We start from the raw sequence: 56,004 nt of genomic DNA, 5'->3' as shown, positions 1-56,004 counted from the left end.
ACTCCGGGTGCTTGTCCACCCAGGGGTGGTCGGGGGAGCACTGCAGGGCGAAGTCGAGGGCGACCTCCATGCCCAGGTCGCGGGCGCGGGCCACGAACCGGGTGAAGTCCTCCAGCGTGCCCAGCTTCGGGTGNACNGCGTCGTGACCGCCCTCGGGGGAGCCGATCGCCCACGGCACACCCACGTCGTCGGGGCCGGCGTCGAGGCTGTTGTTGGGGCCCTTGCGGAAGGTCGTGCCGATCGGGTGGATCGGCGGGAGGTAGACGACGTCGAAGCCCATCCCGGCGATCGCGGGCAGCCGGCGGGCGGCCGTCTCGAAGGTGCCGTGCGGCTGCTCGGGAGTGCCCTCGGAGCGGGGGAAGAACTCGTACCAGGAGCCGTACAGGGCGCGTTCGCGTTCGACGAGCAGGGGGAGCGGGTCGCTGCTGGTGACCAGCTCACGCAACGGGTGCTTCGCCAGCACCGCCGCCACCTCCGGCGTCAACGCCGCCGCCAGGCGGGCCGCCGCCGGACGGTCCGTGTCGCGCAGGGCGTCCACGGCCGCGCGCAGCACCTCCCGGTCCTCGGTACCGGGCACCTGCTCCGCCGCCCGTTCGTGCAGCCGGGCGCCCTCCTCGAGGACGATCTCGGTGTCCAGGCCCGCCGGGATCTTGATCTGCGCGTGGTGCCGCCAGGTGCCGACCGGGTCGCTCCACGCCTCCACCGCGTACGTCCACAGGCCCGTCGCCGTCGGGGTGACCGTCGCCCCCCACCGGTCCGTGCCGGGCGCCAGCTCCCGCATCGGCGTGAACGGACCCGGGCGCCCCTCCGGATCCTTCAGCACCACATCGGCCGCCACCGCGTCGTGCCCTTCGCGGAACACGGTCGCCGTCACCTCGAACGATTCGCCCACCACGGCCTTCGCGGGCCTGAGCCCCTGCCGCACCAGCGGTCGCACGTCCAGCACCGGGATGCGCCCCACGGACGTCCGGGGAGGTGCCGCAGACGCCGGCGGTACGGGCGAGGCCGTGGCCGGCGCGGTGGGGACGGGCGGGGTCGGGGCGGACGAGGTCCCGGCGGGCGGAGGCGGCCCCGTTCCGGTGGTGCGGCCGGGCGGGGGCGCGGCGCCGGGGCGCGCGGGTGCCGGGGCGGCGGGCGTCGGGGGGGATGACGAGTGGTGCTTGGCGGGCATGACCGCTCCTGTCCGCGTCAACGAGGGTGGGCGGAGGACTGTGGGGAGGTGGGTCCTGCGGGGTCACAGTGGGGTGTACCCGCAGGAGCCTTCCCACACTGTTCGGGTGGGCAATCCGGCCCTTTGTTAACTACTCACGCGTATGTCGACACACAAGACCGGCCGGGGCCGCCCGGCGCTCGGCCGGTCCGGAGCACGCCCACGATGGGTTCGTTCCCACCGGCCGGCGGGGGCGGCGGGCGCCTTGGAGCGCCGCGGGCGCACCCGCGTACGCGGGTCCTGCGGCGGACGGGCTCCGCGCGCCCTCACCTCTCCGCCCGTCACACCTGTGACCTGCGTCTTCCGCGTCCACACCCGGAGTTTCGGTGGCCCGGCCGGGCGGAGGCACGGCGACACGCCCGCGCCGTCCCCGTACGGCCGTGCGTGACCGGTGAGCAGGATGGGACGGGAGGGATCCGAGAGGGCCCGCTGTCCCCGGGTGGCCGGGGTGCGGGCCGGCCGGCGGGCGGAAACGGCCGGTTCTTTGCCCTGCCCGGCGGGCGGCCCGGGGCGCACGGCAGGACAGGCGTCCCGGAGCGGCGGCGCGTCGCGCCGGGTGAAGTACGACAAGGCCGCACATGGGGGCGGAATCGGCCATGTCCACTGTGCGGTGAATCGTTTGGACACGGCCGGTGAGGTACCCGTGTCTCCCGGCTTCCCCCGCGGACGGTCTCCGCGCCGGTACTGTCGGCAGCGATACCCGGACGCACACCGCGTCTCTCACGAACGCGCCGAGGTGGCTTGTGAAGGCTATCCGTCGATTCACCGTCCGACCCGTGCTCCCCGAACCCCTCCGGCCGCTGAGCGATCTGGCCCGCAATCTGCGCTGGTCCTGGCACACCGGAACCCGTGACCTCTTCCGTTCCGTCGACCCCGAACGCTGGGCGGCGGCCGGCAGCGACCCGGTACGCCTGCTCGGCAGCGTGTCGACCGAGCGGCTCACCGAGCTGGCCGGCGACCGCGACTTCCTCGACCGCCTCGCCGCGGTCGCGGACGACCTGCACACCTACATGACCGGCGACCGCTGGTACCAGCAGCGGAGCGAACGCCTGCCGGCGGCCGTCGCCTACTTCTCCCCCGAGTTCGGCATCACGGCGGCCCTGCCCCAGTACTCGGGCGGTCTCGGCATCCTGGCCGGCGACCACCTCAAGGCCGCCAGCGACCTCGGTGCCCCGCTCATCGGGGTCGGCCTGCTCTACCGGCACGGCTACTTCCACCAGTCCCTGTCCCGGGACGGCTGGCAGCAGGAGCACTACCCCGTCCTCGACCCCCACGAGCTGCCCCTGGACCAGCTCAAGGAGGCCGACGGCACACCCGCCCAGATCGCCCTCGCCCTGCCCGGCGACCGCTCCCTGCGCGCCCGGATCTGGGTCGCCCAGGTGGGCAGGATCCCGCTGCTCCTGCTGGACTCCGACATCGAGGAGAACGACCTCATCGAGCGCGGGGTGACCGACCGGCTCTACGGCGGCGGCAGCGAGCACCGGCTGCTCCAGGAGATGCTCCTCGGCATAGGAGGGGTCCGTGCGGTGCGCACGTACTGCCGGCTCACCGGGCACGCCGCACCGGAGGTGTTCCACACCAACGAGGGGCACGCCGGGTTCCTCGGCCTGGAACGCATGGCGGAGCTGCGCGCCGAGGGGCTGGACTTCGACGCGTCCCTCGAGGCGGTCCGCGCCGGCACCGTGTTCACCACGCACACCCCCGTCCCGGCCGGCATCGACCGCTTCGACCGCGAACTGGTCGCCCGGCACTTCGGCCCGCACGCGGAACTGCCCGACCTGGAGGTCGACCGCATCCTGCGGCTGGGCATGGAGACCTACCCCGGCGGTGAGCCCAACCTGTTCAACATGGCCGTGATGGGCCTGCGCCTCGCCCAGCGGGCCAACGGTGTCTCCCTGCTGCACGGCCAGGTCAGCCGCGAGATGTTCGCCGGCCTGTGGCCTGGGTTCGACCCCGAGGAGGTGCCCATCACCTCCGTGACCAACGGGGTGCACGCGCCGACCTGGGTCGCCCCCGAGGTGTACCGCCTCGGCGCCCGGCAGATCGGCACCCAGCGCGCGGAGGAGGCGCTGAGCGTCGGCGACTCCGACCGCTGGGACTCCGTCGCCGACATCGCCGACCAGGACATCTGGGAGCTGCGCCGGTCGCTGCGCGAACTGCTGGTGCTCGAAGTGCGGGAGCGGCTGCGCGCCTCCTGGCGGCAGCGCGGCGCCGGGACGGCCGAGCTGGGCTGGATCGACGGCGTGCTCGACCCGGACGTGCTCACCATCGGCTTCGCCCGGCGCGTCCCGTCGTACAAGCGGCTGACGCTGATGCTGCGCGACCGGGACCGGCTGATGGACCTGCTGCTGCACCCCGACCGGCCGGTGCAGATCGTGGTCGCGGGCAAGGCGCACCCGGCGGACGACGGCGGCAAGCGGCTCATCCAGGAACTCGTCCGCTTCGCCGACGACCCGCGGGTCCGCCACCGGATCGTCTTCCTGCCCGACTACGGCATGGCCATGGCGCAGAAGCTGTACCCCGGCTGCGACATCTGGCTGAACAACCCGCTGCGGCCGCTGGAGGCGTGCGGCACCAGCGGGATGAAGTCCGCGCTCAACGGCGGGCTCAACCTGTCCGTGCTGGACGGCTGGTGGGACGAGTGGTTCCAGCCCGACTTCGGCTGGTCGATCCCCACCGCGGACGGCGCCGGAACCGACCCGGACCGGCGCGACGACATAGAGGCCGCGGCGCTGTACGACCTGCTGGAGCAGCGGGTGACCCGCATCTTCTACGAGCGCGGGCGCAGTGGGCTGCCCGACCGCTGGATCGAGATGGTGCGGCGGACGCTCAGCTTGCTCGGGCCGAAGGTGCTGGCGGGGCGCATGGTGCGGGAGTACGTCGAGCGGCTGTACACGCCCGCCGCGCACGCGCACCGGGCGATGGGACCGGACGCGGCACGGGAGCTCGCCGAGTGGAAGGCGACGGTGCGGGGTGCCTGGCAGGGCGTGACCGTCGACCACGTCGAGACGTCGGTCGCGACGGCCACCGCCACGGCGGAGCTGGGCACCACGCTCGCGCTGCGGGTGCGGGTGGGGCTCGGCAGCCTGCGGCCGGAGGACGTCGAGGTGCAGGCGGTGTCCGGGCGGGTGGACGAGGAGGACCGCATCACGGATGCGACCGCCGTGGCGCTGAAGCCGGTGGGGGCGCCCGCGCCGGGGGGCGGGTGGCTGTACGAAGGGCCGTTGTCCCTGGACCGGACGGGGCCGTTCGGCTACACCGTGCGGATTCTGCCGAGCCATCGGCTGCTGGCGTCCGGGGCGGAGCTGGGGTTGGTGGCGGTGCCACCGGAGGACGTCGCCGAGGCGGCGGGCTTACTGATGCGGTGACGCTGCGCTGGCTGGGGGTTGGGCAGCACACCTTCAGGGGCGCGGGGAACTGCGCGACCGGCCCCCGCCGGCCCGCACCCGGCGTGCGACAGTCCCCGGCGCCCCGGTGGCCGCGAGGGGGCGCTGTGCGACTCGGCGCTGCGAGGTGCCGCCTGCGCCCACCCGTGCCGCCCTGGGGCGCGACTGCCCGCAGGCGGTATCTGTCCGCAGAGGGTGGGGCAGCGCGCCCTCAGGGCGCGGGGAACTGCGCGGCCGGCCCCCGCCGGGCCGCACCCGGCGTGCGACAGTCCCCGGCACCCCGGGGGAGGTCAGGCGTCGGAGACGCCGTGGGTCGCCAGGCGGCGGAGGGTCTTGCCGCAGTGGCGGGCGTACGCGTGCTGGAGGCGGCGGGTGGCCGGGCCACCGGCGCGGCTGTACCAGCGCGCAGCCTTGCTGAACGCAGACACCGTCAGCCACACCGTCCCGTCCCCCGTGCGGTGCACGACGAACGCCTCCTCGCCGCACTCGGGGTGCCCGGCCAGTGTGCCGTAGGCCCAGCCCGCCCTGCGGTGCTCCTCCACCGTCCACACCACCCGGCAGGGCGCCTTCACCACTCCGGCGAGGGTGACGGTGACGTCGACGTCCGGCGCCGCCCGCTCCGCGGAGGCGTCGATGCCGACCCCCATCTCCCGGTGCAGCTCCCAGGTGAGCAGCGCCTCCGCCGCCTGCCGGAAGACCGTCTCCCCCTCGCCGAGCCGGGTGCGCTCCCTGAGGTGGTGGAACCCGGGAGGGCAGAAGTCGGGATCGCGGCTCGCGCCGACGTGGTCGTAGGTGAAGTCCGCCGAAGACATGGGACACAAGCCTAGGCGGTGGGCCCGCGTGCCCGGGCGGCACCCGGAGCGCGGTGCGCCGAGGATGCCGCCCGGCGTGCCCGCCGCGAGGCGTCAGCTGACGTTGATCGCCTTCCAGGCCGCCGCGACGGCCTTGTACTCGGTGCTGCTGGAGCCGTACAGCGCCGACGCCGCGTTCAGCGTGCCCGTACGGGCCGCCTTGTAGTTGGTCGTCGAGGTGAAGTACGTGGTCAGCGCCTTGTACCAGATCTGCAGCGCCTTGGCGCGGCCGATGCCGGTGACCGTGGAGCCGTCGTAGGTGGGCGAGTTGTAGCTCACGCCATTGATCGTCCTGCTGCCGCTGCCCTCGGCGAGCAGGTAGAAGAAGTGGTTCGCCGGGCCCGAGGAGTAGTGCACGTCGACCGAGCCGAGGCTGGAGGACCAGTAGTCCTTGGACGCCCCGTCCTTGCTCGGCTTGTCCATGTACCGCAGCGGCGTGCCGTTGCCGTTGATGTTGATCTTCTCGCCGATGAGGTAGTCACCGGCGTCGGAGGAGTTGGCCGCGTAGAACTCCGCGCCCGTGCCGAAGATGTCGCTGGTCGCCTCGTTCAGGCCGCCGGACTCGCCGCTGTAGCGCAGACCCGCGGTGTTGGAGGTGACGCCGTGGCTCATCTCGTGGCCGGCGACGTCCAGCGAGGTCAGCGGGTGGGTGTTGCCCGATCCGTCGCCGTAGGTCATGCAGAAGCAGCTGTCCTGCCAGAAGGCGTTGACGTAGTTGCTGCCGTAGTGGACGCGGGAGTAGGCGGCCTTGCCGTCGTTCCTGATGCCGTTGCGGCCGAAGGTGTTCTTGTAGAAGTCCCAGGTGATCTGGGCCCCGTAGGCGGCGTCCACGGCCGCGGTCTGGTCGCTGGAGGAGCTGGAGGCGGTGCCGGTGCCCCAGGTGTCGTCCGCGTCGGTGAACAGCGTGCCGGTGCCGGAGGTGCCGCGCGCCAGGTTGTAGGTCTTGTGACCGCCGCGCGAGGTGTCGTACAGCTGGTACGTCGAGCCGGACTTGTACGTGCCCAGGGTGACGGTGCCGGAGTAGAGGCCCTTGCCGGTGCCGGTGTGCACGGCCTGCCACTCGTAGAGCTTCTCGCCGGTGGTGGCGTCGGTGATCACGTGCAGCTCGTTCGGGGTGCCGTCCTCCTGGAGGCCGCCGACGACGGTCTCGTAGGCGAGGACGGGCGTGCCCTCGGCGGCCCAGACCACCTTGCGGGGCGTCGAGCCGGCCTCGGCCCGTTCCGACCCGGCGGCCTCGGCGGCGGCGAGCGCCTGCGTCCTCGCCTTGCCCGCGGTGACCTTCGGCGTCACGGAGGAGACCTCGACGGCGGCCTTCACGGCCTTGGTGACGGTTCTGGTGCCGCCGGCCGGCTCGTGCACGACGAGGTCGCCGCCGAGCACGGGCAGTCCGTCGTAGGTGCGCTCGTAACGGGTGTGGACGGTGCCGTCCACGTCCCGCACGACGTCCCTGACGACCAGCTTCTCCTTGGCACCGAGGCCTATCGCCCCGGCGGTCTCGGCGGCCGTCGCCTGCTGCTCCTGGACGAGGGAGGTGCGGGCGGCGGCGGACAGCAGCACGGGGGCTCCGCCGAGGACCGGCTTGCCGGCCGGGGCGGAGTCGGCGGTCGCGGTACCGGTGGCCAGGCCGGTGGTGAGCAGGGCGCCGGCCACGACGGCGGTGGCGGCGGCCAGGGCGGTACGGCGGCGACGCGCGTAGAGGGGAGTCACTCGAAGCTCCTAGGGGGTGAGTGGGGGTGCGGACGGCTGGGGGGCCGCCCGGGTGGTGCACCGAGCGAGGGAAGACTGGCATCTACGACGCGTACATGTCAGGAGGGTGGGGTGATGTTGGCCGAAAGGTGATGTCCGAACGAATGGTGCGTGCGTGTGAACCCGCCTGACCTCGGTAAAGGCGCAACCCGGCGGATGTATGGGAACGGCAAAAAGCGGCGCCGCCCCGGGCGGTGTGAACCACCCGGAGCGGTGCCCTGACCACCGCTGTCTACGGGAAGGTCAGGCTCCAGCCGTTGATGTAGCCGGTGTCGTAGCGGGCCGTGTCCTGCACCCGCAGCCGCCAGGTGCCGTTGGCCGTCTCGGACGAGGCGTTGACCGTGTACGTCTCGTTGATGTTGTCCGCCGAGCCGCCGGTGCGGTTGCGCAGCCGGTACGCCGTGCCGTCCGGGGCCACCAGGTCGACGACCAGGTCACCGCTCCAGGTGTGCACGATGTCCACCGCGACCTGGAGGTTGCCGGGCGCGTTGCCGGTCCGGCCGGAGACGGTGATCGAGGACGTCACCGCGGCGCCGGCGTCCGGGATCGCCACGTCGGCGGTGTTCTCGAAGGTCGTGCCGCCGCCTCCGCCGCCGGAACGCGCGCCCACGTTGACGCCCGCCCACGCGTCCTGCACCGCCTTGTACTCGGCGCTGTCCGTGCCGTACAGCTCACCGGTGGCCGCCAGGGTGCCGGTGCGGGCGCCCGCGTAGTTGGTGGTCGAGGTGAACTTGGTGGTCAGCGCGCGGAACCAGATCTTCTCCGCCTTGGCGCGGCCGATGCCGGTGACCGGAAGGCCGTCCGACGTGGGCGAGTTGTAGGTCACGCCGTTGATGGTCTTGGTGCCGCTGCCCTCGCTGAGCAGGTAGAAGAAGTGGTTCGCCGGGCCCGAGGAGTAGTGCACGTCGACCGACCCGATGCCGGAGTACCAGCTGTCCTTGGACGCGCCGTCCTTGCTCGGCTTGTCCATGTAGCGCAGCGGCGTGCCGTCGCCGTTGATGTCGATCTCCTCGCCGATGAGGTAGTCACCGACGTCCTCGGGGTTGTTCGCGTTGAACTCCACCGCCGAGCCGAAGATGTCGCTGGTCGCCTCGTTCAGGCCGCCGGACTCGCCGCTGTAGACCAGGCGGGCGGTGACCGACGTCAGGCCGTGCGTCATCTCGTGGCCGGCCACGTCGATGGCGGTGAGCGGGTTGACGTTGCCCGAGCCGTCGCCGTAGGTCATGCAGAAGCAGCTGTCCTGCCAGAAGGCGTTGACGTAGTTGTTGCCGTAGTGGACCCGGGAGTAGGCGCCCACGCCGTCGCCGCGGATGCCGGAACGGCCGTGCACGTTCTTGTAGTAGTCCCAGGTCAGCGCCGCCCCGTAGTGGGCGTCGGCGGCGGCCGACTCCGCGTTCGACGGGGAGCCGTTGCCCCAGACGTCGTCCGGGCCGGAGAACAGCGTGCCGGTGCCGGAGCTGCCCCGGTTCAGGTTGTACGTCTTGTGGCCGCCGCGCGCCCCGTCGGTGAGGTTGTACGTCGACCCGGACTGGGTGGTCGTCAGGTCGACGGTGCCGCTGTAGACGGTGTGGCCGGTGCCGTTCTGCACGGCCTGCCACTCGAACAGCTTCTCGCCGGTGGTGGCGTCCGTGACCACGTGCAGTTCCTGCGGGGTGCCGTCGTGCTGGAGACCGCCGACGACCGTCTCGTAGGCCACGACCGGCTTGCCGTCGGCGGCCCAGACCACCTTGCGCGGGGCCCGGTCGACGTCCGCGCCCTCGGCCTTCGCGGCGGACAGGGCCTGCTGCTCGGCCTTCGCGGCCGGCACCTTCGCGGTGGTGGTGGCGGGCTTCACCGCGGCCCGGACGGCCTTGACGACGGAGTCGGCCTCGCCGGCGCGGTCGCCCTGGACGACCAGGTCGCCGCCGAGGACGGGCAGTCCGTCGTAGGTGCGCTCGTAGCGCACGTGCACGGTGCCGTCGCGGTCCTTGAGGACGTCGCGGACGACGAGCTTCTCCTTCGCGCCGAGACCGAGGTCACGGGCGGTCCGCGCGGTGCCGGCGCTCGCCTCGCGGATCAGCTCGGCGCGCTGGGCGGGGGTGAGCCTGACCGACTCCGCGCCCGGGGCGGCCGCGCCGGCGGCCCGGGGCGTCTGCTCCGGGGCGGCGGTGGCGGTGCCGGACTGCACGGCCGTGGCGATCAGCGCGGCCACCCCGGCGAGGGCGACGGCGGCGGCACGGCGGTGTGTGGCGTGGGGGGTGCGTCTGTGGGACGTCCTGCTTCTCAACGCTGACTCCTTCTGCGGGGCCGCGGGGTGCGCGGCCTGGGGAGACCGGTCGGCGGGTCAGCCGGCCGGGCAGAACGGAAGTGCTCTGAGCAGTGGCCGCCGGACAACAGGCAGACGAAGCTGTGGGGTTGCTGTGAAGCGACCGTGGGAAGAGTGGCAGGGGATCGCGGTTTCTGTCAGGAGCGCGTCAGAAAGTTGGCCGGAATCCGTTCGGTGTCCGGGAGACGGGGTTCGGTATACGAACGGGAGGGCGGGCGGCGGCCCGGGGCCCCGGCGGGCGGTGACTCGGGCGACGTGGGTCCGCCACCGTCACCCCGGACGGACCCGTGCCGCCGGCGCTACGGCGTGGTGGCCGGCCGGTCCCCGTGCCAGGACCGCCACAGCGCGGCGTACACCCCGTCCGCCGCCACCAGGGCGTCGTGCGTGCCGAGTTCGGAGAGCCGGCCGTCCTCCATCACCGCCACCCGATCCGCGTCGTGCGCGGTCTGCAGCCGGTGCGCGACGGCGATGACCGTACGGCCCCGGAGCACGGCGCCCAGCGCGCGCTCGGCGTGCCGGGCGGTCGTCGGGTCGAGCAGCGCGGTGGCCTCGTCGAGGATCAGAGTGTGCGGATCGGCCAGCACCACACGCGCCAGCGCCAGTTGCTGGGCCTGCGGGCCGTCCGTGGCGTGACCCCCCTCGCCCAGCTCGGTGTCCAGGCCGTGCGGCAGCTCCCGTACCCAGCCGTTCGCGCCCACCACGGTCAGCGCCGCCCACAACGCCTCGTCCCCGGCGGCCGGTTCGGCGATCCGCAGATTGTCCCGTACCGACCCCAGGAAGACGTGGTGCTCCTGGGTGACCAGCACCACCTGCCGGCGCAGCCGCTCCGGGTCCAGCGACGCCACCGGGACCCCGCCCACGGTCACGCTCCCGGCGGTCGGCGCGTCCACGCCCGCCAGCAGCCGGCTCAGCGTGGTCTTGCCCGCGCCCGACGGCCCCACCACCGCCAGCCGTTCGCCCGGCCGCACCGTCAGATCGACCCCGCACAGCACCTCGCCGCCCCCGTCGTACGCGTAGCGCACCCCGGTCACGTCGATGCGGTCCCCGTCCGGATCCGGACTGTCGCCCCGCTCCGCCGCGCGCGGCGCCAGCGCCAGCCCCTCCACACGCGCGAAGGAGGCGCCGCTGCTCTGCAGTTGCTCCAGCACCATCAGCACCTCGTCCAGCGGACCGGCGAGCTGCAGCAGGTACAGCGAGGTGGCCACCACGGCCCCGAGACTCACCGCGCCCTGCCCGTGCAGCCAGCCCCCGCACAGCAGCACCCCGGCCACCGGCACCACGTACGACACCTCGACCACGGGGAAGAACACCGAGCGCAGGTACAGCGTGCGGAACCGGGTGCGGCGGGAGGTCTCCAGCGCCTCGCGGCTCGCGCGCACCCGGCGCTCCTGGAGCCGGAACGCCTCCACCGTGCGGGCGCCCGACGCCGTCGACGCGACCACCTCCGCCACGTCCGAGTTCGCCGCCCCCTCGGCGAGATAGGCGCTGCGGGCCCGCCGCAGGTACCAGCGCAGCACCGGCCCGATCGGGGCGAGGCAGAGCAGGCCCAGCGCGCCCAGCAGCGGGTCCACCGCGAGGACCGCGCCCATGACGAACAGCGACTGCACCAGGTTGACCAGCAGGGACGGCCCGGCGTCCCGCAGCGTGGTGCCGACGGTGGTCACGTCGGCCGTGCCCCGCGTGGTCAGGTCGCCGGTGCCCGCCCGCTCCACCACGGCGGAAGGCAGCGCCAGCGCCCGGTCCACGAACCGCTCCCGCACCCGCGCCAGCGTCCGCTCCCCGAACCGGTGCCCCACGTAGCGGGCCCAGCGCGCCAGCAGCAACTGCGCCACCGCGCACGCCAGGATGACCGGCGCCAGCCGGTCCACCACCGCGGTCCCGCCGCCCGCCCGCACCTCGTCGACGATCCGCCCGAGCAGCCACGGCCCGGCCAGCCCCGCCAGGGCCGCCGCGCCGTTCAGCGCCAGCACACCCGCGAAGGCCCGCCGGTCCGCCCGCACCAGCTCCCCGGCCGCCCGGCGCACCTCGGCCCGCCCGGCCAGGGGAAGCCGCTCCCCGCTCATCCCGCCACCTCCTGCGCCGTGTCCCGTTCGGCATCCCTGGCCACCAGTTCGCGGTATCCCGCCTCGCCGTCCAGCAGTTCACGGTGGGTGCCGCCCGCCACCACCTTGCCGTCGACCAGGAAGAGCACCCGGTCGGCCCGGTCCAGCACCAGCGGAGAGCTGGTGGCCAGCACCGTCGTACGGCCCTCGCGCGCGGCACGCAGCCGGTCGGCGAGCAGGGCCTCGGTGTGCGCGTCGAGCGCCGAGGTCGGCTCCACCGCCAGCAGCACCTCCGGTTCGGCGAGCAGGGCCCGGGCCAGCCGGACCCGCTGCCGCTGCCCGCCGGACAGGCTGCGGCCCTGCGCGGACACCACCGAGTCCAGCCCGTCCGGCAGTCCGCGCACCACGTCGTCGGCGGCCGCCGCGTGCAGCGCGCCCAGCACCTCCTCGTCCGACGCCCCGCCCCGGCCGGCGACGACCTCGCGCAGCGGGCCGGCGAACAGCGCGGCCTCCGGGTCGGCGACCAGGATCCGCTCCCGCACCCGCGCGAGCGCGATCTCGTCCAGGCGGACCCCGCCCCAGGTGACGTCCGACGGCGTGTACCGGCCCAGCCGGTCCACCACGGCGAGCGCGTCGGCGGGCCGGGCGCACACCAGGGCGGTCAGCCGCCCCGGCAGCACCCGCACCCCGGACTCCGGGTCCTCCAGCGCGGACGGCTCGGACGGCGGGTCCGCGGTGGCCCGGTCGGCCGGCGGCTCCAGGCGCAGCAGCGCCGTCACCCGCCGGGCCGCCACCACGCCCCGGCTGAGCTGGTAACCGCACTCGATCAGGAACATCACGGGCCACACCAGGACGGTCACGTAGCCGTACACCGACACCAGTTCGCCCATGCTGATCTCGCCCTGCGCCGCCATCCGCGCCGCCATCCAGGTGACCACCGCGAGGAACAGCGTCGGCAGCCCCGCCGCGAGCGCCTGCATCCAGCTCGTCACGGCACCGACCCGGTACCCCTGCTCCCGCAGCCGCCCCGAGTCGCGGCGGAACGCGTCCGCGACCAGCCCCTTGCCGCCCAGCCCGCTCAGCACCCGCAGCCCGCCCGCCAGGTCCCCGATACGCGCGGTCAGCACACCCTGCCGCTCCCGGTACTCCGTCTCGGTGCCCTGGAGCCGCCCGCTCAGCGGTCCCACGACCAGCCCGATCACCGGAACCCCCAGCAGCACCACCAGGGCCAGCGCCGGCGACACCGTCAGCAGCAGCCCCGCGACCACCGCGTACGCCACGACCGCGCCGATGCCCGGTCCGACGGCGGTGAGCGACTGGGCGATCACCTGCACGTCACCCACCCCGATGGTCACCACCTCCCCGGCCGCCGTCCGCCGCTCGAGCGCCGCGCCGAGCCTCACCGTGTGCCCGACGACCACCTTCACCGTGCGGAAGTTGGCGTCCATCCGGACCAAGGTCATCGTGCGGTGCCGCATGAGGCCCAGCCAGGCGTTGAAGGCGCTCACCAGGACCAGGGCGCCCGTCCAGCCCGCCAGCACGCCCATGTCGCCCGTCTGCAGCCCGTCGTCCACGGCCCGCGCCATCAGGTACGGCGTCGCCGCCAGCAGCACCATCCAGGCACTGCCGTACACCGCCCCCGCCGCGCACCGCCCCGGCTGCTGCCGCACCAGCCACCACAGGTACCGCGCCCCGCCCCGCCGGTCGGGCGTGCCCGGATCCTCGTACGCGTCGATCACGTGTGGTTCCTCCCCCGTGCGGCCTGCCGGCCGAAGTCCGTTGCGTCGTCCAGCCGCTCCGTCGTCCTCACGGACGCTTCCGGAACGGGGCGAGCGTGGCGCGCACGAGATCGGCGGCGCCCCAGTCCGGCTCGAACTGCGCGACGACGGCGAGATGCTGACGCAGTTGCAGGACCGGCATCCGCTCGCGCCAGCCGGCGTCGAGCCCGGTCAGCTCCGCGTACCGTTCGAAGAACACCCGTGCCTCGGGCGGCGGCGAGGTCGTCCACAGGTGGGCCAGGTCGACCTCGGCCCAGGTGTACGACACGGCCGGGTCGATCAGCGCGGGCCGGCCGTCCGGGGCGGCCATCACGTTCTGCGTCCACAGGTCGCCGTGCGTCAGGCAGGCGGGCGCGGCCGGCAGCAGCTCGGGCAGACGGTCGCACAGCCGCTCCAGCGCCGCCCGGTCCTCGGCGTCGAGCGCCTGGCGGACCCGCGGTTCGCCGAGCCAGCGCAGCAGCCGGTGCCGGGCGAAGAACTCGAACCCGTCGTCGGTCCAGGTGTTGACCTGCCGGCGCCGGCCCAGCCAGTTGTCCCGGTGCCAGCCGAACCGGTCGTGCCGTGTGGTGGTGTGCAGCCGGGCGAACGCGTGTGCGCACTCCTCCCAGAACGCCTCCGTGTCCGGCCGGGGACGCAGCGCCGACAGCACGAGCAGGTTCCGGTCCGCCAGGACGACGTCGGGCGTGGCGACGCCGCCCGCCTCGCGCAGCACCGCCAGCCCCTCCGCCTCGGCGGCGAAGGCGTCGTCGGACGGCGGCTCGCCGAACGCCTTGACGAACAGCGGCGTGCCGTCCGCGCGGCGGGCGAGGCCCGCGGTCGCGGCGAGGCCCCCGACGGCCGGCTCGACCGCCACGACGTCCGTCAGACCGGCCGCGTGGAGACGTGCGCGCAGCATCGACGTCGCCTCGGTCATGGGTGTGCTCCTCTCGGTCGGTCTCCCGCCGCGGCCCCGGAAGCGGGCGCGGCGGCTCTCGGGGCGGGGCGTCAGGCCAGGCTGTCCCGCCATGCCCGGTGCAGGTCCGCGAACCGGCCCGTGCCGGCGATCAGTCCGGCCGGGCTGCCGTCCTCCACGACGCGGCCCCGCTCCATCACCAGCACCCGGTCCGCGATCTCCACGGTGGACAGCCGGTGCGCGATCACCACCGCGGTACGGCCCCGCAGCACCGTGGCCATGGCCCGCTGCACCGCCCTCTCCCCGGGGACGTCCAGCGAACTGGTCGCCTCGTCCAGGATCAGCACCGCCGGGTCCGCGAGCAGCGCCCGCGCGAACGCCACCAGCTGGCGCTGACCGGCCGAGATACGGCCGCCCCGCTTCCGGACGTCGGTGTCGTAGCCGTCGGGCAGCGCCGTGACGAAGTCGTGCGCGCCGATCTCCTTGGCCGCCTGCTCGATCTCCTCCCGGGTGGCCTCCGGACGCCCGATCGAGATGTTCTCGGCGACCGTGCCGGAGAACAGGAACGCCTCCTGGGTCACCATCACCACCTCGCGCCGCAGATCCCGTCCTGTCAGGTCGCGCAGGTCCACCCCGTCGAGCAGCACCCGCCCGTCGGTGGGGTCGTAGAACCGGGCGAGCAGCTTGGCCAGGGTCGACTTGCCGGCGCCGGTGGACCCGACGACCGCGACGGTCTGCCCGGCCGGCAGGGTGAGGGCGAAGCGGGGCAGCACCTCACCGCCGGTGCGGTACGCGAACCGCACGTCGTCGAAGACCACGTCCCGGCCGGGCAGACCGGTGCGCCGCGCCGGCAGCTCACGGGGCGCCGCCGGCTCGGGCACGGACGGGGTCTGCGCCAGCAGTCCGGCGATCTTCTCCAGCGAGGCCGCCGCCGACTGGTAGGAGTTCAGGAACATGCCCAGCCGGTCGATCGGGTCGTACAGCCGCCGCAGGTACAGCACCGCCGCCGCCAGCACACCGAGCGCCAGCGTGTCCTCGGCGACCCGGTAGGCGCCCCACAGCACGATCAGCGCGACGGTGGTGTTGGCGGTCGTCCGGGAGCCGACCACGTAGCGGGCCATCTCCACCAGCGCGTCGCCGTTGGTCCGCTCGTGCCGCCGGTTCAGCACCGCGAAGTCGGCGTCGTTGGCGTCCTCGCGGCGGAAGGCGCGCACCGGCCGGATGCCGTTCATCGTCTCGACGAACTTCACGATCACCGCGGCGATCGCCGTCGACCGCTTGCGGTACACCTGCCCGGCCCGCCGCCGGTACGACCGCACCAGCAGGTACAGCGGCACGAACGACGCCACCGCCACCGCGCCGAGCCCCAGGTCCAGCCACAGCAGCAGCACCGAGATGTACACGGCGGACAGGATGACCATGACCAGTTCCTGCAGGCCCTCCTCCAGCAGCTCCCGCAGCGACTCGACGTCGGTGGTGGAGCGGGAGATGATCCGGCCCGAGGTGTAGCGCTCGTGGAAGTCCACGCTCAGCGCCTGCGCGTGGCGGAAGATCCGGCCGCGCAGGTCCAGCAGCACGTCCTGGCTGACCCGGGCGGAGGCGGTGACGAACAGGTACTGCAGCCCGCCGGCCGCCGACGCGCACAGCAGATAGCCCGCCCCGACCGCGATCAGCGGCCCGTGGTCGGAGGCGCGGAACGCGGGCACGGCCCGGTCGATCGCGTACGCCACCAGCAGCGGGCCGGCCTGTACGGCGGCTTGCTGGAGCAGCAGCAGCAGCGCGGTCACCGCGACCCGGCCGCGCATCGGCGCGAGCAGGGAGCGCAGCAGCGTGCCGGTGGCGCCCGGGGGAGTGGGTAGCACGTCCCGGTCGAAGGGGTCGCCGGACTCCTGAGGTGTCCGGTCGTCGTCCTCGTCCCGGACGGGTGCGGTGGTGGCCGCGGTCATCGCAGGTCCTCCTGTTCCCCCGCCGGGTCGCCGGACATGAGGTGGGCGTACTCGGGGTTGCCGCGCAGCAGTTCGTGATGGGTGCCGACCGCGGTGATCCGCCCGCCGGAGAGCAGCGCGACGCGGTCGGCGAGCAGGACCGTGGACGGGCGGTGCGCCACGATCAGCCCCGTGGTGTCGGCGAGCACCCGGCGCAGCGCGGCCTCGACCGCGGCCTCGGTGTGCACGTCCAGCGCGGACAGCGGGTCGTCCAGCACCAGGAAGTCGGGCTGCCCGACGACGGCCCGGGCGAGCGCGAGGCGCTGCCGCTGCCCGCCGGAGAGGCTGAGGCCCTGTTCGCCGACCTGGGTGCCGGTGCCCTGGGGCAGGGCGTGGGCGAAGTCGGCCTGGGCGACGGACAGGGCGCGCGTCAGGTCCTCCTCGCCGCTGCCGCCGCCCATCAGGACGTTCTCGCCGACGCTCGCGGAGAACAGGGTGGGCTCCTCGAAGGCCACGGCGACCTTGGAGCGCAGTTCCTCCCGGGACATCGCGGTGATGTCCTGCCCGTCGAGGGTGATGCGCCCCTCGGTGACCTCGTGCAGCCGTGGCACGAGCGCCGTGAGCGTCGTCTTGCCGCTGCCGGTCGCCCCGACCAGCGCGAGCGACTCCCCGGGGCGGATGTGCAGGTCGACGCGGTCCAGCACGGGGGGCGACCCCTCGGGGGCGTCGGGGTAGCGGAAGGTGACGTTCTCGAACCGCAGCCCGCCCTCCCGGGGCCGGCCGCGTCCCCCGGCGGACGCCGTGGCCTTCGACTCCGGCTCGGCGTCCATCACCTCGAAGTACCGCTCGGTGGCCGTCGCCGCCTCCTGGCTCATCGCCAGCAGGAAGCCGATCGAGTCCACCGGCCAGCGCAGCGCCAGCGCCGTGGACAGGAACGCCACCAGCGTGCCCGCCGACAGGGCGCCGTCCGCCACTCGCACGGCGCCCAGCACCAGCGCCGCCCCGACGGCCAGTTCGGGCAGCGTCACGATCACGCCGAGGATCGTCGCCAGCAGCCGGGCCTTGTGCAGCTCCGTGCCGCGCAGCTGTCCGGAAAGCTCGCGGAACGCGCGCGCCTGGGTGCGGTGCCGGCCGAAGCCCTTGATGATGCGGATGCCGAGGACGCTCTCCTCGACGACGGTCGTCAGGTCTCCCACCTGGTCCTGGGCGAGCCGCGCCGCACGCGAGTACCGCTTCTCGAACACCACGCAGGTGATCAGCAGGGGCACGGCGGGCACCAGGACGACCAGCCCCAGCGTCCAGTCCTGGACCAGCATGATCATCACGCCGACCAGGATCGTCACCCCGTTGACCAGCAGGAAGGTCAGCGGGAAGGCGAGGAACATGCGCAGCAGCATCAGGTCCGTGGTGGCCCGGGACAGCAACTGCCCCGAGGGCCAGCGATCGTGGAAGGCGATCGGCAGCCGCTGCAGATGCCGGTACAGGTCCGCCCGCATCTCCGCCTCGACGTGCGACAGCGGCCGGGCGACCAGCCAGCGCCGGAACCCGAACAGCAGCGCCTCCGCGAGCCCGAGCAGCAGCAGGTACAGGGCGCCGAGCCACACCCCCGCCGGGTCGCGGTCGGCGATCGGACCGTCGACCATCCACTTGAGCACGAGCGGGATGACCAGCCCGATGCAGGACGCCAGGACGGCGATGAACGCGGCGGTGAACAGGCGCGTCCGCACCGGCCGCACGTACGGCCACAGCCGCAGCAGCGTCCGCACGGTGGAGCGGGGTTCCCGGGGAGAAGGTGTAGTGGACATCAGCAGTGAGAGTACGGTTCGCCACTGACGCTGCCCACCGAGTTTCGGCCCGGTCGGCCTCGGTCATGGGTCCTACGACCGGCGGGGCCGGAAGCCCGTACACGGGGGAAACGGCGGCCGGACGCCCGCGCGGACCGGGGGGTCGTACCACTCCATCAGCCGATCGGACGATGCGCGGTCGAGCGGGACGGCCGATGCCGGCGCGTCCCGCCCGCCGGAACACTGACCGTCATGTCCGTCATCGACGTCACCGACCTGCGCAAGGCCTACGGCGGCCGGCCCGCCGTCGACGGTGTCTCCTTCACCGTCGAGGAGGGCGAGATCTTCGGGATCCTCGGCCCCAACGGCGCCGGCAAGACCACCACCGTGGAATGCGTCGAGGGGCTGCGTGTCCCCGACGCCGGCCGGGTCCGGGTCACCGGCCTGGACCCCGTCGCCGACCACGACCGGGTCACCCGCATCCTCGGCGCCCAGCTCCAGCAGAGCGAGCTGCAGCCCAAACTGACCGTCCGCGAGGCCCTGGAGCTGTACGCCTCCTTCCACCCCCGGCCCGCCGACTGGCGCCCGCTCGCCGAACGGCTCGGCCTCACCGTGAAGCTGGACGCCCGGTTCGGGAAGCTGTCCGGCGGCCAGAAGCAGCGGCTGTTCATCGCGCTCGCCCTGATCGGCAACCCGCGCATCGTGGTGCTGGACGAGCTGACCACCGGTCTCGACCCGCGCGCCAGGCGCGACACCTGGGAGCTCATCGAGGACGTCCGCGCGGGCGGCGTCACCGTGCTCCTCGTCACCCACTTCATGGAGGAGGCCCAGCGCCTGTGCGACCGCATCGCGGTCATCGACAAGGGGAGGGTCGCCGCCCTGGACACCCCGGCGGGGCTCATCCGGCGCTCGGCGGGCGCCACCGTCATCAGCTTCACCCCGTCCGCCCCGCTGGACGACACCGACCTCGGCGCGCTGCCCGGGCTCGCCTCCGTCGCCCGCAGGGACGGCCGGATCACCCTGTCCGGCACCGACGACACGGTCAACGCCGTCCTCACCCTCCTCGCCCGCTCCCGCGTCACCGCCCACCAGCTGCGCGTCACCGACGCCACCCTGGACGACGCCTTCCTGGACCTCACGGAGACCACGGCATGAGTACCGCCCTCGTCAACACCGCAGTCCTCAAGACCGAGTTGAAGCTCTTCCGGCGGGAACCCGGCGGCATCTTCTGGATCATGCTCTTCCCGACCCTGCTGCTGGCGATCCTGGGCTCCATCCCGTCCTTCCGGGAGGCCGACCCCGCCCTCGGCGGGCTGCGCCCGGTCGACGCCTACGTCCCGGTCGCCGTCCTCCTCGGGCTGATCATCGGCGGGCTCCAGGGCATGCCGCCCACCCTCACCGGCTACCGGGAGACCGGCATCCTGCGCCGGATGTCGACCACACCGGTCCGCCCCTCCGCGCTGCTCACCGCGCAGATGCTGGTGCTCGGCGCCGCCTCGCTGGTCTCCGCCGTGCTCAGCCTCGCCGTCGGCCGGATCGCCTTCGACGTGGCCCTGCCCCGGCAGCCGCTCGGCCACCTGCTCGCCCTGCTGCTCGCCCTGCTCGCCTCGCTGGCCCTCGGCGCGCTGGTGAGCGCCCTGTCCCGCACCGCGAAGATCGCCACCGCCATCGGCTCCACCACGCTGTTCCCGACCATGTTCACCGCCGGCGTGTGGCTGCCGGTCGAGGCCATGCCGGACCTGATGGCCGACATCGTCGGCTGGACCCCGTTCGGCGCCGCCGCGCAGGCCCTCGACGCGGCCGCGGCGGGCGACTGGCCGGGCACGGGCCACCTCGCCGTGACGGCGGGCTGGGCGGTGCTGCTCACCGCGGCGGCGGTGCGCTGGTTCCGCTGGGAGTGACGGCCGCACCGACAGCCGGAACGACGGCCGGTACGACGACCCCGGAAGGACGGACGGACGTGGCCGACAATGACACCATGACGGAATCGGCCCGACTCGAGGACCGCTGGGCGGTGTTCGACCGCTGGGGCCCCTACGGACTGCTGGTGCTGGGCGCCGTGCTGGCCTGGGCGACCGCCGACGCCCTCGGCATGAGCCCCGGCGAACGGCGGGCCGCCGGAGCGCTCGTCGCCGGGGCCGTGGCCGTGGAGCTGTGGTGGGGCGTGCGGTCACGCACCCGGCCGCCCGGACCGTCCGCGGCGGGCATCCGGCAGTACACCCTGCGCTGGGGCATCGGCTTCGCCCTCACCTGGCTCAACCCGCTGTTCGCCTTCTACGCCGTCATCGGCTACTTCAGCACCGAGCGCCTGCTGCCGCGTTCGCTGCGCAAGGCGGGCCTGTGCGCCACCGCCGTGACCCTGGCCGGTTCCCAGTCGGGCGGACTGCCCCCGCACGACGGGCTCGGCTGGACGCTCTTCGGGGCCCTGCTGGCCGCCAACGGCCTCCTGGTCCTGCTCTTCGGGCACTTCGCCGACCTGGAGGAGGACCGCGGCCGGGCCCGCCTGGAGACCATCTCCGAACTGGAGCGCACCAACACCGCGTTGCAGCAGGCCCTTGACGAGAACGCCGCCCTGCACTCCCAGCTCCTCGTCCAGGCGAGGGAGGCCGGGGTCGCCGACGAGCGCCGGAGGCTGGCCGCAGAGATCCACGACACCCTGGCCCAGGGGCTCACCGGCATCATCGCGCAGCTCCAGGTCACGGCGAACACCCCCGACCCGGCCGCGGCCCGCGTTCACCTGGACCGGGCCCTAGCCCTGGCCCGCGAGAGCCTCGGTGAGGCCCGCCGCTCCGTGCACAACCTGTCCCCGGTCGCGCTGGCCGACGGCGGACTGCCCGAGGCGCTGAAGCGGACCGTCACCGAATGGGGCGAACGCACCGACGTGCGCGCGGAGTTCACGGTCACCGGGACCGCCGAGCCGCTGCACGACGAGATGGCGGCCACCCTGCTGCGCATCGCCCAGGAGGCCCTGTCCAACACGGCACGGCACGCGCGGGCCGGCCGGGCCGGCGTCACCCTCTCCTACATGGGGGACGAGATCATCCTCGATGTCCGCGACGACGGGCGCGGGTTCGACCCGCTCGCCCTCCCCGCCCGCACCTCCGCCGGCGGCTTCGGCCTCGACGGCATGCGGGCCCGCGCCGAACGCGTCGCCGGGTCCCTCACCGTGGAGTCCGAGCCCGGCGGCGGCACGGCGGTCTCGGCTCGCGTACCGTTGGTCCGCCATGACCCATGACGCCGTGTCCGAAGAGGCCGTGTCCGCGAAGGGTGTGTCCGCAGAAGCCGTGTCCGAAGAGGCCGTGATCTCCCTGCTGGTCGTCGACGACCACCCGGTCGTACGGGACGGCCTGCGCGGCATGTTCGAGTCCGCGCCCGGGTTCCGCGTCCTCGGCGAGGCGGCCGACGGCGCGGCGGCGCTGGAGCGGGCGGAGGCGCTGGACCCCGACGTGATCCTCATGGACCTGCGGATGCCCGGCACGGGCGGCGTGGAGGCCATCCGGGAGCTGACCCGCAGCGGCGCCCGCGCCCGGGTCCTCGTGCTGACCACGTACGACACCGACTCCGACACCCTCCCCGCGATCGAGGCCGGTGCCACCGGCTATCTGCTCAAGGACGCGCCGCGCGAGGAACTGTTCGCCGCCGTCCGGGCCGCCGCCGAGGGCCGTTCCGTGCTGTCCCCGGCCGTCGCCTCCCGTCTGGTGTCCGCCGTCCGCGCGCCCCGCACCCCCGGCGGCGAACCGCTCTCGGCGCGCGAGAGGGAGGTGCTGGCGCTGGTCGCCAAGGGCACCTCCAACCGGGAGATCGCCCGCGAGCTGTTCATCAGCGAGGCCACGGTCAAGACGCACCTCACCCACATCTTCGGCAAGCTCGGCGCCAAGGACCGGGCGGCCGCCGTGGCGGTGGCGTACGACCGGGGCATCCTCGGCTGACGGCTCGCCGCCGGACGCCGGCCGTCAGGGCAGCACCCGCAGCAGCAGCACCGACCGCCCCGGCACGGTGACCGGCGCCCCCGCGCGGTGCACCACGGCGGGAGCGCCGTCCTGCTCCTCCCGCGCGGTGTCGACGACCACCTCGTACCGCTCCGCCCAGGGCGCGCCCGGCAGCACGAAGTCGACCGGGTCCGCGCCCGCGTGCAGGACGGCCAGGAAACTGTCGTCGACGACCGGCGCCCCCTCCTCGTCGCGCCCCGGGATGTCGCGCCCGGAGAGGTACATGCCGAGGCTCGCGGCCGGGGCGTACCAGTCGCCCTCGGTCATCTCCCGGCCGTGCGGGGTGAACCAGGCGAGGTCGCGCAGCCCGTCCGCGGAGTGCGCCCGGCCGGAGAAGAACGAGCGGCGGCGCAGCACCGGGTGCCGGTGGCGCAGCGCGATCAGCCGCGAGGTCAGCTCCAGCAGCGGCCGCCACTCCGGGTCGTCCCGCAGGCTCCAGTCCACCCAGCCGGTCTCGTTGTCCTGGCAGTAGGCGTTGTTGTTGCCGCGCTGGGTGCGGCCCATCTCGTCGCCGGCCACCAGCATGGGCACACCGGTCGACAGCAGCAGCGTGGTCAGCAGGTTCCGTAGCTGCCGCCGTCGCAGCGCGCGGACGTCCCCGTCGTCCGTCTCGCCCTCCGCGCCGCAGTTCCAGGACCGGTTGTCGTCCGTGCCGTCGCGGTTCCCCTCGCCGTTGGCCTCGTTGTGCTTGCGGTCGTACGACACCAGGTCGCGGAGGGTGAAACCGTCGTGCGCGGTGACGAAGTTGACCGAGGCGTACGGCCGCCGCCCACCCCAGGCGTACAGGTCGCTGGACCCGGACAGCCGGTAGCCCATCTCCCGCACGTCCGGCAGCGCGTGCCGCCAGAAGTCCCGCACGGCGTCCCGGTAGCGGTCGTTCCACTCCGTCCACAGGGGCGGGAAGGCGCCCACCTGGTATCCGCCGGACCCGACGTCCCAGGGTTCCGCGATCAGCTTCACCCGGCGCAGCACCGGGTCCTGCGCGATCACCGCGAGAAAGGGGGACAGCATGTCGACGTCGTGCATGGAACGGGCCAGCGCCGCCGCCAGGTCGAAGCGGAAGCCGTCGACGCCCATCTCCGTCACCCAGTAGCGCAGCGAGTCCGTGATCAGCCGCAGCACGTGCGGCTGCACCACGTGCAGGGTGTTGCCGCAGCCGGTGTAGTCGGCGTAGCGGCGGGCGTCCGGCTGGAGCCGGTAGTAGCCGCGGTTGTCGACGCCCTTCAGCGACAGCGTGGGACCCAGCTCGCCGGCCTCGGCGGTGTGGTTGTAGACGACGTCGAGGATCACCTCGATGCCGGCCGCGTGCAGGGCGCGCACCATCCGCTTGAACTCGCCGACCTGCTGCCCGGCCGTCCCGGAGGCCGCGTAGGCCGCGTGCGGGGCGAAGTAGCCGATCGAGTTGTAACCCCAGTGGTTGCGCAGGCCCCGGCGCAGCAGGTGGTCCTCGTGCGCGAACTGGTGCACCGGCAGCAGCTCGACCGCCGTGACCCCCAGCCTCACCAGGTGCTCGATCGCCGCCGGGTGCGCCAGCCCGGCATAGCTGCCGCGCAGTTCCTCCGGGACGCCCGGGTGCCGCATGGTGAAGCCGCGCACGTGCAGCTCGTAGATCACCGAGTCGGCCCACGGGGTCTTCGGGCGGCGGTCGTCCGCCCAGTCGTCGTCGTCATGGACGACGACCCCCTTCGGCACGAACGGCGCCGAGTCCCGGTCGTCGCGCACGGTGTCCGCGACATGCTGCTCCGGCCAGTCGCGCACATGCCCGTACACCTCGGGCGGCAGCCCCCCGAAGTCGTTGCCCGCGGGGTCGTCCACCGCGCGGGCGTACGGGTCGAGCAGCAGCTTCGCCGGGTTCCAGCGGGCGCCGGTCCACGGGTCCCAGCGGCCGTGCACCCGGTAGCCGTAGCGCCGGCCGGGCAGCACACCCGGCACGAAGCCGTGCCAGATGCCGTGCGTCAGCTCGGTCAGCCGGGCCCGGCTCTCCCGGCCCCGCTCGTCGAACAGACACAGCTCCACGCCCTCCGCGCCGCCCGCCCAGAGCGCGAAGTTGGTCCCCGCCACCCCGTCCGGGCCGGTGCGGAACCGGGCGCCCAGCGGCGTCGGCCGGCCCGGCCGGACGGGCACCGTGGGCACGGGCGGCGCCGGCCGCGCGCCGTTCACGACGACGGCCGGGCGCCCGTCCCCGGTGGCCCGCTCTGCGGCCACCGCCTCCTGCTCGGCTGCGCTGGACACCTGTCAGCCTCCCGCGGCTCGTGGGGGACGACGGCGGACAGGGGAGCCACGGCCCGTGCGGCTCCGGCCGTGGCTCCCCGGTGCGTCGTCCTCCCCACAGTTCTGCCCAGAGCGTGCCTCGCACTCACGTTTCCCCGAGGGGCGGCATGGTCGTTTCCCGGAGGCGACGCCAGTCGTTGGGTACCGCGTGATGCACGTACAAGGGCGCGCACGGCGCGCGAGGGCCGCGCTGGCCGTCGTCATGGCATGGGCAGGACTGCTGACCGGAACCGCCGGATGCAGCTCGGAGGGCCCCGTCACCGGGGCGTACGGGCCGCCGGGGCGCGGGGAGACCATCCAGGTGGCGCCGCGCGACGGCAGCACCGACGTCCGCCCCGACGGACGGCTGCGGGTCCGGGTGGCGGAGGGCCGGCTGGAGTCGGTGAAGGTGGTGGTCTCGCAGGACGCGCGCGAGTCACCGGTCCCGGGCCGCGTCGCCGACGACGGGCGGACCTGGAAGCCCGACGAGAAACGGCTGGCGCTCGCCGCCAAGTACACGGTCGACGTGGTCGCCGTGGACGGCGCGGGACGCCGTGCCGCCCGGCACACCACGTTCACCACCCACGTCCCGGCGGAACGCTTCATCGGCTACGTCGCCCCCGAGGACCGGTCCACCGTCGGCACCGGCATGATCGTCTCCCTGGAGTTCAACCGGAAGATCACCCGCCGGGCCGCCGTGGAACGCGCGATCCGGGTCACCGCCCGCCCCGCCGTCGAGATCCGGCCCCACTGGTTCGGCTCCACCCGCCTCGACTTCCGGCCCGAGGACCACTGGAAGCCCGGCACCAAGGTCACCGTCGACCTGAACCTGCGCGACGTCGAGGGCGCGCCCGGCGTCTACGGCCTCCAGCACCGCACCTTCACCTTCACCGTCGGCCGCAGCCAGGTGTCCGTGGTCGACGCCGCCGCGCACACCATGCGGGTACGGCGGGACGGGGAGCTGCTGGCCACCGTTCCGATCACGGCGGGCGCGGCCAGGACGCCCACGTACAACGGCAAGATGGTGATCACCGAGATGCTCGAGGTCACCCGCATGAACAGCCGCACGGTCGGCTTCGGCGGCGAGTACGACATCCCCGACGTCCCGCACGCCATCCGGCTGACCAGCTCCGGCACCTTCCTGCACGGCAACTACTGGGCCGCGCCGGAGGTGTTCGGCAGCGGCAACGTCAGCCACGGGTGCGTGGGCCTGCGCGACGTGAAGGGCGGCGGCGCGGACACCCCGGCGGGCTGGTTCTTCGACCGCAGTCTCATCGGTGACGTCGTCGAGGTCGTCAACAGCAAGGACCGGACGGTGGCACCGGACAACGGCCTCGGCGGCTGGAACATGAACTGGAAGGACTGGAAGGCGGGCGGCGCGGTGAACCGGCGCTGACCGCACCCCTCCCGGCGGGCCGCACCGCACCCCTTCCGGCGGGCCGTTGAACTTGGAACGGAACGGTGACAAAACCGCCGCCTTCCAGGCCCCTGGCCAGTGGTTACCATTCGCCGTGTGCGCGAGGGGCGCGCTGGGGGGCCGGGTCCGGCCAGACCCGCCGAGGGGAGAAACAAGTGAACGTGGGGCCGATATCGGGGGCGTCGGTGGGCGCGCGGCACGGGGGCAGGAAGCTCGCGGCGCTGGCACTCGGGGTGATGCTGGCGGTCACCGCCTGCGGGGGCGGGGGATCGGAGCCGGGCTCCGACGGGGGCGACGGCAAGGGCAAGGGCAAGGACTCCACGGCGGCGCGGAGCGCGCAGTCCGAGGCGGCGGTCACCATCGCACCGGAGAACGGCGCCAAGTCGGTCGCGACCAGCGGCGCTCTGAAGGTGACGGCCGCCAAGGGCAAGCTCACCGAGGTCGTCGTCAAGAACCCGGACGGCAAGGCGGTCGGCGGGGCGATATCGGGCGACGGCGCCAGCTGGACGCCGTCCACCCACCTGGCCGCCTCCACCACCTACACGGTGCACGCGGTCGCCAAGGACGCCGAGGGCCGCACCACCGCCGAGGACTCCCGCTTCACCACGCTGACGCCGGAGAACACCTTCATCGGCCACTTCACCCCCGAGGACGGCTCCACGGTCGGCGTCGGGATGCCGTTCTCCCTCCGCTTCACCCGGGGCATCACCAACCCCGAGGACGTCGAGAAGGCCATCCGCATCACCACCGTGCCGGCCGTCGAGGTCGAGGGCCACTGGTTCGGCAACGACCGCCTCGACTTCCGCCCCGAGACGTACTGGAAGGCCGGCACCAAGGTCACCGTCGACCTCAACCTCGACGGCGTCGAGGGCCGCGACGGCGTCTACGGCAAGCAGGCCAAGACCGTCTCCTTCACCGTCGGCCGCAGCCAGGTCTCCGTGGTGGACGCGAAGAAGCACACCATGAAGGTGATGCGGGACGGCAAGCTGCTCAAGAAGATCCCGGTCACCACCGGCGCCCCGGGCTACGAGACCTGGAACGGCAAGATGGTCATCAGCGAGAAGCTGACGGTCACCCGGATGAACGGCGACACGGTCGGCTACGGCGGCGAGTACGACATCAAGGACGTGCCGCACGCGATGCGCCTGTCCACCTCCGGCACCTTCATCCACGGCAACTACTGGGGCGGCGACGCCTTCGGCAACAGCAACGAGAGCCACGGCTGCGTGGGGCTGCGCGACGTGCGTGGCGGCTGGGACAAGAAGGCACCGGCGGCCTGGTTCTTCGACAACTCGCTGATCGGCGACGTGGTCGAGGTCAAGAACAGCGACGACGCGGTGATCGCGCCGGACAACGGCCTCAACGGCTGGAACATGTCCTGGGAGAAGTGGAAGGCGTAACCGTCCACGGGGCACCTGGTGCCCGAACGGCGACGGCGGGGTCCTGCGACCCCGCCGTCGCTTGTTCTCTCAGTCAGGATGCTCCTGTGAACCATGTCCTGTGCGGGCTTGCCGCCAACGTGAGCCTGCCGTCCGAGCTGGTCGACCGTCTGATCGCGGTCGCGGACGAGGAGATCGCCGCGGACCTCGCTCATCGGGCGGACCTCTCTCACGCGCAGGCGGTGGCGCTGGCCTCGCGTGTCGAGGAGAGCGCGGCAAGGCTCGCGTACGCAGGCCGGCTGACCGCCGCGGACATCGATCCCGTGACACAACCGGACGCCGCGCTCGCCCTGCTCGCCGAGCGCGCCGGACACCCGGAGTGGGGGCGTCTCTTCGCGGAGGACCCGGACGCCGAGCGCCGGGAGAGGCTGGCCGGCTGTCCCGGCCTTCCGGCCGATGTGGTGGAGACGCTGGCCGCCGACTCGGACGTACGGGTCGTCGCGGAACTCGCGTTGTGGACGACACCGGAGTTGGCCACCCGACTCGCCACGCATCCGCATGCCGAGGTCCGCCGCACGGTGGCGGCCAACGAGGCGACGCCCTCGGCCGTCCTGGCGGCGCTGCTCACCGGTGAGGGGCTGCCTCCCGCACGGCGGTGCCTGGTCTGCGACCGTGAGGAGGTGCCGTTCGCGCACGATCCGCAATGCCCGCGACGCGACTGCGACCTGCCGTCCGGCGCCTCCTGCGACGGCTCCCACGAGTCCGCCAGGCACGAGACGCAGCTCATGGCGATCCGGAACCCGGCCACACCCACCGAAGCCGTCGTCGGCTTCGCCGACCACCCCTCGCTGCTGCTGCGCTGGGCGCTCGCCGGCCGTCCCGATCTGCCGTCGCGGGTCCACGCCCGACTCGCCGCGGACGCGCATTCCGGCGTACGAGCCGACCTCGCCGAGAATCCGGCGATCGACGAGTCTCTGATCCGCGTACTGGCCACCGACCGTGAGCACGAAGTCCGACGCCGGCTCGCCCACAAGCCCCGCGTACCGCTCGACGTACTGACCCACCTCGCCGGCACCACCCGAATCGGCGCCACCCTGCTGCCCCGGATCGCCTCCGCGTCCCCCGACGAGGCCGAGAAGCTGGCCGGATCGCCGAACCCGGCCGCGCGGATGCTCTTGGCCCGGCGACGGGACATGCCACCCGCCCTGCGCGACGCGCTGGCCGCCGACTCCGACGCGAAGGTGGTCAAGTCCGTCGCCCCGCACCCGGGCCTCTCGGAGAGCCAACTGCGCACCATGCTCGACCGGCACGGAGTCCAGGTCGCCGCCGAGGTGGCCGCCAACCCGGACGCGACGGCAACCCTCCTGGAGGATCTCGTCCGCCGTCGGCCAACGGCACGGAAGGCGCTCCGCGAGATCGCCAGGCACCCCCATGCGTCGGCACCGGCACTGCTCGCCTGCCTGGCGGACCCACGGGCGAGACCCCTGGCAGCCGCCCACGCTGCCCTCCCGCCTCCGATCATCGAGCAGCTGCTCACCGACGCCGACTGGCGAGTGGCGGAGGCGGCAGCCGCCAATCCCTCGCTGCCGCACGCGGTGATGTCGGATCTGCTGTCCCGACGGTAGCCCTGGCCGGAGCCCACACCACCGTCGGCTCAGTCAGGCGTGAACTCGTACCGCAGCTCGTACAGATGGCCCGCGTCGCGCTCACCGGTGACGGCCCCCTCGTCCGTATCGAGGTGCGCGACAGTGGTGGTGGGAGCCCGCAGGCGAGGGACGCGGAGGTGGACGACTGCGGAGGCGGAGGACTTCACCTCGTCCTGGCTCTCGCCGACGATTTCGGTGTGGCGCCGCACCATCCCGGTAGAACCGTCCGGGCGGTGCCGAAGATGGACTGCACCGAACCGCGGCTCCGTGAGGGCGTCATCGACGCCGGGTCGGCGCCCACGGTGCCCTCGGGTGTGAACGGCCGCTAACCTGCGGGGCATGACCGTACATCTCGAAGTCGCCGAGGGCGTCGGCACGCTGCGCCTGGACCGCCCGCCCATGAACGCGCTGGACGTCGCCACGCAGGACCGTCTGAAGGAGCTCGCCGAGGAGGCCACGCGCCGCGAGGACGTGCGCGCCGTGGTGATCCACGGCGGCGAGAAGGTGTTCGCGGCGGGCGCGGACATCAAGGAGATGCAGGCCATGGACCACGCGGCGATGGTCCTGCGTGCCCGTGCCCTGCAGGACTCCTTCACCGCCGTGGCCCGTATCCCCAAGCCGGTCGTCGCGGCCGTCACCGGCTACGCCCTCGGCGGGGGCTGCGAGCTCGCCCTCTGCGCCGACTACCGGATCGCCGGGGAGAACGCCAAGCTCGGTCAGCCGGAAATCCTGCTCGGCCTGATCCCGGGCGCCGGCGGCACCCAGCGGCTGTCCCGGCTGATCGGCCCGTCCAAGGCCAAGGACCTGATCTTCACGGGCCGGCAGGTCCGCGCCGACGAGGCACTGGCCCTGGGCCTGGTGGACCGGGTGGTCCCCGCCGACGAGGTCTACACCCAGGCGCACGCCTGGGCCGCGAAGCTGGCCCAGGGGCCGGCGATCGCTCTGCGGGCCGCCAAGGAGGCCGTCGACACCGGGCTGGAGACGGACATCGACACCGGCCTCGCCATCGAGCGCAACTGGTTCGCGGGCCTGTTCGCCACGGAGGACCGCGAGCGCGGCATGCGCAGCTTCGTGGAGGAAGGCCCGGGCAAAGCGAAGTTCCTGTGACGAGCTGTTGAAATCCCCGTACACACCTTGCAATTGACGGCATGTCTGATCCGGGCCCCTCGGTGGAACGCATTATGGGAGCCTTAACGCGCCCTTAAGCCGTATCCGTCGAGGGAGCCCGTCGATTGCCCGAGTGTGAGTCGTTGTCGCAGGTCGAGCAGGCCGTCGGAGCCGCCGACATGCCTTTGGCATATGTCGTGGGCCCGCGGTCGGGCGGGGGCGCACGGGGGGCGTATTCCCCTGGAACGGCCCCTGGTGGCTCCGGGCCCCGCCATGATGGGGTCATGGCGGGGCTGGAGGGCATGGAACAGCCGCGGGGAGACGGGCGCGCCATCGCGTCGCGCTGGTCGCCGACGGTCGAGGACGAACGTGCGGTGCGGGCACTGGAGTTGTACGGGGACCCGGCGGAGGGTGAAGTTCCGCTCCCGTCCCTTCCCGAGTCCGCCGCCACCGCCCGCCGTCTGGTGCAGATCGTCGTCCTGCGCCGCTGGGGCCTGACCGCGAAGATCACCGAGGACGCCGTCCTGCTGGTCTCGGAACTCATCGGCAACGCCGTCCGACACACCGGTGCCCGTGCCTTCGGTCTGCGCATGCGCCACCGGCGCGGCTGGATCCGCGTCGAGGTCCGTGACCCGTCCAGGGCCCTGCCCTGCCTCATGCCGGTGCAGGAGATGGACATCAGCGGCCGCGGCCTCTTCCTCGTCGACAAGCTCGCCGACCGCTGGGGCGTCGACCTCCTCTCCCACGGCAAGACCACCTGGTTCGAAATGCGGGTCTCCGACCGCTGAATCCCGCAGTCCGCACCAGGCCGGCCAACACCCCACACACCGACAGCCCCCTCCCGGCGTCGGTACTGACGTCAGCGGGCCGTCGGCCGGATGTCAGTCAGCTGACGGAGGCTGTCGGTACGGTGGCCGAGCCATTCTCGTGGAGACAGCGAAACCGCCCGGTACTTGGGCGGGACCACGAGGAGCGGACCATGAACACCATCGCGCAGCACTGGATCAACGGACGGTGGACCGGCTCCGGCTCGGTCCTGGAATCGATCAATCCGGCCGACGGCACCGTCGTCGGCTCGTTCTACGACGGTGGCGAGGCGGAGGCCTCGGCCGCCGTGGACGCCGCCGCCGCCGCGTTCGAGACCACCGAATGGGCGCGCACCCCCTCGCTCCGGGCGACCGCGCTCAGCCGGCTGGCCGACGCCCTTGAGGCCCGGGTACCGGAGGTCGCGGCCATGTTGTCCCGGGAGAACGGCAAGCTGCTGGGTGAGACCACGTGGGAGGTCAGCGGTGCGGTCGGGTGGCTGCGGTACGCGGCGGCGTCCGCCCGCACCCAGACCGCCGGGCGCGCCGCCGAGACGGCACCCGGCCAGTACACCCACTCGGTGCCCGAGCCGCTCGGTGTCGCCGGGATCATTTCTCCCTGGAACTCCCCCATCATGCTGACCGTGCGGGCACTGGGCCCGGCACTGGCCGCCGGCTGCACCGTCGTGGTCAAGCTTCCGGCTCAGACGGCGCTGACCAATGAGCTTTTCGCGCAGGTCCTGGCCTCGGTCCCGGAGATCCCGCCGGGCGTGGTCAGCGTGTTCACCGAGTCCGGCAACACCGGGGCCCCGTTCCTGGTCTCCTCGGACAAGGTCGCCGTGATCAACTACACCGGCAGTACGCCGGTCGGGCGCCGCATCGCGGCCGCGGCCTCCACCACGCTCAAGCGGCTCGGTCTGGAACTGGGCGGCAAGGCGCCGATGGTGATCCTTCCCGACGCCGATCTGGACATGGTGATCCCGACCGTGGTGCAGTCGCTGGTGATGATGAACGGGCAGTTCTGCTGCACCGGCTCCCGTGTACTGGTTCACCGGGACATCGCCGACCAGGTGCGCACCCGGCTCACCAGCGCCCTCGCGCAGGTGCGGCTCGGCTCGGGCGACGACGAGAAGGCCCAGCTCGGCCCGGTGATCGACCGGGCGTCCGCCCAGCGGGTGGACGCGATCGTCGAGGAAGCCGCCTCGTACGGCACGGTGCTGCTGCGCGGCGGTGTGGTCACCGACGGCCCCCTGGCTGCCGGGGCGTTCTACCGGCCGAGCCTGATCGAGGTGGACCGCACCGACGTCCGGATCGTGCAGGACGAGGTCTTCGGTCCGGTCCAGACGTTCGAGATCTTCGACGACGAGGACGACGCCGTGACCAAGGCGAACGCCACCATCTACGGCCTGGCCGCCTCGGTGTTCAGCTCGGACTCGATGAAGGCCCGCCGGATCGCCCGGCGCATCCGCACCGGCACCGTGTGGATCAACACCTGGGGAGCCATCAGCGAGGACTTCGAGGAGGGCGGCGTCAAGGGAAGCGGCTACGGCTACCTGTGCGGCCCGCGGGCGATCGAGGAGTTCCAGGCCCTCAAGGTGTACGTGGAGCAGGACCACACCCAGTCCGCTCACTGATCGGATCATCACCTGGCCCGGCGCCCACCCGGGCGCCGGGGAGCCCTCCCGCACAGGACGGGTGCTCCATGGCCTCGATTCCGATCACCGGAGCGACGAACGCTCTTGGTCCCGCTCTGGCTGAGGAGCTTGCGGAAGCCAGGCACCCGTCGCTTCCGCACGGTCGTGACCCGCAGCGACGGGCGCCGGTCGCGCAACGTTTCGGGGCCGGCCTGTGCTGCCCACCCGGCAACCGCTGCCGCTGCCGCTGCCGCTGCCGCTGCCGCAACCGCTGCCGCTGTTGCGCGCGGGCAGCCCATCACGCAGCGCCGACGTCGCCTCGGTCGTGCGGGAACCGCTGGCGGCAAAACGATACGCAGCATTTCGATGTGGAGTGGACCGTGAACGAGAGAACTGTTTTCCCTGCCTACGGTGCCGACGATCCTGGACTGCCAAGCCCACCGGCAGTGCCAGACATCCGGCACACGCTCCGGGAGCCAGGCCGGAACGCGTTCGCGAACGCCGGACCCCGGCTCGGCCCCACCGTTCCGGCCGGCGTCCGGCGTTGGAAGCTGTGGCTCCTCACCGTGTGCGGTATCTACCCCACCATCGTCCTGCTGGGCCTGGCCACGAACCCCGTTCTGGAGGATCTGTACCTGCCGGTGCGACTCGCCGTACTCGTCCCGGCGGCGGCAGCGGCGATGGTCTGGCAGATCAATCCCCGACTGCAGCGGCATTTCGGAGCTTGGCTCACCAGATGACAAGCAGCCCGGCTCCGCCGCCGCCGTGCTCCGCGGCGCCCGCACACCACGGACCACTGCGCAGGCTCACGGCGCGAGGCCGCGACGAGACCCACCGCGGCGTCTCCTCACTGGAGCTCTTCTTCGACCTGTGCTTCATCGTGGCCATGGCCCAGGCAGGCGCCCAGTTGGTGCACGCCATGGTCGGGGGACACACGGGCGAGGGGATCCTCGACTACTTGATGATCTTCTTCGCCCTCTGGTGGGCGTGGATGAACTTCACGTGGTTCGCCTCGGCCTACGACAACGACGACGTGCTGTACCGGATCGTCACGCTGATCCAGATGGCCGGCGTGCTCGTCCTGACGGCAGGCGTCTCCCAGGCGTTCCAGGAACACGCGTACCCGGCCGTCATCCTGGGCTATGTGATCATGCGGCTCGCCATGACGGCGCAGTGGCTGCGCGTGGCGCGGTCGAGCCAGGGCCCCGAGCGGACGATGGCGCTGCGGTACGCCGTCGGGCTGTGCCAGATCGGCTGGCTGGGGCTCCTGGTCCTGCCGGAGGCCGGCCGCCCGTGGGTCTTCCTGGTGATGGCGCTGCTGGAGATGGCCGTACCGCTGTATGCGGAGCGGGCCCACCCCACGCCCTGGCACCCCCGCCACATCGCCGAACGGTACGGGCTGCTCACGCTCATCGTGCTCGGCGAGACCATCGCGGCGGCCACCGTCGCCGTGAAGTCGGGGATCGACGAGCACGAGGCCCTGGGTGAGGTGCTGCCCATCGCCGCCGGCGGACTGCTGATCATCTTCGCCGCCTGGTGGGTGTACTTCGCGGTCCCCATCCACGGGCACCTCCGGTCCAACCGGCAGTCCTTCCTCTGGGGCTACGGCCATTTCCTGATCTTCGTCTCGGGTGCCGCGATCGGGGCCGGCCTGGAGGTGGCGGTGGAGCAGGCGGTGGGCAAGGCGCACCTTTCGGCGCTGTCGGCGTCGGCGGCGGTGACGCTGCCGGCAGCGCTGTTCCTGCTCACGGTGTGGGCGCTGCACTCGCGCTTCTCCAAGGTGGGGATCGCCCAGCAGTCGGTGCTGCCGGCCACGGCGCTGCTGGTGGTCGCCTGTACGTTCCTGGGTCACTGGGCGGTGCTCGCGGCGGGGCTGGTGGCGGCGCTGGCGGTGGCGGCCGGGGTGACGCTGACGGCGCTCGGGGCGAGCCCGGAGCGCGGGAAGAGCGAGGAAAGCGCCGCCGTGCCGGTTCTGTGAGGGAGCCCTCGCCGCGGCGGGAACCTGGCCGGCACGGTGTCCGACGGCGCCCGTGCCGTGCGCCCGGTGCACCTGCTCAACGACGGCGACACGTTGTTCACGCCCACGACGGGGACACACCCGCTCGGCACCGCGAACCCACCGGCCCTGGACGACGTCCTCACTGCGGGGCGCGGACGCGGTGACCCACATGACCGTACGCGCTGCGGGCACCGCACGCTCCGTTCGCCGGCGGGTGCGATGATTGCTGGTCAAGTGCGTGGCTGGTGGTTCGACTGCTTCGCGAGGTACGGCGAAGGACGCGGCGGATGTGGGCGAAGTCAAGTACAGGCATGGGTGTCGGCCCGGCCGGGCTGGTCGGCCGGGAGGGCGAGCTCGCCGAGCTCGCGGCGTTCCTGGACATGGCCGGGACGGACGGAGCCGTCCTGCTGCTCACCGGTGATCCGGGCGTGGGGAAGACGGCGCTCCTGGACGCGACCGCCGAGCTGGCGGTGGCGAAGGGGGTGCGGGTCGTCCGCGGGAGCGGCGTCGAGTACGAGAGGGACATCAGCTTCGCGGGGCTCCATCAGCTCGTCGGTTCGCTGCCGGACGAGCTCGGTCGTCTGCCGCGTTCCATGCGGGAGGCCCTCGAGGTCGCCCTCGGTCTCGGCGCCGGTCCCGCGTCGAGCCGGATCGCCGTCCTGAACGCGGCACTGGCCCTGTTCGACGAGGCCGCGAAGGAGCGGCCGTTGCTCCTCGTGGTCGATGACCTCCATGTCGTCGACCAGGCGAGCCAGGCCGCGGTGGGTTTCGTCGCCAGAAGGCTGGGGGGCCGCCGCATCGGGCTGCTCGGAGCGCAGCGGCCGGAATCCGGCGCATCCTTCCCGTCCACCGGTCTGCCGGAGCTCGAGATCGCGCCGCTGGACGACGCGGACGCCCTGCGGCTGCTGTCCCGTCGCTTCGCCCACCTTCCCCGCCGGGTTCTGTCGACCGTGGCGCACGAGGCGCAGGGCAACCCCCTGGCTCTGCTCGAGTTCGCCGGGTCCACCGGGACGTCCGGCGACCGACACGGCCAAGGGGCGGGGTGGGCGAGCGGCCCGGGGCGCGACGTGCGCGCTCTGTACGGTGCCCGCGTCGGACGACTGCCGCACAGAACGCGCGAGGTACTGCTGCTCGCGGCTCTCGAGGGCTCCGGCGACATCGGCATTCTCGAGGCGGCCGGCGGGCCGGGCAGCCTTGAGGAGCTCGCTCCCGCAGAGCGCGACCACCTGGTCATGGTCGCGGAGAACGGCCGCGCGGTGCGCTTCAGGCACCCGCTGGTCGGGTCCGCAGTGGTCGACGGTTCCACCGGCGAGCAGCGGCGCGGCGCCCACCGCCGGCTGGCCGACGCGCTGGCCGACCAGCCGGAGCGGCGCGGTGATCACCTCGCGAGAGCCACGACGGCGCCCGACGAGGCGGTCGCCGCCGTCGTGGAGTCGGCGGCCCGCAGCAGCCTGCGACGCGGTGACGCCGACGGCGCGATCGCGAGGCTGCGGCGCGCGGCCGAGCTGAGCCCCGACCGCGCGGACCGCAGGCGCCGCCTGTCGCAGGCCGCCTACGTCGCCGCCTGGGTCGCGGGTCATCTGGAGGTCAGCCACGAGATCATGCGTGAGGTCGAGGGCGATCCGGCGGCCCGGTCGCTCTCGGCGGCCGCGGCGGCCGGCTTCCTCGTGCTCGTCACGGAAGGCGACGCCGACACCGCCCACGCGCTGCTGATGGAGGCGGTCGGGCAGGCCCCGGTGATGCCCGGTCCGCCGTCCGGCGAGCTGGAGACCGCGCTGTTCACCCTTACCCTCGCCAGCCAGTACTCGGGCCGGCCCGAGCACTGGCAGCCTCTGGTCGACGTGCTCGCCCGGTTCCCCGAGGCGGCGCCCGCCGGCGCGGCGTCGCTGGGGCGCGTCCACCACGACCTCGGCTCCGTCACCGACGGCATGCTGCGCCGCCTGGACGAGGAGATCGCGCGGCTGAGGGACCGGAGTGACGCCGACGTGGTCATCCGCACCGCCCTGACCGCCTCGTACCTCGACCGGCTTCCGGGCTGTCGCGAGGCCGTGTCCCAGGTCATACGCGACGGCGGCGCGGTGGGGTCGAGCATGCCGGCCCTGATGTTCGTCGCCCTGGACGACCTCTACACCGGCCGGTGGCAGTCGTCGGCCGACGCCGCGGACGAGCTCATCACACTGTCCGAGGAGACGGGATACCACCTGTTCGCCCAGGTGGGGCACTACGTCGCCGCGATGGCCGCGGCCCAGCGCGGCGACCTCGACGCGTGCCGCCGCCACTGCGAGGCCGTCCGGGGGTGGTCGGGGCCCAGGGGACTGCGGCGGCTGGAGAACTGCGCCCACCAGGCGGCAGCCCGCGCGGCCCTCGGCGCCGCCGACTTCGAAACGGCCTTCCAGCACGCCACGGCGATCTGCGCCCCGGGTGTGCTGCCGCCGTTCAACCCCGAGGCCGTGTGGTCCGCGCCGGACCTCGTCGAGGCCGCCGTGCGCACCGGGCGGCACGCGGAGGCGCGACGGCACGCGAACGCGCTGCGCGACGCCGGTGTCGGCCACCTCTCGTCGCGGCTCGCGCTGAGCTCGGCCACGGTCACGGCGATGACATCACCTGCCGAGGACATGGTCCGGTGCTTCGAGGAGGCACTCGCACTGCCGGGCGTCGAGCAGTGGCCCTTCGAGGTCGGCCACGCTCATCTGGCGTACGGCGAAGCGCTACGCCGGCAAGGACTCAACCGCGAGGCCCGGGTGCAGCTGGCCGCCGCCCGCGGCCGCTTCGAGGGACTGGGGGCCCGTTCGTGGGAGGCCCGGGCCGCTGCGGAGCTCCGCGCCACCGGGATGACGCGGACCGGCCGGGGCAAGGCCGGCGAGGCCCTCACCCCGCAGGAGCTGGAGGTCGCCAGGCTGGCGGCGACGGGGCTGTCGAACCCGCAGATCGCGTCGCGTCTGTTCCTTTCGCCGCGGACCGTGTCGTCGCATCTCTACCGTGTGTTCCCGAAGCTGGGGATCACGTCGCGGGCCGGGCTCCGCGACGCTCTGGAGGCGCTGCCTCCCGAGCCTTCGGCCACCCGGCTGTGAGAGCTGCCGGTCGGGTCTCAGCACTGCCCCGGTACTGACGTAAGCGAGCCGACGGCCGGATGTCAGTCAGCTGACGGAGGCTGTCGGTACGGTGGCCGAGCCATTCTCGTGGAGCCAGCGAAACCGCCCGGTACCCGGGCGAGACCACGAGGAGCAGACCATGCCGTTCGTCACCGCCGGCGACGGAACCGACATCTTCTACAAGGACTGGGGCACGGGCCGGCCGGTCATGTTCCACCACGGCTGGCCGCTGAGCTCGGACGACTGGGACACCCAGATGCTGTTCCTCGTCCGGCACGGCTACCGTGTCATCGCCCACGACCGCCGCGGGCACGGGCGCTCCGCCCAGGTCGGCCACGGGCACGACATGGACCACTACGCGGCGGACGCCGCCGCCGTGGTGGCGCACCTCGGCCTGCGCGACGTCGTCCACGTCGGCCACTCCACCGGTGGCGGAGAGGTCGCCCGGTACGTCGCCAGGCACGGGGCCGGGCGGGTCGCCAAGGCCGTCCTCATCGGAGCGGTCCCGCCGCTCATGGTCCAGACCGAATCGAACCCGGGAGGGCTGCCGGTCGAGGTCTTCGACGGCTTCCGCGAGGCCGTGGCCACCAACCGCTCCCAGTTCTACCTCGACCTCGCCTCCGGGCCGTTCCACGGATTCAACCGCCCGGGAGCGGACATCTCCCAGGGCGTCATCCAGAACTGGTGGCGCCAGGGAATGACCGGCAGCGCGCAGGCGCACTACGAGGGGATCAAGGCGTTCTCGGAGACCGACTTCACCGACGACCTCCGGGCGATCGACGTGCCCACCCTCATCATGCACGGTGACGACGACCAGATCGTCCCGATCGCCAACTCCGCCGAGATGGCATTCACGTTGGTCAAGAACGCACACCTGAAGGTCTACCCGGGGCTGTCCCACGGCATGTGCACCGTCAACGCCGACACCGTCAACGCCGACCTCCTCGACTTCATCGAGAGCTGACACCGGCCCGGTACCGACACACAACCTGTCAGCACGGAACAGAAGAGAGATCACCATGACCGCACCACCCGCCGGCTACGTGACCGTCGTCTGGGACGCGAAGGCGAAGGCCGGCAGGGAGGCCGACCTCAAGGCGTTCATCACCGCCGCCGTCACCCCCTCGCGCAACGACCCCGGCAACATCGACTACGAGGCCCACGAAGTCGAGGGCAGGCCCGGCGAGTTCGTCATCTACGAACGCTGGGAGACCCGTGCCCACCTCGACGCCCACCTCGCCGCGCCACGGATGCAGGAGCTCGTCCCGCAGATGCTCGAACTGATCGACGGATCCATAGAGGACGGCATCCGCCTGTTGCGCCCGTTCCGCCCCGCCCACTAGCGCCTTCCTCCGGATTTCGTCATGGGGGTCGGCAGCCTTCTCGGCGAGGCTGTCGGCCGGGAAACGATCTCCCACGATCCGGGGGGTGATCTCCAGGCTGCTTCTCCGCGGCTGGTCGGACCCACTCGTTTAACACCCCCAGGGGGCCGCGGTGGGTGGCCGCCGCTCGGCGGGTCCCGCGGGCCGGATAATCTTGGCCGCGTCAGAACGAGTACCAGCAAAGGGGCGGATCGGTGGCGGACATCGAGGAAGCACGCAAGCAGTTCGAACGGATCGACACGAACGGGGACGGCTACATCACCGCTGCCGAGTTCAAGACCGCGCTGGCCCAGGGCGGCGACTGGAACGTCACCGAGGCGGTCGCCGACGCCCTGATCAAGTCGCGGGACCTCGACGGCGACAAACTGCTGTCCTTCGACGAGTTCTGGGCGCACCTGGACAAGTAGGGCCGCGAATCTCCGGCGCCGGGACGACCGGCGCCGGAAGTGCCGTGGGGCCGGACGGGCGAACAGCGCCGGAATAGTCCGCCCGTCCGTGCGGTTGGCGCCGATCATGGGGTTTCCACACGGAAATCCAGCCGGACATCGACTCCCGGAAGGGCGAGGCGAGCGGACATGAAGATCGGCATCATCGGCGCGGGCAACATCGGCGGGAACCTCACACGGCGGCTCACGGCCCTCGGCCACGACGTGTCCGTCGCCAACTCCCGCGGCCCGCACACCCTCAAGGCACTGGCCGAGGAGACCGGCGCGACCCCGGTACGGGCCGAGGGGGCCGCCCGCGGCGCCGAGATCGCCGTCGTCACGGTGCCCCTGAAGGCCGTGCCCGACCTGCCGTCCGGGCTGTTCGACGAGGCCGCCCCGGGCGTGGTCGTCATCGACACCGGCAACTACTACCCGCAGCAGCGCGACGGCCGGATCGCCGGCATCGAGGACGAGGGCCTCACCGAGAGCCGCTGGACCGAGCGCCAGATCGGCCACCCCGTGATCAAGGCTTTCAACGGCACGTTCGCCCAGGACCTGCTGGACCGCCACCGCCCGGCCGGCGACCCCGACCGCATGGCGCTCCCCGTCGCCGGGGACGACGAGGCCGCCAAGCGCACGGTCCGGGACCTGATCGAGGCACTCGGCTTCGACACCGTCGACGCGGGCGGCCTCGACGACTCCTGGCGCCAGCAGCCCGGGACCCCGGTCTACGGCCTGCGCGGAGGCGTCGACGCCGTCACCCGGGCCCTCGCCGAGGCGCCCCGGGAGCGCCCGGCGGACTTCCGCGGCTAGGACTCGGGGCACCAGGCGCCACACGGCGTCCGGGCCCAGGGCTCAGGGCGTCAGGGCGTCAGGGCGTCAGGGCGCAGTGCCAGGGCGTCAGGCCCCGGCCCATTCCCGCAGCGCCGACTCGCTGGAGAAGTCCGCGACATTCTTGTCCAGCGGGTCGTCGGTGTACTGGTGGAAACGCCAGTCCGCCTTGATGCGGGGTTTCCCGGCGGTGACGTAGTCGGCGATCCAGAGGCCGTCACCGGCGTAGGACGTGGTGTCGACGTTCAGCCAGAAATCGCGGTTGCAGTAGAGGATCACCTTGCTGTGGGGCCGCAGTTCCTTCACCTCGCGGATGAAGCGGTCCTTCTCCGCGTTGCTCGCCCGGGTGCCGCTTCCCGTCCTCTCCCAGTCGACGGCCAGGATGTCGCCCCGTTTCTCGGGCGCCTTGCTGACGAAGTACTTGGCCTGTTCGGTGAGATTCCCCGGCCAGAGGAAGTGGTAGAAGCCGACCAGCAGACCGGCGTCGCGGCCCCTTTCGGTCTGGGCGCTCAATTTCGGGTTCACGTACGAACGGCCCTCCGTCGCCTTGATGAAGACGAAGGAAAGGCCGTCCGTGTCGTACGAGGAGGACTGGTGGGAACTGACGTCGATGCCACGCAGCATGCAGGTTCTCCCGTGTGTGGTGCCGTGGGGGACGGGAATTGATGGTTCCCCGTTTCAACCTGCTTGACGCAAAGCCCTGTTCAGCGAGGCGATCTCAGCATTCGATGATGTTCACCGCGAGACCGCCGCGCGCGGTCTCCTTGTACTTCACCGACATGTCCGCGCCGGTCTCCTTCATGGTCTTGATGACCTTGTCGAGGGACACCTTGTGGGAGCCGTCGCCGCGCATCGCCATCCGGGCCGCGGTGACGGCCTTGACCGCGGCCATGCCGTTGCGCTCGATGCAGGGGATCTGGACGAGCCCGCCGACCGGGTCGCAGGTCAGCCCGAGGTTGTGCTCCATGCCGATCTCGGCCGCGTTCTCCACCTGCTCCGGGGAGCCGCCCAGCACCTCCGCGAGGGCGCCCGCCGCCATCGAGCAGGCGGAGCCCACCTCGCCCTGACAGCCGACCTCGGCGCCGGAGATGGAGGCGTTCTCCTTGAAGAGCATGCCGATGGCGCCGGCCGCGAGCAGGAAGCGGACCACGCCCTCCTCGTCGGCGCCGGGCACGAAGTTCATGTAGTAGTGCAGGACGGCCGGGATGATGCCGGCCGCGCCGTTGGTCGGCGCCGTGACGACCCGGCCGCCGGCCGCGTTCTCCTCGTTCACCGCCATCGCGTAGAGGGTGATCCACTCCATCGCGAGCGCCTGCGGGTCGCCCTCGGAGCGCAGCTTGCGGGCGGTGGTGGCGGCCCGGCGGCGGACCTTGAGACCGCCCGGCAGGATGCCCTCGCGGGACATGCCCCGCTCCACGCAGGCCCGCATCACGCGCCAGATCTCCAGCAGACCCTCGCGGATCTCCTCCTCGGTCCGCCAGGCGCGCTCGTTCTCCAGCATCAGCGCGGAGATCGACAGCCCGGTCTCCTGGGTGAGGCGCAGCAGCTCGTCACCGGTGCGGAAGGGGTACTTCAGGACGGTGTCGTCCAGCACGATGCGGTCCGCGCCCACCGCGTCCTCGTCGACGACGAAGCCGCCGCCCACCGAGTAGTACGTCTTGGCCAGCAGCTCGGCGCCGGAGGCGTCGTACGCCCACAGCGTCATGCCGTTGGCGTGGTAGGGCAGGGCCTTGCGGCGGTGCAGCACCAGGTCGTCGTCGAAGGAGAAGCCGATCTCGTGCTCGCCGAGCAGCCGGATCCGGCCGCCGTCCTTGATCTTCTCCACCCGCTCGTCGGCCGACTCCACGTCCACCGTGCGCGGCGAGTCGCCCTCCAGGCCGAGGAGCACCGCCTTGGGGGTGCCGTGGCCGTGCCCGGTGGCGCCCAGGGAGCCGTACAGCTCGGCGCGCACCGAGGCGACGGAGTCCAGCAGGTCCTCGTTGCGCAGCCGCCGGGCGAACATCCGGGCCGCCCGCATCGGGCCGACCGTGTGCGAGCTGGACGGGCCGATGCCGATCGAGAACAGGTCGAAGACCGAGATGGCCACGGGAGGACTCCTCAAGGTTCGGCGGACGACGCTGTCCACCGGGGAAGGGCGGTTCACTGGGTCGGGCGGGGTGCTGAATCGTTCATGCACTGCATGGTGCGGGGCACCGCGCCCACCGACCCAGTGTGCGCGATGCCCCGGATGTCCGTACAAAAAGGCGGACGGAATTACCGCAGACCGGGATACAGCGGGTGCTTCGCGGCCAGCGCCGCGACCCGGCCCCGGAGCGCCTCGGCGTCGTACGACGGCTTCAGCGCCTCGGCGATCACGTCCGCGACCTCGGCGAAGTCGTCGGCCGTGAAGCCGCGGGTGGCCAGGGCGGGCGTGCCGATCCGCAGACCCGAGGTGACCATCGGCGGACGCGGGTCGTTCGGGATCGCGTTCCGGTTGACGGTGATGCCGACCTCGTGCAGCCGGTCCTCGGCCTGCTGGCCGTCCAGCTCCGAGTTCCGCAGGTCCACCAGGACCAGGTGCACGTCCGTGCCGCCGGACAGCACGTCCACGCCCACGGCCTTCACGTCGTCCCGCACCAGACGCTCGGCCAGGATGCGGGCGCCCTCCAGGGTGCGGCGCTGGCGCTCCTTGAACTCCTCCGAGGCGCACACCTTGAAGGCGACCGCCTTGGCGGCGACCACGTGCTCCAGCGGGCCGCCCTGCTGGCCCGGGAACACCGCGGAGTTGATCTTCTTGGCCAGCTCGGCCGTGGAGAGGATCACGCCGCCGCGCGGACCGCCGAGGGTCTTGTGCGTGGTGGTGGTCACCACGTGGGCGTGCGGCACCGGGTTCGGGTGCAGGCCCGCGGCGACCAGGCCGGCGAAGTGCGCCATGTCGACCATGAGGTACGCGCCGACCTCGTCCGCGATCCGGCGGAACGCGGCGAAGTCCAGCTGACGCGGGTACGCCGACCAGCCGGCGACGATCAGCTTCGGCTTGTTCTCCTTGGCCAGACGCTCGACCTCGGCCATGTCCACGACGCCGGTGTCGTCCACGTGGTACGCGACCACGTTGTAGAGCTTGCCGGAGAAGTTGATCTTCATGCCGTGGGTCAGGTGCCCGCCGTGCGCGAGGTTCAGACCCATGATCGTGTCGCCCGGCTTGAGCAGCGCGAACATCGCGGCCGCGTTGGCCTGGGCGCCCGAGTGCGGCTGGACGTTGGCGTGCTCGGCGCCGAAGAGCTCCTTGACCCGGTCGATGGCGATCTGCTCGATCACGTCGACGTGCTCGCAGCCGCCGTAGTAGCGGCGGCCGGGGTAGCCCTCGGCGTACTTGTTGGTCAGGACCGAGCCCTGGGCCTCCATGACCGCGACCGGGGCGAAGTTCTCCGAGGCGATCATTTCGAGGGTGGACTGCTGCCGGTGCAGCTCGGCGTCGACCGCGGCGGCCACCGCCGGGTCGAGCTCGTGCAGGGGCGTGTTCAGAAGCGACATGCGGCTACGGCTCCTCAGCCCGCGATGAACGCGTCGTACTCGGCGGCGGACAGCAGGTCGGCCGGCTCGTCGGTGACCCGCACCTTGAACAGCCAGCCGCCCTCGAAGGGGGCCGAGTTCACCAGCGACGGGTCGTTCACCACGTCCTCGTTGACCTCGGTGACCTCGCCGGAGACGGGGGAGTACAGGTCGCTGACCGACTTGGTGGACTCCAGCTCGCCGCAGGTCTCGCCCGCGCTCACCGTGTCACCCACCTCGGGGAGCTGGACGTAGACCACGTCGCCGAGCGCGTTGGCCGCGTGCTCCGTGATCCCGATGGTCGACACGCCGTCCTCGGCGGTCGACAGCCACTCGTGCTCCTTGCTGTAACGCAGCTGCTGGGGGTTGCTCATGGCCTGAATTCTCCTGTACGCGGAAGACTGCTGATGACGGGGGCAGCGCGGAGCGCGGCGGGGCGGGGACGAGGTGCCCGGTCCGGACGCGCGGGACTGCCCGGGGGTCGGCTACGACGGTGTCACTTCTGCCGCTTGTAGAACGGCAGCGCCACGACGTCGTACGGCTCGTGGCTGCCGCGGATGTCCACGCCGACACCCTCGGTGCCCGGCGCGGCGTGCCGCGCGTCGACGTAGGCCATGGCGATCGGCTTGCCCAGGGTGGGGGAGGGGGCACCGGAGGTGACCTCGCCGATCACCTCGCCGCCGGCCACCACCGGGTACCCGGCGCGCGGCACCCGGCGGCCCCGCGCGACCAGGCCGACCAGGACGCGGGGCGGGTTCTGCTCGGCACGCCCGGCGGCCTCGGTGAGGGCGGCGCGGCCCACGAAGTCGCCCTCCTTCTCGAACTTCACCACCCGGCCCAGACCGGCGTCGAACGGCGTGAGCGCGGTGCTCAGCTCGTTGCCGTACAGCGGCATGCCCGCCTCCAGGCGGAGCGTGTCACGGCAGGACAGGCCGCAGGGGACCAGGCCGTGGCCCTCGCCCGCCTTGGTCAGCGCCTGCCACAGCTCGACGGCGTGCTCCGGCTTCACGAACAGCTCGAAGCCGTCCTCGCCGGTGTAGCCGGTGCGGGCGATGAGCGCGGGGACGCCGGCCACGGTGCCCGGCAGACCGGCGTAGTACTTCAGACCGTCCAGGTCGGCGTCGGTGAGGCCGGCGAGGATGGCCGGGGACTCGGGGCCCTGCACGGCGAGCAGCGCGTAGGCGTCGCGGTCGTCGCGCACCTCGGCGTCGAAGCCGGCGGCCCGCTCGGTCAGCGCGTCCAGCACCACCTGGGCGTTGGAGGCGTTGGCCACGACCATGTACGCGGTCTCACCGAGGCGGTAGACGATCAGGTCGTCCAGGATGCCGCCGTCCTCGCGGCAGATCATCGTGTAGCGGGCGCGGCCGGGCTTGACCCCGCCGATGTTGCCCACCAGGGCGTGGTCGAGCAGGGCGGCGGCCTGCGGTCCGGTCACCGCGATCTCGCCCATGTGCGAGAGGTCGAACAGGCCGGCCTTCGTGCGCACGGCGTTGTGCTCGTCGCGCTCGGAGCCGTAGCGCAGGGGCATGTCCCAGCCGGCGAAGTCGGTCATCGTCGCGCCGAGCGACCGGTGCAGGGCATCGAGCGCGGTGCGACGGGGTTCGGTACTGCTCATCGGTCGGTCTCCCAGGGGCAACGGGGGAAGCGAGGTCGTTCCTCCCCATCTGTCATCGGAACCTGAGAGGTTCGCCATGACCACCGCCGGACGGCGGTCAGGACTTGCACCTTGGGTGGGGCCACCGGAGCACTGCCGCGGCGGCCCGCTTTTCAGATGTGCCTCGCCCGCGCGGTAACGGTGCCTGAGAGATTCAAGGGAGGGACTTGCTCCTTCGGCGCCCCGGCGGCACAGGGTGCCGGGGACTCTCCCGCGCGGATTCAAACGGCCGGTATGCAGTTGGCGCGCTCATCATTGCACGCATCGCCGGGGCGTGGCAGGGGGACCCTTATCAGGGGGTGCACAGGTCGTACGGGTCCGGTCACGGTGAGCTGTGACAGGGCTGTAGCGGTAAAGGCACGGAAACAGAGCGACCTGGCATTACCTTCTCTTTACACGCGGCGGGGATCGGACCCATATCCGGCCCCAGGGGAGGACGACCACGGTGAACAGGCCCACGGCGTACGCCGGCACCCCAGGCGTCGCACTGCCGCGACAGCACGCGGACCGGGCCGAGGGCACGGCGCCCGCGCCCGTCGTGCGCGATCTGCGCGACCGCGGCGGCCGCAGCCCGCGCGCCCTCCGCTTCGGCCCCCGCGACCTGGTCGTGGTCACCGGACTGCCCGGCAGCGGCAAGTCCACCCTGATGCGGCGCACGGTGCCCGGCACCCGCGTCGACTCCCAGGACACCCGCGACCGCTGGGACGGCCGCATGCCGCGCCCGCTGCCCTACGCCGTGTACCGCCCGCTGGTCCGCCTCGCCCACTACGCGGGGCTGCGGCGGGCCCTGCGCTCCGGGGAACCGGTCGTCGTGCACGACTGCGGCACGCAGGCCTGGGTGCGGCGCTGGCTGGCCCGCGAGGCCAGGCGCCGGGGCGCGGGCCTGCATCTGTTGTTACTGGACGTCACCCCCCAGCAGGCCCTCGCCGGGCAGCGCGAGCGCGGGCGAGGCGTGTCGCGCTACGCCTTCAGCCGCCACCGCACGGCCTGCGGGCGGCTGTTGGACGCGGTCGAGAGCGGCCTGCTGCCGGCGGGCTGCGCGTCGGCGGTGCTGGTCGACCGGGACGCGGCGGAGGCCCTGCGCCGGATCGGGTTCACCGGCTGACCGGACCGGGTGCGCGGCCGACCGGCTAGCCTTTCCAGCCACAGCAGTGGTACCAGGCAGGCGGTAGGCGACAGATGGACTTCCCGGCGGACTTCCCGGACCGGACGCACTCCCACCCGCACGGCGGGTGGCCCGGCAACGAACTCGAGGAGGCGCTCTCCGCCTCCCTAGGCGTGCCCTCGGCAGCGGGGCGGATCGTCGAGGTGCTCGGCCGCAGCTTCCTGTGGGTGCCGCTGCCGAACGGCGGCGGTCCGCACAGCGGCCCGCTGGACCTGCCCACCATGGAACTGCACGGCCAGGCCTACGTGCCCGTCTTCAGCTCCGAGGAGCAGTTCCGCCAGGCCGTGGGCCCCCACATGGGCTTCACCGTCGCGCCCGCCGTGGAGTTCGCCCGCGGCCTGCCGCCGCAGGCCGGGATCATGGTCAACCCCGGCGGCGTGGTCGCCGTACCGCTGCCCCCGCCGGCGGTGGCCGAGCTGTGCCGGGCGGGGCACACCCCGCTGGACGGCCGGTCGGGCGGCGGCCGGGTCCGGCTGTTCGAACCGGACTGGCAGGACGACCCGGTGGACTTCCTCGCCGCGGCCTCCCAGGAGTTCGACACGATCGGCGTGGTGACCACCGCCCGGCGCTGCCTGGCCGCCGTCGAGACGGCCGACCCGGTGCTGTTCGTCGGGGTGGAGCTGCTGCACTGGGAGGGCGACCCCCGGGCGCTGCCGCTCGACGCCCTCGGCCGGGCGCTGGGCCGCAGCCCCGCCCGCTGGCCGGTCAGCCTCGTCGTCCTGGACGTGGCCCAGGACCCGGTGGCCGACTGGCTGCGCGCCAAGGTCCGCCCCTTCTACCAGCGCGCGTGAGCGACCCGGGCGGGTCCGCGCCGCATCCTTGCGCGCACTGACCGCAGACCGCCGGAGGCCGTCGGCTTAAGCTAGACGTATTGGCCGGCAGGGTGTTGTACGGAGGGGCGATACAAGTGAGCGCTGGCACCGCGGCGGCCGGACAGGTCGAGCACATGCTGCGCCAGGTGACGCCCGGGCGTTACGACGCCTACGAGGCGTTGCTGCGCGCCCTGGCGACCCCGTCGTCCGGCCGGATCTGGATGCTGCTCTGGCACGGCCAGGCCGGTTCGCCCGACGCCCAGTACGGGACCATGGAGGTCGACGGCCTCGGCTACGCGCCCTGCGTGACCTCCGCCCAGGAGCTGTCCGCCAGCGGCTGGAACCGTTCGTACGAGGTCGTCGACGGCCTGGAGGTGGCCCGCGCGCTGTACCCGGACCGCTACGGGCTCTGGCTCAACCCGCACGCGCCCGGCGGCGGTGTGGGCATCCCCTGGCTGGACCTGCGCCGGATCGCCGGCGGGCTGGACAGCCGGCCCGCCGGACCGCTGCGGCTGTCCGAACCGGCCATCGAGATCCCGCAGTTCTACGCCCTCCTCGCACAGACGGCCCACCGCACCCCGGCCGTACGGGCGTTGCGCCGCGCCTGGGTGCAGCCCGCGCTCGGCGCGCCCTACCTCGCCATCGGCCTGGAGGTCTACGACACCTCCCCGTCGGCCGTGGAGTCGGTGCGGGCGATGATGCGGCAGTCGCTCGCCGCCGTGCCCGACGGGCTGCCGGTGTCCACCGTCGCCGTGTCCGACGAGCACGACCCGGTGGCGATGTGGCTGCGCGTCAACGCGCGCCCCTTCTACGACCGCGAGGCGCACGCCCCGGCTCCCGCGACGGCCCCCGCGGCGGGGTACGGCTACCCGCAGGCGCCGCCCGCCCGTTTCTGAGACGCACTGCGGAAACCGCGACGGCGGGGGGAGTTCTCCGCGCGTAGAACGGGCCTGAAGGTCCGCATAAGTCTCCGATGTCCGAACTTGCCCCTGTCCGACCCCCGTTACCCCGCGTCCGCATAACGGAATCCCCCAGACAGCATCACGTTTACGCATCCATTCATCGTCAAGTCTGGCAAGCCGACGTCGAAGCGTTGAAGACTCCCGCACCAGGGGCGTTCGCCCTTTTGTACGACAGAGTGATGATGCCGCTACAGCGGCAAGTCAGGGCCGGTCACCGCCGGTTGAGAGGGGTCCCTGCCAGATGACGGCACCATTGCACGAGCCGACCGCCGAAGCGGCCCCGAGCGCGGCCGAGGAAGCGGCGGTTGCCGGCGACCGGAGCAAGGCGGTGCAGGGGCGTTCCCTGGGCCGGATCGCCTGGGAGCGTCTGAAGCGGGACAAGCTGGCCCTGACGGGTGGCGCCATCGTCGTGCTGCTCATCCTGATCGCGGTGTTCGCGCCCCTGATCACCTCGCTCGTCGGGCAGGACCCCGAGACGCACCACGAGAACCTGATCGACCCGCTCTTCGGCACCCCGGTCGGCAGCCTCGGCGGCATCAGCGGCGACCACCTCCTCGGCATCGAGCCGGTGAACGGCCGCGACATCTTCGCCCGCATCGTCTACGGCGCCCGCATCTCGCTGCTCGTCGGCTTCCTGTCGGCCGTGGTCGCCGTCGTCCTCGGCACCATCCTGGGCACGCTCGCCGGCTTCTTCGGCGGCTGGGTCGACTCCCTCATCAGCCGGGTCATGGACGGTCTGCTGGCCTTCCCGCAGCTGCTGTTCATCATCGCCCTGGTCTCGGTCATGCCGAACAACATGCTGGGCCTGTCCGGCACCGGCGTCCGCCTGTTCGTGATGATCCTCGTCATCGGGTTCTTCGGCTGGCCCTACATCGGCCGCGTGGTCCGCGGTCAGACCCTCTCCATGCGCGAACGGGAGTACGTCGAGGCGGCACGCTCCCTCGGTGCCGGGCGGTTCTACATCCTGTTCAAGGAGCTCCTGCCCAACCTGGTCGCGCCGATCATCGTGTACACGACGATGATGATCCCCACCAACATCCTCACCGAGGCGGCACTCAGCTTCCTGGGCGTGGGCGTCAAGCCGCCCACGGCCTCCTGGGGGCAGATGCTCTCGAGCGCGATCGACTACTACAAGTCGGACCCGATGTACATGGTCATCCCGGGTGTGGCGATCTTCGTCACCGTGCTCGCCTTCAACCTCTTCGGCGACGGCGTGCGTGACGCGCTCGACCCGAAGGGCTCCCGCTGAACTGCCGTACCGCACCACTTCCCGTGGCACCACGGGGTCTCTCATCTAATCCGGAGGATCCGAGATCGTGACTACCCAACGCACCTCAGGGCGGCGCAAGCAGGCCATGGCCGCTGCCGCAGTGGTCGCCGCGCTGCTGACCACAGCGGCGTGCGGCGGCGGCGGTGACAGCGACGGCGGGGGATCGAAGAACGGCGCGGCCGGCTTCGACGCCGCGAACAACAAGGTCGCCCAGGCCGAAGCGGTCAAGAAGGGCGGCACCCTGAAGTTCGCCGGTGCCCAGGACGCCGACTCGTGGGACACCACGCGCGGCTACTACGGCTTCATGTGGAACTTCTCCCGCTACTACGCCCGCCAGCTGGTCACGAACGCCACGGAGCCGGGCGAGGCCGGCGCCGGTGTGGTTCCGGACCTGGCCACCTCCACCGCCAAGGTCACCGACGACGGCAAGACCTACACGTACACCCTGCGCGACGGTGTCACGTGGGAGGACGGCAAGCCGATCACGTCGAAGGACATCAAGTACGGCATCGAGCGCGTCTGGGCGCAGGACGTGCTGTCCGGCGGTCCGACGTACCTCAAGGAGGTGCTCGACCCCAAGGGTGAGTACGCCGGCCCGTACAAGGACAAGTCCAAGGACAAGCTGGGCCTGAAGGCCATCGAGACGCCGGACGACAAGACCATCGTCTTCAAGCTCCCGAAGGCCAACTCGGACTTCGAGGAGATGCTGGCGCTCACCTCCGCCTCCCCGGTCCGCCAGGACAAGGACACCAAGTCCAAGTACGGCCTGCACCCGTTCTCCTCGGGCCCGTACAAGTTCGAGTCCTACAGCCCCGGCAAGGACCTGACCCTGGTCCGCAACACCGAGTGGAAGCAGGAGTCGGACCCGGTCCGCAAGGCGTACCCGGACAAGATCACGGTCAAGTTCTTCACGAACGCCAACGAGCTGGACGCCCGCCTCATCGCCGGTGACTACGACCTGGACATCAACCAGACCGGCATGTCGCCGCAGGGCCGCACCACCGCCCTGCAGGAGCACAAGGGCAACCTGGACAACCCGGTCTCCGGTTACGTCCGTTACGCGGTCTTCCCGCAGAGCGTGAAGCCGTTCGACAACATCCACTGCCGTAAGGCGGTCCTCTACGGGGCCGACCACGTCTCGCTGCAGAACGCGCGTGGTGGCCCGGTCGCGGGTGGCGACATCGGCACCAACATGCTGCCGCCGTCCGTCCCGGGCGCCGAGGGCCAGAAGTACGACCCGTACGAGATGGCCGGTGCCAACAAGGGTGGCAACGTCGCCAAGGCCAAGGAGGAGCTGAAGCTCTGCGGCCAGCCCAACGGCTTCAAGACCACCATCGCGGTGCGTAACAACAAGCCGGTCGAGGTGGCCACCGCCGAGTCGCTCCAGGCGTCGCTGAAGAAGGTCGGCATCACCGCCGAGATCGACCAGTACGACGGCTCGCAGACCGCCGGCATCATCGGCAGCCCGGCCAACGTCATCAAGAAGAACTACGGCATCATCATCATGGGCTGGGGCCCGGACTTCCCGTCCGTCCAGGGCTACGGTCTGCCGCTGTGGCACAGCGACTACATCCTCGAGAGCGGCAACAACAACTACGCCCTCATCAAGGACAAGGCGATCGACGGCCTGTTCGACCAGTACGTCAACACGCTGGACGACGCCGGCAAGACCAAGATCGCCACGGAGATCAACCACAAGGTCATGGAGGGCGGCTACTACCTGCCCTTCGTCTTCGAGAAGTTCATCAACTGGCGCTCCAGCCGACTGGCGAACGTGTACACCTCCGACGGCTACAGCGGAATGTACGACTTCGTCAACCTCGGTCTGACGGACGCGAAGTAACCGGTACACCCGCCGTACGGCACGAAAGGCAGGTGAAGGCCGGCGCGGCGTGACCGTGGGCCGCCGGACGTCTCCCCATCGCCCACAAGGCGTGGGGGGACCCCACCGGCGGCCCGCGGTCCGCAGCGGGCCGTAAGCTGTGCTCGCTTACCTCATCAGGCGGCTGTTCGCCGCCGCAGTGATGCTCGTGGTCATCATCCTGGTGGTCTTCGGCATCTTCTTCCTCGTCCCGAAGTGGGCGGGGGTCGACATCGCCACGAGCTTCGTGGGCAAGCAGGCCGACCCCGCGGCCGTCGAGGGCGTGCGGCAGAAGCTGGGTCTCGACGAACCGATCTTCATCCAGGCCTGGGAGTTCTTCAAGGGCATCTTCGCCGGTCGCACCTACTCCGGCGGCGGAGACGTCACCCACTGCGCCGCGCCGTGCTTCGGCTACTCCTTCCGCAGTGAGCAGGCCGTCTGGCCGGTGCTGACCGAGCGTTTCCCGGTCACCCTGGCCCTGGCCCTCGGTGCGGCCGTGCTGTGGCTGATCTTCGGCCTGGCGGCGGGTGTGCTCTCCGCGCTCAAGCGCGGGACCCTGTGGGACCGCGGCGCGATGGTCGTCGCGCTGGCGGGCGTCTCCCTCCCCATCTACTTCACCGGTCTGATCAGCCTCGCGGTGATCTCCCACGGACTCGGCTGGCTCGACGCCCAGTTCGTGCCGATGGAGGACAGCTTCACCGGCTGGCTCGGCGGCATGATCCTGCCCTGGATCACCCTGGCCTTCCTGTACGCCGCGATGTACGCCCGGATCACCCGCGCCACCATGCTGGAGATCCTCGGCGAGGACTACATCCGCACCGCGCGCGCCAAGGGCCTCAAGGAGCAGGTCGTCATCCGCAAGCACGCGATGCGCTCGACGATGACGCCGATCCTCACCATGCTCGGCATGGACATCGGCGCCCTGATGGGCGGGGCGATCCTGACCGAGACCACGTTCAGCCTTCCCGGCCTCGGCCAGAAGGTGCTGGAAGCGATCCGCAACCAGGACCTGCCCTTCATCCTGGGCGTCGTCCTGATCACTTCTCTCGCGGTGCTCATCGCCAACCTCGTGGTGGACGTCCTGTACGCCGTGATCGACCCCCGAGTGAGGCTCGCATGACCGACCTGAGCAAGACCGGCGCGGCGGTGGGCGAGCCCACCAAGGGCTCGCCGGCCCCCACGTCCTTCCTGGAGGTCCGCGACCTCAAGGTGCACTTCCCGACCGACGACGGCCTGGTGAAGTCCGTCGACGGACTGAACTTCACGCTGGAGAAGGGCAAGACCCTCGGCATCGTGGGCGAGTCCGGCTCCGGCAAGTCGGTGACCAGCCTCGGCATCATGGGGCTGCACACCGCCGGCCAGTACGGCAAGCGCAAGGCGCAGATATCGGGCGAGATCTGGCTGGACGGCACCGAGCTGCTGTCCGCCGACCCGGACCACGTCCGCCGGCTGCGCGGGCGTGAGATGGCGATGATCTTCCAGGACCCGCTGTCCGCGCTGCACCCGTACTACACGATCGGGCAGCAGATCGTGGAGGCGTACCGCATCCACCACGACGTGGACAAGAAGACCGCCAAGCGCCGTGCCGTGGAGATGCTCGACCGCGTCGGCATCCCGCAGCCCGACAAGCGCGTGGACAGCTACCCGCACGAGTTCTCGGGCGGTATGCGCCAGCGCGCGATGATCGCGATGTCGCTGGTGAACAACCCCGAGCTGCTCATCGCCGACGAGCCGACCACCGCGCTCGACGTGACGGTCCAGGCGCAGATCCTGGACCTGATCCGGGACCTGCAGAAGGAGTTCGGCTCCGCGGTCATCGTCATCACCCACGACCTGGGCGTCGTCGCCGAACTCGCCGACGACATCCTGGTGATGTACGGCGGCCGCTGCGTGGAGCGCGGCCCGACGGAGAAGGTGTTCTACGAGCCCCGCCACCCCTACACCTGGGGCCTGCTCGGTTCGATGCCGCGTCTGGACCGCGAGCAGCAGGACCGGCTGATCCCGGTCAAGGGCTCCCCGCCCTCGCTGATCAACATCCCGTCGGGCTGCGCCTTCAACCCGCGCTGCCCGTACGCCGACGTCCCCAAGGACAACGTCACCCGCACCGTCCGCCCCGAGCTCTCCGAGGTCGGCAGCAGCCACTGGGCCGCCTGCCACATGTCCCAGGAGCAGCGGGAGCGAATCTGGACCGAAGAGATTGCGCCGAAGCTGTGAGCGAGAACTCCAAGGACGCAGCCGTGACGATTCCCGCCCAGAGTGACGGCGCCGCACCCGCCAAGGGCTCCGGTGAGGTCCTGCTGAAGGTGGAAGGGCTCCAGAAGCACTTCCCCATCAAGAAGGGCCTGCTCCAGCGTCAGGTCGGCGCGGTGCACGCGGTCGACGGGCTGGACTTCGAGGTCCGCTCCGGCGAGACCCTCGGTGTGGTGGGCGAGTCGGGCTGCGGCAAGTCGACGATGGGCCGGCTCATCACCCGGCTGCTCGAACCGACCGGCGGTCGTATCGAGTTCGAGGGCAAGGACATCTCGCACCTGGGTGTGTCGGACATGCGTCCGATGCGCCGTGACGTGCAGATGATCTTCCAGGACCCGTACTCGTCGCTGAACCCGCGCCACACCATCGGCACCATCGTCAGCGCCCCCTTCAAGCTCCAGGGCGTCGAGCCCGAGGGCGGTGTGAAGAAGGAGGTGCAGCGGCTGCTGTCGGTCGTGGGTCTCAACCCCGAGCACTACAACCGCTACCCGCACGAGTTCTCCGGCGGTCAGCGCCAGCGCATCGGCATCGCCCGCGCGCTCGCGCTCAAGCCGAAGCTGGTGGTGGCCGACGAGCCGGTGTCCGCCCTGGACGTGTCCATCCAGGCGCAGGTCGTCAACCTGCTGGACGACCTCCAGCAGGAGCTGGGCCTGACGTACGTCATCATCGCCCACGACCTGTCCGTCGTCCGGCACGTCTCGGACCGCATCGCGGTGATGTACCTCGGCAAGATCGTCGAGCTGGCCGACCGCGACCTGCTGTACAAGGCGCCGATGCACCCGTACACCAAGGCGCTGATGTCGGCCGTGCCGATCCCGGACCCCAGGCGCAGGGGCGCCAAGAGCGAGCGCATCCTGCTCAAGGGCGACGTGCCCTCGCCGATCTCCCCGCCGAGCGGCTGCCGCTTCCACACGCGGTGCTGGAAGGCGACGGAGATCTGCCGGACCACGGAGCCGCCGCTGCTGGAGCTGCGTCCGGGCCAGCGCGTGGCCTGCCACCACCCCGAGAACTTCGAGGACCAGGCGCCGCAGGACACCGTCCTGCTGACGGCCGCCAAGGAGGCCACGGAGCTGGTGGGGGCCGCCGCCCTGGAGGAGTCGGCGGAGACCTCGGCGGCGGTCGCCGCGGAGTCCTCGGCCCCCGAGCCGGCGAAGGCGGAGAAGTCCGCCGCCGCACCGGCCGAGGCGGCGACGCCCGCGTCGGACGAGCCGGCCGAGGCGGAGAAGCCCGAGCCGACTGAGGCCGCCAAGGCGGAGAAGTCCGCGAAGGACGAGCCCGCCAAGGTGGAGAAGTCCGAGACGGCGAAGCCCGCCAAGGTGGAGAAGTCCGCCGCCGCGCCGGCCGAGGCGGATGCGTCCGCGTCGGAGGAGGCCGCCGAGGCGGAGGGATCCGCCACGGACGGGTCCGCCGAGGGGGAGACCTCCGGCGAGCAGTCCTCGGACAAGTAAGCCAGCCGAAGCCCCTGCCTTGCTTTGCAAGGCAGGGGCTTTCGCATGGGTGAGAATGTGTGGGTGCTCCAGCAACTGTTCAGCCCGTCCGTCCTGCACGTGCTCGACCTCGTCGGCATCTTCGTGTTCGCCATCTCCGGCGCCCTGCTGGCCGTCCGGAAGAACTTCGACGTGTTCGGGATCGCCGTGGTCGCCGAGGTCACCGCCCTGGGCGGCGGCCTCTTCCGCGACCTGGTCATCGGCGCGGTGCCGCCCGCCGCCTTCACGGACCTGGGGTACTTCGTCACCCCGCTGCTGGCCAGCACCCTGGTGTTCTTCCTGCACCCGCACGTGGAGCGCATCCAGGCCGCCGTCAACGTCTTCGACGCGGCCGGCCTCGGCCTCTTCTGCGTCGTCGGCACCACCAAGGCGTACGACTACGGGCTGGGCCTGACCGCCTCCGCATGCCTGGGTCTGGCCACGGCGGTCGGCGGCGGTGTGCTGCGCGACGTCCTCGCCAACGAGGTGCCCTCGCTGCTGCGCTGGGACCGTGACCTGTACGCCGTCCCCGCCATCGTCGGCGCCACCATGGTCGCGCTGTGCCTGCGCTTCGACGTCCTCAACGCGGCGACCAGCACCACGGCCGCCGTCACCGCCTTCATACTGCGGCTGCTCGCCATGCACTACCACTGGCGTGCGCCCCGCGCCTGGCACCGCCGGTCGACGGTCAGCGAGGAACAGCCGCCCGTCTGAGTCCGGAGACCGGAGACCGGAGACCGGAACAAAGCTACCGCTTAGTATTATCTTCTTGTACTGTTCACCCATGCCAGAAGCAGCCTCCGCCCAGGCCACCCGGGCCGTCATCGGTGCCAGTGAGTTCGACCGCGACACCGCGCTCACCGCGCGGGCGCCCGGCGTTTACGACATCGACCTCTCCGCCGGCTGGACGATCATCAACGCCGTCAACGGCGGTTACCTGCTGGCCGTCCTGGGCCGCGCGCTCGCGGACACGCTGCCGCACTCCGACCCGTTCACCGTCTCCGCGCACTATCTGACGGCCTCCCAGCCGGGTCCGGCGGTCGTCCGCACCGAGACCGTGCGCACCGGGCGGACGCTGTCCACCGGCCAGGCCTCCCTGTTCCAGCTCGACGAGCAGGGCAACGAGGTGGAGCGCATCCGCGTCCTCGCCTCCTACGGCG

44 protein-coding genes and 2 riboswitches (1 of these 46 cut by a window edge) are annotated in these 56,004 nt (G+C 72.1%); of the genes, 28 read left to right on the top strand and 16 right to left on the bottom strand.

Going from position 1 to position 56,004, the window contains the following annotated elements:
- Nucleotides 1-1,171 (bottom strand): maltotransferase domain-containing protein (locus B100_RS0130125; RefSeq protein WP_024888099.1); only part of this gene is annotated, 1,171 nt, incomplete at its 3' end.
- Between the two features lie 782 nt (nt 1,172-1,953).
- Here B100_RS0130125 and glgP point away from each other — a divergent pair.
- Nucleotides 1,954-4,578 (top strand): alpha-glucan family phosphorylase, encoded by a 2,625-nt coding sequence (gene glgP, locus B100_RS0130120; RefSeq protein WP_024888098.1) that lies wholly within the window; start codon nt 1,954-1,956, stop codon nt 4,576-4,578.
- Nucleotides 4,579-4,886: 308 nt separating this feature from the next.
- Here glgP and B100_RS0130115 read toward each other — a convergent pair whose 3' ends face one another.
- The 8 genes from B100_RS0130115 to B100_RS0130080 form a co-directional block, all read right to left on the bottom strand.
- Entirely contained in the window at nt 4,887-5,408 is a 522-nt protein-coding gene (locus B100_RS0130115; protein ID WP_024888097.1) for a DUF1990 domain-containing protein, read from the bottom strand.
- 93 nt (nt 5,409-5,501) lie between these two features.
- A complete protein-coding gene (locus B100_RS0130110; RefSeq protein ID WP_024888096.1) occupies nt 5,502-7,154 on the bottom strand; it encodes a M4 family metallopeptidase in 1,653 nt (550 codons plus the stop codon).
- Between the two features lie 271 nt (nt 7,155-7,425).
- Nucleotides 7,426-9,459: a M4 family metallopeptidase gene (locus B100_RS0130105; protein ID WP_024888095.1), complete on the bottom strand. Its 2,034-nt coding sequence runs from the start codon at nt 9,457-9,459 to the stop codon at nt 7,426-7,428.
- Nucleotides 9,460-9,797: 338 nt separating this feature from the next.
- On the bottom strand, nt 9,798-11,561 hold the full coding sequence (locus tag B100_RS0130100; protein ID WP_024888094.1) for an ABC transporter ATP-binding protein: 1,764 nt from the start codon (nt 11,559-11,561) through the stop codon (nt 9,798-9,800).
- The gene (locus B100_RS0130095) at nt 11,558-13,279 is read right to left on the bottom strand and encodes an ABC transporter ATP-binding protein (RefSeq protein ID WP_024888093.1); all 1,722 of its coding nucleotides are present in this window, start codon (nt 13,277-13,279) and stop codon (nt 11,558-11,560) included. Before B100_RS0130095 ends, B100_RS0130100 begins: the two co-directional genes overlap by 4 nt.
- Before the next feature lie 67 nt (nt 13,280-13,346).
- A complete protein-coding gene (locus B100_RS0130090; protein WP_024888092.1) occupies nt 13,347-14,231 on the bottom strand; it encodes a fructosamine kinase family protein in 885 nt (294 codons plus the stop codon).
- A 71-nt stretch (nt 14,232-14,302) separates the two neighbouring features.
- A complete protein-coding gene (locus B100_RS0130085; RefSeq protein ID WP_024888091.1) occupies nt 14,303-16,156 on the bottom strand; it encodes an ABC transporter ATP-binding protein in 1,854 nt (617 codons plus the stop codon).
- Nucleotides 16,153-17,940, bottom strand: a complete 1,788-nt coding sequence (locus B100_RS0130080) for an ABC transporter ATP-binding protein (RefSeq protein WP_024888090.1) — start codon at nt 17,938-17,940, stop codon at nt 16,153-16,155. Before B100_RS0130080 ends, B100_RS0130085 begins: the two co-directional genes overlap by 4 nt.
- A gap of 231 nt (nt 17,941-18,171) precedes the next feature.
- Between B100_RS0130080 and B100_RS0130075 the strand changes: the two genes are divergently transcribed.
- From B100_RS0130075 to B100_RS0130060, 4 genes are all read left to right on the top strand, one after another.
- The gene (locus B100_RS0130075; protein WP_024888089.1) at nt 18,172-19,074 is read left to right on the top strand and encodes an ABC transporter ATP-binding protein; all 903 of its coding nucleotides are present in this window, start codon (nt 18,172-18,174) and stop codon (nt 19,072-19,074) included.
- Nucleotides 19,071-19,820 carry an ABC transporter permease gene (locus B100_RS0130070; RefSeq protein ID WP_024888088.1) on the top strand — a complete coding sequence of 250 codons (750 nt, stop codon included), beginning with the start codon at nt 19,071-19,073 and terminating at the stop codon, nt 19,818-19,820. Before B100_RS0130075 ends, B100_RS0130070 begins: the two co-directional genes overlap by 4 nt.
- Before the next feature lie 77 nt (nt 19,821-19,897).
- Nucleotides 19,898-21,154, top strand: a complete 1,257-nt coding sequence (locus tag B100_RS0130065) for a sensor histidine kinase (RefSeq protein WP_024888087.1) — start codon at nt 19,898-19,900, stop codon at nt 21,152-21,154.
- 49 nt (nt 21,155-21,203) lie between these two features.
- Nucleotides 21,204-21,848, top strand: a complete 645-nt coding sequence (locus tag B100_RS0130060; RefSeq protein WP_024888086.1) for a response regulator transcription factor — start codon at nt 21,204-21,206, stop codon at nt 21,846-21,848.
- 24 nt (nt 21,849-21,872) lie between these two features.
- Here B100_RS0130060 and glgX read toward each other — a convergent pair whose 3' ends face one another.
- Complete coding sequence (gene glgX / locus B100_RS0130055) at nt 21,873-24,140, bottom strand: glycogen debranching protein GlgX (RefSeq protein WP_024888085.1); 2,268 nt, start codon at nt 24,138-24,140, stop codon at nt 21,873-21,875.
- A 187-nt stretch (nt 24,141-24,327) separates the two neighbouring features.
- On the opposite strand from glgX, the gene B100_RS0130050 reads away from it, so the two are divergent.
- From B100_RS0130050 to B100_RS0130040, 3 genes are all read left to right on the top strand, one after another.
- Nucleotides 24,328-25,554: an Ig-like domain-containing protein gene (locus B100_RS0130050; RefSeq protein WP_024888084.1), complete on the top strand. Its 1,227-nt coding sequence runs from the start codon at nt 24,328-24,330 to the stop codon at nt 25,552-25,554.
- Between the two features lie 176 nt (nt 25,555-25,730).
- On the top strand, nt 25,731-26,975 hold the full coding sequence (locus B100_RS0130045) for a L,D-transpeptidase (RefSeq protein ID WP_486585734.1): 1,245 nt from the start codon (nt 25,731-25,733) through the stop codon (nt 26,973-26,975).
- An 86-nt stretch (nt 26,976-27,061) separates the two neighbouring features.
- Entirely contained in the window at nt 27,062-28,579 is a 1,518-nt protein-coding gene (locus B100_RS0130040; protein WP_024888082.1) for a hypothetical protein, read from the top strand.
- Between the two features lie 29 nt (nt 28,580-28,608).
- On the opposite strand, the gene B100_RS37060 is transcribed toward B100_RS0130040, so the two are convergent.
- Entirely contained in the window at nt 28,609-28,812 is a 204-nt protein-coding gene (locus tag B100_RS37060) for a hypothetical protein (RefSeq protein WP_024888081.1), read from the bottom strand.
- Nucleotides 28,813-28,939: 127 nt separating this feature from the next.
- On the opposite strand from B100_RS37060, the gene B100_RS0130025 reads away from it, so the two are divergent.
- The 10 genes from B100_RS0130025 (at nt 28,940) to B100_RS0129980 (ending at nt 39,855) form a co-directional block, all read left to right on the top strand.
- Nucleotides 28,940-29,707: an enoyl-CoA hydratase-related protein gene (locus B100_RS0130025; protein ID WP_024888080.1), complete on the top strand. Its 768-nt coding sequence runs from the start codon at nt 28,940-28,942 to the stop codon at nt 29,705-29,707.
- A gap of 284 nt (nt 29,708-29,991) precedes the next feature.
- A complete protein-coding gene (locus B100_RS0130020) occupies nt 29,992-30,495 on the top strand; it encodes an ATP-binding protein (RefSeq protein WP_024888079.1) in 504 nt (167 codons plus the stop codon).
- Nucleotides 30,496-30,686: 191 nt separating this feature from the next.
- Nucleotides 30,687-32,144 (top strand): aldehyde dehydrogenase family protein, encoded by a 1,458-nt coding sequence (locus B100_RS0130015; protein WP_024888078.1) that lies wholly within the window; start codon nt 30,687-30,689, stop codon nt 32,142-32,144.
- 380 nt (nt 32,145-32,524) lie between these two features.
- Entirely contained in the window at nt 32,525-32,884 is a 360-nt protein-coding gene (locus tag B100_RS0130010; protein WP_024888077.1) for a hypothetical protein, read from the top strand.
- Nucleotides 32,881-34,122: a low temperature requirement protein A gene (locus B100_RS0130005; protein WP_024888076.1), complete on the top strand. Its 1,242-nt coding sequence runs from the start codon at nt 32,881-32,883 to the stop codon at nt 34,120-34,122. The genes B100_RS0130010 and B100_RS0130005 overlap by 4 nt, the downstream gene beginning before the upstream one ends.
- Before the next feature lie 332 nt (nt 34,123-34,454).
- Nucleotides 34,455-37,214: a helix-turn-helix transcriptional regulator gene (locus B100_RS0130000; RefSeq protein WP_486585733.1), complete on the top strand. Its 2,760-nt coding sequence runs from the start codon at nt 34,455-34,457 to the stop codon at nt 37,212-37,214.
- Nucleotides 37,215-37,374: 160 nt separating this feature from the next.
- Nucleotides 37,375-38,199 carry an alpha/beta fold hydrolase gene (locus tag B100_RS0129995; protein WP_024888074.1) on the top strand — a complete coding sequence of 275 codons (825 nt, stop codon included), beginning with the start codon at nt 37,375-37,377 and terminating at the stop codon, nt 38,197-38,199.
- A 55-nt stretch (nt 38,200-38,254) separates the two neighbouring features.
- Nucleotides 38,255-38,578 carry a putative quinol monooxygenase gene (locus tag B100_RS0129990; RefSeq protein WP_024888073.1) on the top strand — a complete coding sequence of 108 codons (324 nt, stop codon included), beginning with the start codon at nt 38,255-38,257 and terminating at the stop codon, nt 38,576-38,578.
- A 233-nt stretch (nt 38,579-38,811) separates the two neighbouring features.
- The gene (locus tag B100_RS0129985; protein WP_024888072.1) at nt 38,812-39,024 is read left to right on the top strand and encodes an EF-hand domain-containing protein; all 213 of its coding nucleotides are present in this window, start codon (nt 38,812-38,814) and stop codon (nt 39,022-39,024) included.
- Nucleotides 39,025-39,063: 39 nt separating this feature from the next.
- Nucleotides 39,064-39,855: an NADPH-dependent F420 reductase gene (locus B100_RS0129980; protein ID WP_486585732.1), complete on the top strand. Its 792-nt coding sequence runs from the start codon at nt 39,064-39,066 to the stop codon at nt 39,853-39,855.
- A gap of 87 nt (nt 39,856-39,942) precedes the next feature.
- Here the strand turns inward: B100_RS0129980 and B100_RS0129975 are convergent, their stop codons facing one another.
- From B100_RS0129975 to gcvT, 5 genes are all read right to left on the bottom strand, one after another.
- Nucleotides 39,943-40,497, bottom strand: coding sequence for a glycoside hydrolase family 25 protein (locus tag B100_RS0129975; RefSeq protein WP_024888070.1), 555 nt, complete (start codon nt 40,495-40,497; stop codon nt 39,943-39,945).
- A 94-nt stretch (nt 40,498-40,591) separates the two neighbouring features.
- Entirely contained in the window at nt 40,592-41,959 is a 1,368-nt protein-coding gene (locus tag B100_RS0129970) for an L-serine ammonia-lyase (RefSeq protein ID WP_024888069.1), read from the bottom strand.
- Nucleotides 41,960-42,126: 167 nt separating this feature from the next.
- Nucleotides 42,127-43,386 (bottom strand): serine hydroxymethyltransferase, encoded by a 1,260-nt coding sequence (gene glyA / locus B100_RS0129965; protein WP_024888068.1) that lies wholly within the window; start codon nt 43,384-43,386, stop codon nt 42,127-42,129.
- Between the two features lie 14 nt (nt 43,387-43,400).
- Nucleotides 43,401-43,778 (bottom strand): glycine cleavage system protein GcvH, encoded by a 378-nt coding sequence (gcvH, locus tag B100_RS0129960; protein WP_024888067.1) that lies wholly within the window; start codon nt 43,776-43,778, stop codon nt 43,401-43,403.
- Nucleotides 43,779-43,900: 122 nt separating this feature from the next.
- Nucleotides 43,901-45,019 carry a glycine cleavage system aminomethyltransferase GcvT gene (gcvT, locus tag B100_RS0129955; protein WP_024888066.1) on the bottom strand — a complete coding sequence of 373 codons (1,119 nt, stop codon included), beginning with the start codon at nt 45,017-45,019 and terminating at the stop codon, nt 43,901-43,903.
- A gap of 39 nt (nt 45,020-45,058) precedes the next feature.
- Nucleotides 45,059-45,181: riboswitch (glycine riboswitch) on the bottom strand.
- A riboswitch (glycine riboswitch) is annotated at nt 45,182-45,282 on the bottom strand.
- Between the two features lie 221 nt (nt 45,283-45,503).
- Between gcvT and B100_RS0129950 the strand changes: the two genes are divergently transcribed.
- The 10 genes from B100_RS0129950 to B100_RS0129905 all read left to right on the top strand — a co-directional run.
- Nucleotides 45,504-46,163: an AAA family ATPase gene (locus tag B100_RS0129950; RefSeq protein ID WP_024888065.1), complete on the top strand. Its 660-nt coding sequence runs from the start codon at nt 45,504-45,506 to the stop codon at nt 46,161-46,163.
- Between the two features lie 74 nt (nt 46,164-46,237).
- Nucleotides 46,238-47,014 (top strand): enhanced serine sensitivity protein SseB, encoded by a 777-nt coding sequence (locus tag B100_RS0129945; protein WP_024888064.1) that lies wholly within the window; start codon nt 46,238-46,240, stop codon nt 47,012-47,014.
- Between the two features lie 155 nt (nt 47,015-47,169).
- Nucleotides 47,170-47,931, top strand: coding sequence for an enhanced serine sensitivity protein SseB C-terminal domain-containing protein (locus B100_RS0129940; protein ID WP_051490099.1), 762 nt, complete (start codon nt 47,170-47,172; stop codon nt 47,929-47,931).
- 307 nt (nt 47,932-48,238) lie between these two features.
- Entirely contained in the window at nt 48,239-49,246 is a 1,008-nt protein-coding gene (locus B100_RS0129935; RefSeq protein ID WP_024888062.1) for an ABC transporter permease, read from the top strand.
- Between the two features lie 67 nt (nt 49,247-49,313).
- Nucleotides 49,314-51,110, top strand: a complete 1,797-nt coding sequence (locus tag B100_RS0129930) for an ABC transporter substrate-binding protein (protein WP_024888061.1) — start codon at nt 49,314-49,316, stop codon at nt 51,108-51,110.
- Nucleotides 51,111-51,249: 139 nt separating this feature from the next.
- Nucleotides 51,250-52,248 carry an ABC transporter permease gene (locus B100_RS0129925; RefSeq protein WP_024888060.1) on the top strand — a complete coding sequence of 333 codons (999 nt, stop codon included), beginning with the start codon at nt 51,250-51,252 and terminating at the stop codon, nt 52,246-52,248.
- A complete protein-coding gene (locus tag B100_RS0129920; RefSeq protein ID WP_024888059.1) occupies nt 52,245-53,342 on the top strand; it encodes an ABC transporter ATP-binding protein in 1,098 nt (365 codons plus the stop codon). The genes B100_RS0129925 and B100_RS0129920 overlap by 4 nt, the downstream gene beginning before the upstream one ends.
- A gap of 23 nt (nt 53,343-53,365) precedes the next feature.
- Nucleotides 53,366-54,826, top strand: coding sequence for a dipeptide ABC transporter ATP-binding protein (locus B100_RS0129915; RefSeq protein ID WP_024888058.1), 1,461 nt, complete (start codon nt 53,366-53,368; stop codon nt 54,824-54,826).
- A gap of 63 nt (nt 54,827-54,889) precedes the next feature.
- Nucleotides 54,890-55,558, top strand: a complete 669-nt coding sequence (locus B100_RS0129910) for a trimeric intracellular cation channel family protein (protein WP_024888057.1) — start codon at nt 54,890-54,892, stop codon at nt 55,556-55,558.
- 70 nt (nt 55,559-55,628) lie between these two features.
- On the top strand, nt 55,629-56,004 hold the 5' portion of the coding sequence (locus tag B100_RS0129905; RefSeq protein WP_024888056.1) for a thioesterase family protein. 485 nt of this gene lie beyond the right edge of the window; only the first 376 of its 861 coding nucleotides appear in the window; it begins with the start codon at nt 55,629-55,631; the stop codon falls past the right edge of the window.

It is taken from the genome of Streptomyces sp. CNH189, assembly GCF_000527195.1.
This window is presented reverse-complemented; position numbering and strand designations above follow the sequence as displayed.

Bases quoted from the DNA above. Each gene is read 5' to 3' on its own strand.
- B100_RS0130115 (WP_024888097.1), bottom strand. From the start codon at position 5,408: ATGTCTTCGGCGGACTTCACCTACGACCACGTCGGCGCGAGCCGCGAT.
- B100_RS0130100 (WP_024888094.1), bottom strand. From the start codon at position 11,561: ATGAGCGGGGAGCGGCTTCCCCTGGCCGGGCGGGCCGAGGTGCGCCGG.
- B100_RS0130090 (WP_024888092.1), bottom strand. From the start codon at position 14,231: ATGACCGAGGCGACGTCGATGCTGCGCGCACGTCTCCACGCGGCCGGT.
- B100_RS0130085 (WP_024888091.1), bottom strand. From the start codon at position 16,156: ATGACCGCGGCCACCACCGCACCCGTCCGGGACGAGGACGACGACCGG.
- B100_RS0130080 (WP_024888090.1), bottom strand. From the start codon at position 17,940: ATGTCCACTACACCTTCTCCCCGGGAACCCCGCTCCACCGTGCGGACG.
- B100_RS0130075 (WP_024888089.1), top strand. From the start codon at position 18,172: ATGTCCGTCATCGACGTCACCGACCTGCGCAAGGCCTACGGCGGCCGG.
- B100_RS0130070 (WP_024888088.1), top strand. From the start codon at position 19,071: ATGAGTACCGCCCTCGTCAACACCGCAGTCCTCAAGACCGAGTTGAAG.
- B100_RS0130065 (WP_024888087.1), top strand. From the start codon at position 19,898: ATGACGGAATCGGCCCGACTCGAGGACCGCTGGGCGGTGTTCGACCGC.
- B100_RS37060 (WP_024888081.1), bottom strand. From the start codon at position 28,812: ATGGTGCGGCGCCACACCGAAATCGTCGGCGAGAGCCAGGACGAGGTG.
- B100_RS0130025 (WP_024888080.1), top strand. From the start codon at position 28,940: ATGACCGTACATCTCGAAGTCGCCGAGGGCGTCGGCACGCTGCGCCTG.
- B100_RS0130020 (WP_024888079.1), top strand. From the start codon at position 29,992: ATGGCGGGGCTGGAGGGCATGGAACAGCCGCGGGGAGACGGGCGCGCC.
- B100_RS0130015 (WP_024888078.1), top strand. From the start codon at position 30,687: ATGAACACCATCGCGCAGCACTGGATCAACGGACGGTGGACCGGCTCC.
- B100_RS0130005 (WP_024888076.1), top strand. From the start codon at position 32,881: ATGACAAGCAGCCCGGCTCCGCCGCCGCCGTGCTCCGCGGCGCCCGCA.
- B100_RS0130000 (WP_486585733.1), top strand. From the start codon at position 34,455: ATGGGTGTCGGCCCGGCCGGGCTGGTCGGCCGGGAGGGCGAGCTCGCC.
- B100_RS0129995 (WP_024888074.1), top strand. From the start codon at position 37,375: ATGCCGTTCGTCACCGCCGGCGACGGAACCGACATCTTCTACAAGGAC.
- B100_RS0129990 (WP_024888073.1), top strand. From the start codon at position 38,255: ATGACCGCACCACCCGCCGGCTACGTGACCGTCGTCTGGGACGCGAAG.
- B100_RS0129975 (WP_024888070.1), bottom strand. From the start codon at position 40,497: ATGCTGCGTGGCATCGACGTCAGTTCCCACCAGTCCTCCTCGTACGAC.
- glyA (WP_024888068.1), bottom strand. From the start codon at position 43,386: ATGTCGCTTCTGAACACGCCCCTGCACGAGCTCGACCCGGCGGTGGCC.
- gcvH (WP_024888067.1), bottom strand. From the start codon at position 43,778: ATGAGCAACCCCCAGCAGCTGCGTTACAGCAAGGAGCACGAGTGGCTG.
- gcvT (WP_024888066.1), bottom strand. From the start codon at position 45,019: ATGAGCAGTACCGAACCCCGTCGCACCGCGCTCGATGCCCTGCACCGG.
- B100_RS0129945 (WP_024888064.1), top strand. From the start codon at position 46,238: ATGGACTTCCCGGCGGACTTCCCGGACCGGACGCACTCCCACCCGCAC.
- B100_RS0129940 (WP_051490099.1), top strand. From the start codon at position 47,170: ATGCTGCGCCAGGTGACGCCCGGGCGTTACGACGCCTACGAGGCGTTG.
- B100_RS0129935 (WP_024888062.1), top strand. From the start codon at position 48,239: ATGACGGCACCATTGCACGAGCCGACCGCCGAAGCGGCCCCGAGCGCG.
- B100_RS0129920 (WP_024888059.1), top strand. From the start codon at position 52,245: ATGACCGACCTGAGCAAGACCGGCGCGGCGGTGGGCGAGCCCACCAAG.